This window comes from Tsukamurella soli, assembly GCF_039541155.1.
In the GTDB taxonomy this organism is placed as follows: Bacteria; Actinomycetota; Actinomycetes; order Mycobacteriales; family Mycobacteriaceae; genus Tsukamurella; species Tsukamurella soli.
Genome location: NZ_BAABFR010000019.1, coordinates 1 through 55,881 on the forward strand (window position 1 = coordinate 1; position 55,881 = coordinate 55,881).

Annotated in this window: 56 protein-coding genes and 1 pseudogene (1 of these 57 only partly in view); 21 read left to right on the plus strand and 36 right to left on the minus strand. The window is 69.6% G+C overall.

What is annotated here, in order from left to right; translation table 11 throughout:
- From ABD908_RS08080 to mqo, 3 genes and pseudogenes are all read right to left on the minus strand, one after another.
- Positions 1–196 (minus strand): annotated as a pseudogene (locus tag ABD908_RS08080) (hypothetical protein); the annotation flags it as partial.
- Positions 193–672, minus strand: a complete 480-nt coding sequence (locus tag ABD908_RS08085; protein ID WP_344993479.1) for a GNAT family N-acetyltransferase — start codon at positions 670–672, stop codon at positions 193–195. The pseudogene ABD908_RS08080 and the gene ABD908_RS08085, both read right to left, overlap by 4 nt.
- Complete coding sequence (gene mqo / locus ABD908_RS08090; protein WP_344993482.1) at positions 669–2,198, minus strand: malate dehydrogenase (quinone); 1,530 nt, start codon at positions 2,196–2,198, stop codon at positions 669–671. The genes ABD908_RS08085 and mqo overlap by 4 nt, the downstream gene beginning before the upstream one ends.
- A 152-nt stretch (positions 2,199–2,350) precedes the next feature.
- Between mqo and ABD908_RS08095 the strand changes: the two genes are divergently transcribed.
- Positions 2,351–3,361 (plus strand): alpha/beta hydrolase, encoded by a 1,011-nt coding sequence (locus tag ABD908_RS08095; protein ID WP_344993485.1) that lies wholly within the window; start codon positions 2,351–2,353, stop codon positions 3,359–3,361.
- Positions 3,358–4,836, plus strand: a complete 1,479-nt coding sequence (locus ABD908_RS08100; protein WP_344993488.1) for a mycothione reductase — start codon at positions 3,358–3,360, stop codon at positions 4,834–4,836. Before ABD908_RS08095 ends, ABD908_RS08100 begins: the two co-directional genes overlap by 4 nt.
- A gap of 5 nt (positions 4,837–4,841) precedes the next feature.
- On the opposite strand, the gene ABD908_RS08105 is transcribed toward ABD908_RS08100, so the two are convergent.
- The gene (locus tag ABD908_RS08105) at positions 4,842–6,068 is read right to left on the minus strand and encodes an MFS transporter (RefSeq protein WP_344993491.1); all 1,227 of its coding nucleotides are present in this window, start codon (positions 6,066–6,068) and stop codon (positions 4,842–4,844) included.
- A 106-nt stretch (positions 6,069–6,174) separates the two neighbouring features.
- Between ABD908_RS08105 and ABD908_RS08110 the strand changes: the two genes are divergently transcribed.
- The gene (locus ABD908_RS08110; protein ID WP_344993494.1) at positions 6,175–6,819 is read left to right on the plus strand and encodes a phosphatase PAP2 family protein; all 645 of its coding nucleotides are present in this window, start codon (positions 6,175–6,177) and stop codon (positions 6,817–6,819) included.
- 24 nt (positions 6,820–6,843) lie between these two features.
- Here the strand turns inward: ABD908_RS08110 and ABD908_RS08115 are convergent, their stop codons facing one another.
- Positions 6,844–7,413: a TetR family transcriptional regulator gene (locus ABD908_RS08115; protein WP_344993497.1), complete on the minus strand. Its 570-nt coding sequence runs from the start codon at positions 7,411–7,413 to the stop codon at positions 6,844–6,846.
- A gap of 98 nt (positions 7,414–7,511) precedes the next feature.
- On the opposite strand from ABD908_RS08115, the gene ABD908_RS08120 reads away from it, so the two are divergent.
- The 3 genes from ABD908_RS08120 to ABD908_RS08130 all read left to right on the plus strand — a co-directional run bounded on the left by ABD908_RS08120 (position 7,512) and on the right by ABD908_RS08130 (position 11,377).
- Positions 7,512–8,327, plus strand: a complete 816-nt coding sequence (locus tag ABD908_RS08120; protein WP_344993500.1) for an oxidoreductase — start codon at positions 7,512–7,514, stop codon at positions 8,325–8,327.
- A gap of 103 nt (positions 8,328–8,430) precedes the next feature.
- Positions 8,431–9,570 (plus strand): sulfate ABC transporter substrate-binding protein, encoded by a 1,140-nt coding sequence (locus tag ABD908_RS08125; RefSeq protein WP_344993503.1) that lies wholly within the window; start codon positions 8,431–8,433, stop codon positions 9,568–9,570.
- Between the two features lies 1 nt (position 9,571).
- Complete coding sequence (locus ABD908_RS08130) at positions 9,572–11,377, plus strand: SulP family inorganic anion transporter (protein WP_344993506.1); 1,806 nt, start codon at positions 9,572–9,574, stop codon at positions 11,375–11,377.
- Between the two features lie 22 nt (positions 11,378–11,399).
- Here the strand turns inward: ABD908_RS08130 and ABD908_RS08135 are convergent, their stop codons facing one another.
- From ABD908_RS08135 to ABD908_RS08160, 6 genes are all read right to left on the minus strand, one after another.
- A complete protein-coding gene (locus tag ABD908_RS08135; protein ID WP_344993509.1) occupies positions 11,400–12,431 on the minus strand; it encodes an LLM class flavin-dependent oxidoreductase in 1,032 nt (343 codons plus the stop codon).
- A gap of 125 nt (positions 12,432–12,556) precedes the next feature.
- A complete protein-coding gene (locus ABD908_RS08140; RefSeq protein ID WP_344993656.1) occupies positions 12,557–13,354 on the minus strand; it encodes an alpha/beta fold hydrolase in 798 nt (265 codons plus the stop codon).
- Between the two features lie 26 nt (positions 13,355–13,380).
- Entirely contained in the window at positions 13,381–14,886 is a 1,506-nt protein-coding gene (locus tag ABD908_RS08145) for a cobyric acid synthase (protein ID WP_344993513.1), read from the minus strand.
- Positions 14,886–15,752 carry a type I methionyl aminopeptidase gene (map, locus tag ABD908_RS08150; RefSeq protein WP_344993516.1) on the minus strand — a complete coding sequence of 289 codons (867 nt, stop codon included), beginning with the start codon at positions 15,750–15,752 and terminating at the stop codon, positions 14,886–14,888. The genes ABD908_RS08145 and map overlap by 1 nt, the downstream gene beginning before the upstream one ends.
- Before the next feature lie 48 nt (positions 15,753–15,800).
- On the minus strand, positions 15,801–17,657 hold the full coding sequence (locus ABD908_RS08155; RefSeq protein WP_344993519.1) for a penicillin-binding transpeptidase domain-containing protein: 1,857 nt from the start codon (positions 17,655–17,657) through the stop codon (positions 15,801–15,803).
- An 87-nt stretch (positions 17,658–17,744) separates the two neighbouring features.
- The gene (locus ABD908_RS08160) at positions 17,745–18,485 is read right to left on the minus strand and encodes an SDR family NAD(P)-dependent oxidoreductase (RefSeq protein WP_344993522.1); all 741 of its coding nucleotides are present in this window, start codon (positions 18,483–18,485) and stop codon (positions 17,745–17,747) included.
- An 82-nt stretch (positions 18,486–18,567) separates the two neighbouring features.
- Here ABD908_RS08160 and ABD908_RS08165 point away from each other — a divergent pair, with 82 nt between their 5' ends.
- Entirely contained in the window at positions 18,568–19,389 is an 822-nt protein-coding gene (locus ABD908_RS08165; RefSeq protein ID WP_344993525.1) for a hypothetical protein, read from the plus strand.
- Positions 19,390–19,508: 119 nt separating this feature from the next.
- Here ABD908_RS08165 and ABD908_RS08170 read toward each other — a convergent pair whose 3' ends face one another.
- From ABD908_RS08170 to dxr, 7 genes are all read right to left on the minus strand, one after another.
- Entirely contained in the window at positions 19,509–19,808 is a 300-nt protein-coding gene (locus ABD908_RS08170; RefSeq protein ID WP_344993528.1) for a DUF456 family protein, read from the minus strand.
- Positions 19,733–19,912 (minus strand): type II toxin-antitoxin system PemK/MazF family toxin, encoded by a 180-nt coding sequence (locus tag ABD908_RS08175; protein WP_344993531.1) that lies wholly within the window; start codon positions 19,910–19,912, stop codon positions 19,733–19,735. The genes ABD908_RS08170 and ABD908_RS08175 overlap by 76 nt, the downstream gene beginning before the upstream one ends.
- Complete coding sequence (locus ABD908_RS08180) at positions 19,839–20,051, minus strand: hypothetical protein (protein WP_344993536.1); 213 nt, start codon at positions 20,049–20,051, stop codon at positions 19,839–19,841. The genes ABD908_RS08175 and ABD908_RS08180 overlap by 74 nt, the downstream gene beginning before the upstream one ends.
- Positions 20,052–20,123: 72 nt before the next feature.
- Positions 20,124–20,960, minus strand: coding sequence for a GNAT family N-acetyltransferase (locus ABD908_RS08185; RefSeq protein WP_344993539.1), 837 nt, complete (start codon positions 20,958–20,960; stop codon positions 20,124–20,126).
- Positions 20,961–21,013: 53 nt separating this feature from the next.
- Positions 21,014–22,180, minus strand: coding sequence for a flavodoxin-dependent (E)-4-hydroxy-3-methylbut-2-enyl-diphosphate synthase (gene ispG, locus ABD908_RS08190; RefSeq protein WP_344993543.1), 1,167 nt, complete (start codon positions 22,178–22,180; stop codon positions 21,014–21,016).
- Positions 22,181–22,210: 30 nt separating this feature from the next.
- Positions 22,211–23,446, minus strand: a complete 1,236-nt coding sequence (locus ABD908_RS08195) for a M50 family metallopeptidase (RefSeq protein ID WP_344993546.1) — start codon at positions 23,444–23,446, stop codon at positions 22,211–22,213.
- 30 nt (positions 23,447–23,476) lie between these two features.
- On the minus strand, positions 23,477–24,637 hold the full coding sequence (dxr, locus tag ABD908_RS08200; RefSeq protein WP_344993549.1) for a 1-deoxy-D-xylulose-5-phosphate reductoisomerase: 1,161 nt from the start codon (positions 24,635–24,637) through the stop codon (positions 23,477–23,479).
- A gap of 954 nt (positions 24,638–25,591) precedes the next feature.
- Between dxr and ABD908_RS08205 the strand changes: the two genes are divergently transcribed.
- Genes ABD908_RS08205 through ABD908_RS08215 form a run of 3 tightly spaced genes read left to right on the plus strand, consistent with a single transcriptional unit; the run spans position 25,592 to position 29,174 of the window.
- On the plus strand, positions 25,592–26,479 hold the full coding sequence (locus tag ABD908_RS08205; protein ID WP_344993552.1) for a 2-dehydropantoate 2-reductase N-terminal domain-containing protein: 888 nt from the start codon (positions 25,592–25,594) through the stop codon (positions 26,477–26,479).
- Positions 26,476–27,723, plus strand: coding sequence for a glycosyltransferase family 2 protein (locus ABD908_RS08210; protein ID WP_344993555.1), 1,248 nt, complete (start codon positions 26,476–26,478; stop codon positions 27,721–27,723). The genes ABD908_RS08205 and ABD908_RS08210 overlap by 4 nt, the downstream gene beginning before the upstream one ends.
- A 56-nt stretch (positions 27,724–27,779) precedes the next feature.
- The gene (locus ABD908_RS08215) at positions 27,780–29,174 is read left to right on the plus strand and encodes a glycoside hydrolase family 113 (protein WP_344993558.1); all 1,395 of its coding nucleotides are present in this window, start codon (positions 27,780–27,782) and stop codon (positions 29,172–29,174) included.
- 302 nt (positions 29,175–29,476) lie between these two features.
- Here ABD908_RS08215 and ABD908_RS08220 read toward each other — a convergent pair whose 3' ends face one another.
- Complete coding sequence (locus tag ABD908_RS08220) at positions 29,477–29,809, minus strand: DUF952 domain-containing protein (RefSeq protein WP_344993560.1); 333 nt, start codon at positions 29,807–29,809, stop codon at positions 29,477–29,479.
- Between the two features lie 123 nt (positions 29,810–29,932).
- Here ABD908_RS08220 and ABD908_RS08225 point away from each other — a divergent pair, with 123 nt between their 5' ends.
- Positions 29,933–30,208, plus strand: coding sequence for a DUF2631 domain-containing protein (locus ABD908_RS08225; protein WP_344993563.1), 276 nt, complete (start codon positions 29,933–29,935; stop codon positions 30,206–30,208).
- 31 nt (positions 30,209–30,239) lie between these two features.
- Here ABD908_RS08225 and rlmN read toward each other — a convergent pair whose 3' ends face one another.
- Complete coding sequence (gene rlmN / locus ABD908_RS08230) at positions 30,240–31,352, minus strand: dual-specificity RNA methyltransferase RlmN (RefSeq protein ID WP_344993566.1); 1,113 nt, start codon at positions 31,350–31,352, stop codon at positions 30,240–30,242.
- Between the two features lie 114 nt (positions 31,353–31,466).
- On the opposite strand from rlmN, the gene ABD908_RS08235 reads away from it, so the two are divergent.
- On the plus strand, positions 31,467–31,811 hold the full coding sequence (locus tag ABD908_RS08235; protein ID WP_344993569.1) for a LapA family protein: 345 nt from the start codon (positions 31,467–31,469) through the stop codon (positions 31,809–31,811).
- A gap of 9 nt (positions 31,812–31,820) precedes the next feature.
- Here the strand turns inward: ABD908_RS08235 and ABD908_RS08240 are convergent, their stop codons facing one another.
- The 5 genes from ABD908_RS08240 to ABD908_RS08260 form a co-directional block, all read right to left on the minus strand.
- Positions 31,821–32,747: a phosphatidate cytidylyltransferase gene (locus ABD908_RS08240; RefSeq protein WP_385924387.1), complete on the minus strand. Its 927-nt coding sequence runs from the start codon at positions 32,745–32,747 to the stop codon at positions 31,821–31,823.
- Positions 32,748–32,794: 47 nt separating this feature from the next.
- Positions 32,795–33,352: a ribosome recycling factor gene (gene frr, locus ABD908_RS08245; protein WP_344993574.1), complete on the minus strand. Its 558-nt coding sequence runs from the start codon at positions 33,350–33,352 to the stop codon at positions 32,795–32,797.
- 55 nt (positions 33,353–33,407) lie between these two features.
- Positions 33,408–34,148 (minus strand): UMP kinase, encoded by a 741-nt coding sequence (gene pyrH, locus ABD908_RS08250; protein ID WP_344993576.1) that lies wholly within the window; start codon positions 34,146–34,148, stop codon positions 33,408–33,410.
- 90 nt (positions 34,149–34,238) lie between these two features.
- On the minus strand, positions 34,239–35,156 hold the full coding sequence (locus tag ABD908_RS08255) for an SGNH/GDSL hydrolase family protein (RefSeq protein WP_344993578.1): 918 nt from the start codon (positions 35,154–35,156) through the stop codon (positions 34,239–34,241).
- An 83-nt stretch (positions 35,157–35,239) separates the two neighbouring features.
- On the minus strand, positions 35,240–35,962 hold the full coding sequence (locus tag ABD908_RS08260) for an MBL fold metallo-hydrolase (RefSeq protein WP_344993581.1): 723 nt from the start codon (positions 35,960–35,962) through the stop codon (positions 35,240–35,242).
- A 117-nt stretch (positions 35,963–36,079) separates the two neighbouring features.
- Here ABD908_RS08260 and ABD908_RS08265 point away from each other — a divergent pair, with 117 nt between their 5' ends.
- Positions 36,080–36,232, plus strand: a complete 153-nt coding sequence (locus ABD908_RS08265) for a hypothetical protein (protein ID WP_344993583.1) — start codon at positions 36,080–36,082, stop codon at positions 36,230–36,232.
- Here ABD908_RS08265 and ABD908_RS08270 read toward each other — a convergent pair.
- Positions 36,220–36,612: a VOC family protein gene (locus ABD908_RS08270; protein WP_344993586.1), complete on the minus strand. Its 393-nt coding sequence runs from the start codon at positions 36,610–36,612 to the stop codon at positions 36,220–36,222. The two genes, ABD908_RS08265 and ABD908_RS08270, sit on opposite strands and share 13 nt — an antisense overlap.
- A gap of 111 nt (positions 36,613–36,723) precedes the next feature.
- Here ABD908_RS08270 and ABD908_RS08275 point away from each other — a divergent pair, with 111 nt between their 5' ends.
- Positions 36,724–37,539, plus strand: a complete 816-nt coding sequence (locus ABD908_RS08275) for a mycofactocin-coupled SDR family oxidoreductase (protein ID WP_344993589.1) — start codon at positions 36,724–36,726, stop codon at positions 37,537–37,539.
- A gap of 62 nt (positions 37,540–37,601) precedes the next feature.
- Here the strand turns inward: ABD908_RS08275 and ABD908_RS08280 are convergent, their stop codons facing one another.
- Positions 37,602–39,002 carry an APC family permease gene (locus ABD908_RS08280; RefSeq protein ID WP_344993592.1) on the minus strand — a complete coding sequence of 467 codons (1,401 nt, stop codon included), beginning with the start codon at positions 39,000–39,002 and terminating at the stop codon, positions 37,602–37,604.
- 120 nt (positions 39,003–39,122) lie between these two features.
- Between ABD908_RS08280 and ABD908_RS08285 the strand changes: the two genes are divergently transcribed.
- On the plus strand, positions 39,123–39,800 hold the full coding sequence (locus tag ABD908_RS08285) for a TetR/AcrR family transcriptional regulator (protein WP_344993595.1): 678 nt from the start codon (positions 39,123–39,125) through the stop codon (positions 39,798–39,800).
- On the plus strand, positions 39,797–40,945 hold the full coding sequence (locus ABD908_RS08290; protein ID WP_344993597.1) for a DmpA family aminopeptidase: 1,149 nt from the start codon (positions 39,797–39,799) through the stop codon (positions 40,943–40,945). Before ABD908_RS08285 ends, ABD908_RS08290 begins: the two co-directional genes overlap by 4 nt.
- 349 nt (positions 40,946–41,294) lie before the next feature.
- Here the strand turns inward: ABD908_RS08290 and tsf are convergent, their stop codons facing one another.
- The 3 genes from tsf to ABD908_RS08305 all read right to left on the minus strand — a co-directional run bounded on the left by tsf (position 41,295) and on the right by ABD908_RS08305 (position 43,954).
- A complete protein-coding gene (gene tsf, locus ABD908_RS08295) occupies positions 41,295–42,119 on the minus strand; it encodes a translation elongation factor Ts (RefSeq protein WP_344993600.1) in 825 nt (274 codons plus the stop codon).
- A gap of 80 nt (positions 42,120–42,199) precedes the next feature.
- Complete coding sequence (gene rpsB / locus ABD908_RS08300) at positions 42,200–43,063, minus strand: 30S ribosomal protein S2 (protein WP_344993603.1); 864 nt, start codon at positions 43,061–43,063, stop codon at positions 42,200–42,202.
- Between the two features lie 255 nt (positions 43,064–43,318).
- Complete coding sequence (locus tag ABD908_RS08305; protein WP_344993606.1) at positions 43,319–43,954, minus strand: TetR/AcrR family transcriptional regulator C-terminal domain-containing protein; 636 nt, start codon at positions 43,952–43,954, stop codon at positions 43,319–43,321.
- A gap of 73 nt (positions 43,955–44,027) precedes the next feature.
- On the opposite strand from ABD908_RS08305, the gene ABD908_RS08310 reads away from it, so the two are divergent.
- Both ABD908_RS08310 and ABD908_RS08315 read left to right on the plus strand, forming a co-directional pair.
- Positions 44,028–44,933: a quinone oxidoreductase family protein gene (locus tag ABD908_RS08310; protein WP_344993609.1), complete on the plus strand. Its 906-nt coding sequence runs from the start codon at positions 44,028–44,030 to the stop codon at positions 44,931–44,933.
- Positions 44,930–46,138 carry a multidrug effflux MFS transporter gene (locus ABD908_RS08315; protein ID WP_344993612.1) on the plus strand — a complete coding sequence of 403 codons (1,209 nt, stop codon included), beginning with the start codon at positions 44,930–44,932 and terminating at the stop codon, positions 46,136–46,138. Before ABD908_RS08310 ends, ABD908_RS08315 begins: the two co-directional genes overlap by 4 nt.
- On the opposite strand, the gene ABD908_RS08320 is transcribed toward ABD908_RS08315, so the two are convergent.
- A complete protein-coding gene (locus ABD908_RS08320) occupies positions 46,139–47,626 on the minus strand; it encodes a flavin-containing monooxygenase (protein WP_344993615.1) in 1,488 nt (495 codons plus the stop codon).
- Between the two features lie 81 nt (positions 47,627–47,707).
- Here ABD908_RS08320 and ABD908_RS08325 point away from each other — a divergent pair, with 81 nt between their 5' ends.
- The 3 genes from ABD908_RS08325 to zwf all read left to right on the plus strand — a co-directional run bounded on the left by ABD908_RS08325 (position 47,708) and on the right by zwf (position 50,635).
- Positions 47,708–48,343: a TetR/AcrR family transcriptional regulator gene (locus tag ABD908_RS08325; protein WP_344993618.1), complete on the plus strand. Its 636-nt coding sequence runs from the start codon at positions 47,708–47,710 to the stop codon at positions 48,341–48,343.
- Positions 48,344–48,461: 118 nt separating this feature from the next.
- Positions 48,462–48,998: a M23 family metallopeptidase gene (locus tag ABD908_RS08330; protein WP_344993621.1), complete on the plus strand. Its 537-nt coding sequence runs from the start codon at positions 48,462–48,464 to the stop codon at positions 48,996–48,998.
- Between the two features lie 143 nt (positions 48,999–49,141).
- A complete protein-coding gene (zwf, locus tag ABD908_RS08335; protein WP_344993659.1) occupies positions 49,142–50,635 on the plus strand; it encodes a glucose-6-phosphate dehydrogenase in 1,494 nt (497 codons plus the stop codon).
- A gap of 35 nt (positions 50,636–50,670) precedes the next feature.
- Here the strand turns inward: zwf and ABD908_RS08340 are convergent, their stop codons facing one another.
- The 5 genes from ABD908_RS08340 to ABD908_RS08360 form a co-directional block, all read right to left on the minus strand.
- On the minus strand, positions 50,671–51,648 hold the full coding sequence (locus ABD908_RS08340) for a tyrosine recombinase XerC (RefSeq protein ID WP_344993624.1): 978 nt from the start codon (positions 51,646–51,648) through the stop codon (positions 50,671–50,673).
- Positions 51,649–51,735: 87 nt separating this feature from the next.
- Positions 51,736–52,959 (minus strand): DNA-processing protein DprA, encoded by a 1,224-nt coding sequence (gene dprA / locus ABD908_RS08345; protein ID WP_344993627.1) that lies wholly within the window; start codon positions 52,957–52,959, stop codon positions 51,736–51,738.
- Complete coding sequence (locus tag ABD908_RS08350) at positions 52,956–54,485, minus strand: YifB family Mg chelatase-like AAA ATPase (RefSeq protein WP_344993630.1); 1,530 nt, start codon at positions 54,483–54,485, stop codon at positions 52,956–52,958. The genes dprA and ABD908_RS08350 overlap by 4 nt, the downstream gene beginning before the upstream one ends.
- Positions 54,485–54,853, minus strand: a complete 369-nt coding sequence (locus ABD908_RS08355) for a YraN family protein (protein ID WP_344993633.1) — start codon at positions 54,851–54,853, stop codon at positions 54,485–54,487. The genes ABD908_RS08350 and ABD908_RS08355 overlap by 1 nt, the downstream gene beginning before the upstream one ends.
- A 265-nt stretch (positions 54,854–55,118) precedes the next feature.
- Positions 55,119–55,881, minus strand: partial view of an NADP-dependent oxidoreductase gene (locus ABD908_RS08360; RefSeq protein ID WP_344993635.1) — the 3' portion only. The gene runs 200 nt beyond the window's last position; only the last 763 of its 963 coding nucleotides appear in the window; the start codon falls outside the window, past its right edge; the stop codon is at positions 55,119–55,121.

Sequence of the window (55,881 nt, forward strand, 5' to 3'; positions counted from 1 at the left end):
CGTCGGGCCGGGGCACACCGGCTTCGTCGGGACCCGGCGGCAGCAGCGGCGCGAGCGCCCGCACGGCCGTCGACTTGGCGGTGCCCTTCTCACCCCGCACCAGCACGCCGCCGATGGCGGGCGCCACGGCGCACAGCACCAGCGCCAGCCGCAGCTCGTCGTGGCCGACGAGCGCGGAGAACGGGTACCGCGTCACACGCGTCCCCTTCGCAGCATCGGGACGTGCGGGATGCCGTCCTCCATATACTCGGCGCCCGCGCGCTCGAACCCGAACCGGGCGTACATCGCCACGAGGTAGGTCTGCGCCTCCAGCCGGCAGGGACGGTCGCCCACCTCGGCCAGCGCCGCGACGAGCAGCCGGGCACCGTCGCCCCTGCCCCGCGCCGACCGCGCCACGCACAGCCGCCCGATCTGGAACACGGGCCCGCCGGGCTCATCGTGCTCGAGCAGCCGCGCGGTCGCGACGATGCGCCCCTCCTCGCCGATCCACAGGTGCCGCGTGGCCGGCAGCAGGTCGCGACCGTCCGGGTCGAGGTAGGGCGATGCCTGCTCGACCACGAACACCTCGGAGCGCAGGCGCAGCAGCGCGTACAGGGTCACGGCGTCGAGATCGGCGGCCCAGGAACGATGCAGCACCGCGCGGCGCGACTCGTGTGCCTCCGGCTCGGTCATACCGTGGTCGCGGGCTCGCCCTTCTGGAGCCCGACGGTGGCGGACACGCCCCCGCCGGGACCGAGCTGCAACGAGCGCGACGTCCAGTCCCACACCTGCCCGAACAGCGCCTTGTTGTCGTTGAGCGAGGTGCCGTACGAGGGGATCATCTCCGTCAGCAGCGGCTGCCACGCGGTCATGTGCTTGGGGAAACACTTGGACAGCACGTCGAGCATCGCGGGGACCGCGGTCGACGCGCCCGGCGATGCGCCGAGCAGGCCCGCAATCGTCTGGTCCTCGGCCGCGATCACCGCGGTGCCGAACTCGAGCGTGCCGCCCGCACCCTTCTTCCGGATCACCTGGACGCGCTGCCCGGCGGTGATCAGCTCCCAGTCGTGGCCGTCCGCGCGGGGCACGAACTCCGAGAGCGTGTGCACGCGGTTATGCATCGACTGCATCACCTCGCCGATCAGGTACTTCGTGAGGCCCATCTCGTGCAGGCCCACGGACAGCATGGGGCCGAGGTTGTTGGGCTTGACCGACAGCGGCAGGTCGGTGATCTTGCCCGCCTTGAGGAAGTTGGGCGAGAAACCGGCGTAGGGCCCGAACAGCAGGCCCTTGTTGTGATTGATGACGCGGGTGTCGAGGTGCGGCACCGACATCGGCGGGGCGCCGACAGCGGCCTTGCCGTACACCTTGGCGGCGTGGTGCTCGATGAGCTCGGGGTTGGTGCAGCGGAAGAACTGGCCGGAGACGGGGAAGCCGCCGAAGCCCTTGGCCTCCTTGATGCCGGACTTCTGCAGCAGAGGTAGCGCGCCGCCGCCCGCGCCGACGAACACGAAACGCGCGTTGACCTTGGTCTTCTCGAGCGTGCGCTGGTTCTTGACGGTGAGCGTCCAGCCCGTGGACGTGCGCTTGAGGCCCGTCACCCTCGTGCCGAAGAACACGGAGCCGCTCTGCCCGATGAAGTTGACCAGCTTCTTCGTGAGCGAGCCGAAGTCCACGTCGGTGCCGCCCTCGTACCAGTTGACGGCGACCGGGTCGGCGTAGTTGCGGCCGGCGGCCATGAGCGGTAGGCGCTCGGCGAACGTGGCGGGATCGGTGAAGAACTCCATCCCCTCGAACAGCGTCTGCTTGGACAGCGCCTCGTAGCGCTTGCGCAGGTAGTCGACGTTGTCGGCGCCGTGCACGAAGCTCGCATGCGGGATGGGGTTGATGAAGTCCGACGGGTCGTCCAGGATGTCGTTGTCCACGGCGTACGACCAGAACTGGCGCGAGACCTGGAACTGCTCGTTGATGGCCAGGGCCTTGCTGATGTCCACCGAGCCGTCGGGCTGCTGCGGCGTGTAGTTGAGCTCGCAGAGCGCGGAGTGGCCGGTCCCGGCGTTGTTCCACGGGTCGCTCGACTCGGCCGCAACGGCGTCCAGCGACTCGAACAGGCAGATCGACCAGTTGGGCTCCAGCTTGCGGATCAACGTGCCGAGGGTCGCACTCATGATGCCCGCGCCGACCAGGGCGACATCGGTCTCGATCACGTTCTCAGCCATCGACACTTCCATTCCTCATCGGGTCAGATCGGGCGCCCCCGGGCGCGAAGGCACCGTCGGCCGCGGGCAGAACATTACTCCAGCGTCCGACGCGGGTCGCCCGGGTGCGCGCGACACCCCTGCCTCGGCGGCGGACCGTAGAGTCTGTAGACGTGTCGACCTCCACGCTCACATACGGCCCCGACATCCTCGGCGACGACTTCGCCGCCCACACCTTCGATCTGGGGCCGGACCCGGACGGCGAGCCCGGGCCGCACGGTGGCCCCGGCACCGTCGTCGCCACTCTGGTCAAGTACCTCGCCGGGCCTGCGGCCCCCGAGCGTGCGGTCCTGTGGGTGCACGGCTTCACCGACTACTTCTTCCAGCGGCACATCGCCGAGTTCTTCGCGCGCCGCGGCTACGCCTTCTACGCGTTGGACCTGCGCAAGTCCGGGCGGTCGCTGCGGGAGGGCCAGTCGGCGCACTACGCGACGGACCTGGCGGTCTACGACCAGGAGCTCGATCTCGCGGTCGCCGCGATCGGCGCCGAGCTGCCCGGCGTGCCGCTCGTGATGGCCGCCCACTCGACGGGCGGCCTCATCGTTCCGCTGTGGCTGGACCGGCTCCGACGCCGCGACGCGCTCGGCGACATCACCGGCGTCGTGCTCGACAGCCCGTGGTTCGACCTGCAGGGTTCGGTGGTGCTGCGCGAGGTGGCGACGCCGGTGGTGAAACTCATCGGCAAGACCGCTGGCACCCGGGTGGTCCCGGTGGACGCGATCGGCGTGTACGGACAGACCCTGCACCTCAGCGCGCACGGTGAGTGGGACTACGACACCACGCTCAAGCCGATCGACGGCTTCCCCGCGCGGTTCGGCTGGCTCCGGGCGGTTCGCGTGGGGCACTCGCTGCTGCACCGCGGCCTGGACATCGGCGTGCCGTCGCTGGTGCTGCGGTCGCGACGCAGCTTCGCGCCCAAGGAGTACAGCCCCGAGGCAGGGGCGGCCGACGTGGTACTCGACACCCGCCAGATCGCCAAGTGGTCGGGCTGCCTCGGCGACCGGACCACCGTCATCCCCGTGACGGACGCGACGCACGACGTGTTCCTCTCGCGGCCGACGGTGCGCGAGACCGCGTTCGCCGAGGTCGCGTCCTGGCTCGGCCGGGAGGTCGAGAACCGATGACCACCAGTGCTGAATTGGACCCGCTCGCTCCGCTCCCGGCGTCGGGCGCTGAATTCGACCCGCTCGCTCCGCTCCCGGCGTCGGGCGCTGAATTCGACCTCGTCATCGTCGGTTCCGGCAGCGGCAACTCCATCCCCGACGACCGCTTCGCCGACCGCTCCATCGCGATCATCGACCAGGGCGTGTACGGCGGCGCGTACGGCGGGACCTGCCTCAACATCGGGTGCATCCCCACCAAGATGTTCGTCTACCCTGCCGACGTCGCCGACGAGGCCCGGGACGGCGCCCGGCTCGGCGTCGACAGCTCGGTAGCCGGGACGCGCTGGCCCGACATCCGCGACCGCGTGTTCTCCCGCATCGACCCGATCTCCGCCGGCGGGCTGCGGTACCGGGTCCAGGACTGCCCCAACATCACCGTCTTCCAGCAGCACGCGACGTTCCTCGCCCCCGAGGACGGCGTGCACCGACTGCAGCTCGCCGACGGCACCGTCGTCTCCGGGCGGCAGGTGGTGATCGCGGCGGGCTCGCGCCCGGTGATCCCCCCGGTGATCGCCGACTCGAACGTCACGTTTCACACCAATGACGACATCATGCGGCTCCCGGAGCTGCCGGGGCACGTCGTGATCGTGGGCAGCGGCTACATCGCCGCCGAATTCGCGCACGTCTTCTCGGGCCTGGGTTCGACGGTGACGGTGCTCGCCCGTGGCCCACGACTGCTGCGCGCGCAGGACGACACGATCTCGGAGCGGTTCACCGAGGTCGCGACGAGCCGCTGGGACGTCCGCTTGAACACGGAGGCGGTCGCCGCGCGGGACGTGGGCGCCGGTGTGGAGGTCGAGCTCACCGACGGATCGACGGTGGCGGCCGACGTGCTGCTGGTCGCGACCGGGCGGCGTCCCAACGGGGACCGGCTCGGCGTCGAGGCGGCGGGCATCGAGCTCGACGGCGGCGGCCGCGTGCCGGTGGACGAGCACCAGCGCACCCCGGTGCGCGGGATCTACGCCCTCGGCGACGTCAGCTCGCACCACCTGCTCAAGCACGTCGCCAACCACGAGGCGCGCGTCGTGCAGGCCAACCTGCTGGCCGACTGGGACTCCCCCACCGCGACCAGCGACCACCGGTTCGTGCCGGGTGCGGTCTTCACGCGGCCGCAGGTGGCGTCGGTGGGGCTGACCGAGGTCCAGGCCCGCGAGGCGGGCCTGGACGTGGCGGTCACGGTGCAGAACTACGGCGACGTCGCCTACGGGTGGGCGATGGAGGACACCGAGGGGCTGTGCAAGCTGATCGCCGACCGGTCCACGGGCCTGCTGGTGGGCGCGCACCTGATCGGTTACCAGGCGTCGGCGCTGATCCAGTCGGTGATCACGGCGATGTCCTTCTCCATCCCCGTCAAGGACTTCGCCCGCGGCCAGTACTGGATCCACCCGGCGCTGCCCGAGCTGATCGAGAACGCGCTGCTCGGCCTGGACCTGTAGGCGCGCTACGCCACGGGGACCGGCGCGACTCTCCGCTCGGCCCGCCGGTCCACGCGGATGAACGCGCAGGCGACGGCACCGAGGAACGGCCCCACCGCCAGGACCACGAACGCCGAGTAGAACGACCCCGTCGCGTGGAACACCGCGCCCACGACGGCGGGGACGATCACGCTGCCCAGCTGCCACACCGCGTTCACACCGCCAGCCGCCGAACCGACCAGCTCGCGCCCGGCGAGCACGGGGATCCACGCGGCGGTGAGCGGCGAGTAGGCGTAGGCCACCAGGCCGAGCAGCGGGGCGCACCAGAGGAACTCACGCAGGCTCGAGAGCGATCCGAACGCCAGCAGCACACCGCCGAACGCCACCAGGATCACCAGCGTCGGCACCCGGTAGCCCAGACCGAAACGGTCGGTGGCCCAGCCGATCACCGGTTTGCCGATCACCGCCACGAACGCGAAGATCGCCACCACGGTGCCGGCGTCGACCGGATCGATCCGGTTCGCCTTGATCATCAGAGTGTTGGACCAGGTGACGAACCCGTAGGTGCCCCACAGGCCGCCGAATCCCGCCAGGCCCAACAGCAACAGGTCCCGATTGCGCACCAGCGGCTGCAGCCGGGGCAGCGCGCGGCGGGCGGGCGCGACACCGTCGGGCCCGGCATCGGGTGGCGGGTCACGCAGCAGCACCGCACACACCACGCCGAGGGCGAGGGTGACGGCGCCGAACACACGGTACGAGTCGCGCCAGCTGGCGGCCTCGATGATGCGGGGCACCGTGGCGTTGGCGATGACGGTGCCGAGGGAGGTGGCGGTCATGAACACGCCCATCGCGAAGCCCTCGCGGCGCCCACCGAACCACCCCGAGATCAACCGGAGGCCCGCCGCGTAGTCGACGCCGGCGAACAGGCCCACGACGCCCTGCACGGCGAGGCCCAGCGCTATCGACCGCACGGATCCGAATGCGACCATCAGCGCCCCGGCGACGATCGCGCTGATCGCCAGCACGCCGCGGCCGCCGAGCCAGTCCGTGAGCACGCCCCCGAACGCGTTCGACACCACGTACCCCAGGTAGTAGCAGGTCGCGAAGATCCCTACCGCCGCGAGTGGCACCGCCAGCGACCTGCTGACCGCGGTGGCGGCCGGGCCCCAGGCCGAGCGGTCGACCGATGTCATCGTGTACACGGCCCAGCAGATCAGAAGCACCGGCCACCGGTACGACGGAGATCGAAGCATGCCTGCCATCGTCCTCCGCGCGCGTGCCCCGACCCACACCGGGTCGCGACACACCGGTGATCGCCCCGTCATCCCGACGCTGCGGTGGATAAGGCATCGTGGAAGGGTGACGAACTCCCTCCTCGACCGTCGCGCCCCGCGCGGGCGCGCAGGGGCCGGCGACGCGCTGGCGGCCGCGGCCGCGTCGATCGTGCTGCTCGGCAGCGCGATCGCCGTCTACCTGGTGGGCGTCGACACCTACCCGGGCCAGGTCGCGGACCAGACGGTGATGACGCTGGTGTCGGGAGCGTTCGGGGTGTCCGAGCCGACGCACGGACTGTTGGGCGAGTGGCAGGGCCCCGGGATGGTGGTCGCCGGCGCCGCACTGCTGATCACCTGCCTGGCACGGCCGTCGCGCCGCCGGCTCACCGAGGCCGCCGTGACCGTACTGGCGTCGGTGGCAGGCGCGGTACTGCTGAAGTACGGACTGGGACGCCCCGGCTACGACGTGGGGCCGCTGGTCAACTCGTTCCCGTCGAACACGGTGGCCGTCTTCGCCGGATTGGGCTTCGCGCTCGTCGCGGCGGTCCCCCGCGCAGCGCGGGGTTGGGCCGCGGCCGTGACCGCGGTCGTCGTCGCCGTGGTGTCGATGGGGGTCGTGGCGCTGCAGTGGCACCGACCGTCCGACGTGCTCGGCGCGCTCCTCATCGCGGGTGCCGCGGCGGCCGGGGCCCGGGCGATGTGCTCCGGCCTGCCCGGCCCGCGGGATTGAGCACGGGCCCCGAGCTCGCCCGGATCACACCGCGATCAGCCGCCGCACGGCCTCGATCACGAACCCGCGCCGCTCAGCCGTGGTGAAATCCCGTTCCAGGGATGCGAATTCAGGCGGCAGGTCGACCCACGACGTCGCGATCGTGAGCATCAGACCCAGCAGCACCGACGCGGGCATCGCATCGGTGACCCGGCCGGTGGCCTGGGCGGCGGCGATGGCGGCGATCTTCGCGTCGTTCGCCGCCCAGGCCGCGGGCATCGCCGCGTCGGAGCCCCCCGCTTCGAGGCGGTACCAGGTGGTCAGGCGGGCGAGTTCCGGATTCTCCTCGAACTGGTCGAAGATCGCCGCCGCGGTGCCCGGCAGGTCGTCCGCGTCGAAGTAGTCGGACGCGCTCGCCCGCTCTGCGTATCCGCTGAGCACCGCCGCGAACAACCCCTGCTTGCTGCCGAAGTAGTGGTAGATCTGCGCCTTGTTCGCCCGCGCCGCGGCGGCGATCCGATCGACCCGGGCCCCGGCGATCCCGCACTCGGCGAACTCCGCGGTCGCCGCACCGACCAGGCGCGCGCGGGTGGCGTCGGCATCACGGGGCAGCATCCGCCGATCGTACCAACTAACCGGATAGTTGACAGCAGGCTCTGCGCGTGGTGAGCTTCTAAATAACCGTTTAGTTAGATTGATCGTCAGGAGCAGTCATGAACCGTGTCGTCATCGTCACCGGAGCGTCGTCCGGGATCGGAGCGGCCACCGCTCGCCGCCTCGCCCGCGCCGGCTTCACCGTCTACGGCGCCGCCCGGCGGCAGGACCGCCTCGCCGAGCTGGCCGGCCACGGTGTCCGGCCCCTACCACTCGACCTCACCGACGACGAGTCCGTGAGCGCTGCGGTGCGCACCGTCCTCGACGAAGCCGGCCGGATCGACGTACTGGTGAACAACGCCGGCTACGGCTCGTACGGCGCCATCGAGGACGTCCCCATCGACGAGGCGCGCCGCCAGATCGAGGTCAACCTGATCGGCCTGGCCCGACTGATCCAGCTGGTCCTGCCCACGATGCGCGCGCAGCGGGGCGGCACGATCGTCAACGTCACGTCGATCGGCGGCAAGATCACGACGCCGTTCGGCGGCTGGTACCACGCGACGAAGTTCGCGGTGGAGGGCCTGTCGGACGCGCTGCGCGCCGAGGTCGCGCCGTTCGGCGTGCGGGTGGTGGTGATCGAGCCCGGCGGTATCAGGACCGAGTGGAGCGGGATCGCGATGCAGACGGCCCGCGCAGCGTCCGGCGACGGTGCCTACGCAGAAGGTATCGAGAAGATGGCCGCCGCGATGGACGGCCCGATCGGCGACCGCGCGTCGGAGCCCGACGTGGTCGCCGAGGCGATCGAGCGCGCCATCACGGCGCGACGCCCGAAGACCCGCTACGCCGTCGGCTTCCTGGCCAAGCCGAGCGTCATCGCCCGCCGCATCCTGCCCGACCGCGCGATGGACGCGATCCAGTCCCGCATGCTGGCGTAGGCACCCGAGTTAGAACCCGCCAGATTCTGGATAGTGCATGCATAATCCAGCGGAGATAGCCTGCCCCTCAGCGGATTTCTGATCCGTGGCGAAGGAGGCGGCCATGTCCGACAGGGATTCGACCGACGATCGGGACGGGATCGAGCACAGCGGCAGACCGAGCCGCCGGTGGCGCAGACCCGCGCACGTACGCATACCCGAACTGATCGCTATCGTCGCCGTGGTGCTCGCGGTCGGCGCGCTCGTGGTCCACAACCGCGCCGACACCACACCGAACCAGCTGCTCAACGTCTCCTACGACCCGACCCGCGAAGTCTATGCGGCGCTGGACGAGACCTTCGCCGAGCAGTACCGCGCACAGACCGGCACCGTCGTCGACATCAAACAGAGCCACGGCGGCTCCGGCCGGCAGGCGCGCGACGTCGCCGCCGGCCGGCAGAAGGCGGATGTGGTCTCGCTGGCGCTGCCGAGCGACGTCGACACCGTGGTCGATCGCGGGCTGATCGCCCCCGGCTGGCGGACCCGCCTGCCGGACGACTCCTCGCCCTACACGTCGACGATCGTCTTCCTGGTCCGCAAGGGCAATCCCAAAGGAATCCACGACTGGGCGGACCTGGTGAAGCCCGGAGTAGGGGTCGTCACCCCGGACCCGCGCACGTCCGGCAGCGGGCAACTGACCTTCCTCGCGGGCTGGGGCTCGGTGACCAGCCGAGGCGGCTCCGACACCCAGGCGAGGGACTACGTCGGCGATCTGTATCAGCACATCGTGGCCTTCGACGCGGGCGCGCGCGCCTCGTCGGTCAGTTTCTCCACGCTGGGACTCGGGGACGTTCAGGTGACCTGGGAGAGCGAGGCGCTCCGCGAGGCGAAGGAGGACAAGAGCGCCGGTCTGCAGGTGGTCTACCCGCCGGTGAGCATCCTCGCCGTCCCCTCGGTGGCGCGCGTGGACGCGAACACCAAGAACTCGAAGGAGGCGGCCCTCGCGGACGCATACCTGAAGTACCTGTTCAGCGATCAGGCACAGGAGACCTTCGCCGAGTACGGCTACCGCCCGGCCGACCAGGCGATCCTGGCCAGGCACGCGGACACGTTGCCCCCGCTGAAGTTGTTTCCGATCACCGCCATCGCGAGGGACTGGGACGCCGCGCGGGAGAAGTTCTTCGGCACCGACGGCACCGTCACCACCATCATCTCCTCCGGACCGGTGAAGCCGGCCGGCACCGACGCGCTCGAAGGACAGTGACATGAGCATCTCGTTCCGACCGAAGCTGCGCTACGACTGGCCCACCGGACGCGCCGACCTGATCGCCGGCATCACCGTCGCCGCCGTCGCCCTGCCGGAGGGCATCGCCTACGCGCTGATCGCCGGGGTCGACCCGAAATACGGCGTCTACTCCGCGATCGTGGTCACCGCCATCGCATCGATCTTCGGCTCGTCCTCCCAGCTGATCAACGGCCCCACCTCCGCGATATCGCTGTTGGTGTTCAGCTCCCTGGCGTTCATCGACCAGGACAACCGAAACGTGCTCTTCGAGTCGCTGTTCGCACTAGGCGTGCTGGTGGGGATCATCCAGATCCTGATCGCGGTGCTCCGGCTCGGCGACCTCACGAGGTACATATCCGAATCGGTGATCCTCGGATTCATCGCTGCCGCCGCCCTGCAGTTGCTGCTCGGCCAGATCCCGGACGCGCTGGGCATCAAGAACAAGGGCAACGGCAAGATGAACATCCTGCACCGGCTGTACCTGACGCTCTTCCACGGTGACCGGATCGCCTACCGTGCCGTCATCCTCTCCGTGACCGCGGTCGTCGCGGCGATCCTGTTGCGCCGCCTCGTGAAACGGTTCGGTCTCCCGCACATCGATCTCCTGCTGGTGCTGATCGTCGGCGGCATCATCGCCTACTCCTTCGGCTGGTCCACCCCGAACTCACACGGCAAGACGGCCGTCGAGCTCTCGGCGAACATTCCGGCGAGCCTGCCCGGGTTCCACATTCCGACGATCACGCCCGGCACCGTCGGCCACCTCACCTCCGGGGCCTTCGCCATCGCCTTCATCGGCCTGCTGGAGGCCATCTCCATCGCCAAATCGATCGCGCACCAGACTCAGCAGAAGGTCGACTACAACCGGCAGATCCTCGCCGAGGGGCTGTCCAATCTGGTGGGTGGCTTCTTCCAGAGCGTCCCCGGCTCCGGCTCGCTGACCCGCTCGGCGATCAACTACCAGGCCGGGGCGCGCAGCAGGTTCTCCGGCATCGTCGCGGCGGTGGTGGTGGGCATCGCGCTCCTGCTGTTCGGGCCGCTGTTGCGCTACGTGCCGGAGGCCTCCCTCGCGGGCCTGCTGCTGGTCATCGCCGTGCGGCTGATCGACGTACGCCGACTATGGGCGACGCTGCGCACCTCCCGGGTCGACGCCGCCGTGCTGGTCGTCACCTTCGTCACCGGTGTGTGGATCAACCTCGACAAGGCGGTGCTGTTGGGCGTCGCGCTGTCGATCGTCCTGTTCGTGCCGCGGGCGGCGAAACTGCAGGCCTCGGAGCTGACGGTGTCCGACGAGGGTGTGGTGCGCGGTCGGACCGCGGCCGACCCCGAGGATCGCGACATCGCCATCTACGACCTCGAGGGCGAGCTGTTCTTCGGCGCGCTACCCGAACTCGACAGATACCTGGACGCGCTGCACGAGCGGATCCACACCGACGGCGCGCAGGTCGTCGTGCTGCGTCTCAAGCGGGTCCGCCACCCCGACGCCGTGACCATCGACCGGATCGCCGATTTCCTGCGGGAGGAGACGGACGCGGGCGCGACCATCCTGCTGGCCGGCGTGCGACCGGACACCCTGACGATCCTGCACAACATCGGGCTGACCAAGTGGTTCCCGGCCGAGCAGATCTTCCCGGAACAGCAGAGGGGACACTCCGCCACGCTGGCGGCGGTGCGGTACGCCCGCGAGCTGATCGCGATCGCCAAGGCCGACGGGCCCGGGGGCTCGACGGAAGCGGCCGAGGCCGCCCTGGACAAGGAGGAGAGCACCCCGCTGTACTACCTCGTGTGACGGGCAGCCCGGCGTGTGCCGCCTACGCGTCCAACAGCTTCCGCACTCGCGGAATCACCTCGGTGCCGTACAGCTCGATGCAGCGCATCATCTGCTCGTGCGGCAGCGTCCCGTTGCTGTACTTCAGGTCGAACCGGGACAGGCCCAGCGTCTGCACGGTCCGCGCGATCTTCTCGGCGACGACGTCGGGCGAGCCGACGTACAGCGAGCCGTGGTCGACCTCGGACTCGAACTGCGCCCGCGTCACCGGCGGCCAGCCGCGGTCGCGCCCCACCCGGTCGCGGCCCGCCTTGAAGTGCGGGAAGAGCTGCTCACGGGCGTCGGCGTCCGTCGCGGCGACGAAGCCCGGCGAGTGCACGCCGATCGGCAACGGGTCGCGCCCGTACTCGGCGAGCGCGCGGCGGTACAGGTCGGCGAAGGGTGCGAATCGGGCCGGCTCGCCGCCGATGATCGCGAGCATCAGCGGCAGCCCGAGTTCGGCTGCGCGCACCACGGATTCGGGTGAGCCGCCCACGCCCAGCCAGGCGCCGACGGTGCCGCGCTCCGTCTTGGGGTACACGTGCTGCTCGTGCAGGGGCCCGCGGACGGTGCCCTGCCACGTGACCGGTCCCTCCTCGCGCAGCGTGGCGAACAGCTCGATCTTCTCGGCCGAGAGCACCTCGTAGTCCGCCAGGTCGTAGCCGAACAGCGGGTACGACTCGGTGAACGAGCCGCGGCCCAGCGTGACCTCGGCGCGGCCGTTCGACAGCGCGTCCAGCGTCGCGAAGTGCTCGTACACACGCACCGGATCGTCGGAGCTGATGACGGTGACGGCCGTGCCGAGCAGGATGCGCTCCGTGCGCGAGGCGATCGCCGCGAGCACCACGTCGGGCGCCGACACCGCGAAGTCGTCGCGGTGGTGCTCGCCGATCCCGAAGGCGTCGACCCCGACACCGTCGGCCAGCACCGCCTCCTCGACGACGTCGCGGATCACCTGCGCCGCCGGCTTCAGGGCGCCGTCGGCGCCGACGGTGATGTCCCCGAACGTGTCCAATCCGAACTGCACCTGTGTCATAGGCGTAGCCTACCAGACATACGGACCGCGGTCCGGTTATTCCGGAAGCACCTGAAAGGCGCAGCCGGCGCACCAGAACAGCCCGATCACGCATAGCCGGCAGATCGGAGGGCCAACGGAAGAAGCTAGTTCCGCATGGTCCGCATCGCGATCTCGGACGCGAGTGCGGCGGGCGCGCGCAGGGGAACCCAGTGGTCCACGTCGGGCACCTCGGAGAGCCGGAAGTCGGCCCGCACGTATCGCGCCGACGCGACCGCCTGTCGGCGACCGGCGATCGCGTCGCGGTTGCCCCACACCAGCGTGGTGGGTACCTCGATCGGCGGGCATTCGAGTCCCGCACCCCCGGGTCGCAGGTTGGCGCGATACCAGTTCAGCGCCGCCGTCAGTGCCGGAACGGAGGCGAGCGCCTCGATCCCGCCGCCGGGCGCGGTCGCGAGCAGCGTGCGCGCGTTGTTCGCGAGCAGGTGCTTCTCCGGAGGACCGGCCTGCATGAACGTCTCGAGGTAGCGCGACCGCACCTTCTGGTCCTCGTCGTCGGCCATGGCCTCCGCGAGCGCCGACGGGTGCCCGAACGACACCGCGGTCAGCGACATCGCCCGCAACGGGTACTGCGCCGCGAACTGCCAGGCGACCAGCGCCCCGATGCCGTGCCCCACCACGTGCGCGTAGCGGACGTCGAGCGCGTCCAGCACCCCGGCCGCGTCCTCGGCGAGCAGCTTGAGCGCATACGGCTCCACGCCGATGGGCCGCGCTCGCGGGCTGTACCCACGCTGCCGCGGCGCGATGGTATGCAGGCCCGCCTCGTGCAGACGCTGACGCGTCGCATCGAAGCACACCTCCGTCTGGGGGAAACCGTGGAGCATCAGGACCGGGGCGCCGTCTGTGGGCCCCCCGATCGAGACGTCGAAGGTCAAGGACCCCACATTCAACGACTCGGTCGACACAGTGTTCAAAGGTAGCGTTTGGTGAGTTCCAGAGTCGGCGTCATCAGAGAATCCACAGTGAACAGCCCGAATAGCGCAGACACATCGCAGTGCTCCTCGAGCGCGTCGGCCACCGCATCGACCTGCGCCAGCCGCGCATCCTGGTACGCCACCGCGGGACCGAGTTCCAGCCCGGGGGCGAGGCCCGCGAGATAAGCGCGCCGGAACCCGTCCCCCGCCAGCAGCCCGTGCCAGTGGGTGCCGGTCACGGCGCCCCGCACCGAACCCTCGCCACCATCGGAGCCCCGCAGCAGGAACGCGTCCCCGGAGCGCGCCACGCGCCCGTGGTGGATCTCGTACCCCGACACGGGCACACCCAGCCCGACGCCGGTCACGTTGCGCACCACCTTCTCCCGGCCGAATTCGATGTCGAGGTCCAGCAGGCCCAGGCCCGGGACTCCGCCGTCGTACTCGATGCCGAGCGGATCGGCGATCGTGCGCCCGAGCATCTGGTACCCGCCACACACGGCGAACACGGGGCCCGTGCGGGCGGTGAGGGCGTCCGCGAGGCCGGTCGCGCGCAGCCACGCCAGGTCGGACACCGTCGCCTTGGTGCCCGGCAGGATCACGAGGTCGGCGGCGGCCACATCGGCGGGACGCGTGGTCCAGCGCACGGTGACGGCGGGCTCGCAGGCGAGGGCCTCGACGTCGGTGGTGTTGGACACGCGCGGCAGCGCGATCGCCGCGACCTCGAGCGACGGCGTGCGGCGCGCTCCCGGCCCGACCACCGGCGAGGCGAGCGCGGCGAGGGAGTCCTCGGCGTCGAGCCACCAGCCCGGCATATACGGCAGGACACCGAATGTGGGCCGGCCGGTCAGCTGTTCGAGCTGCGCGAGGCCGGGCTCGAGCAGCGAGACGTCGCCGCGGAACTTGTTGATCAGGAAGCCGCGGACCAGCGCCTGGTCGGCCGGCTCGAGTACGGCGACGGTGCCGGCCAGGTGCGCGAGCACTCCCCCGCGGTCGATGTCGCCGACGACGATAGTGGGGAGGTTCGCGGCGCGCGCGAGGCCCATGTTGGCGATGTCGGTGGCGCGCAGGTTGATCTCGGCGGGGCTGCCGGCGCCCTCGCACACGACCACGTCGAACTCCGCGCGCAGCGCAGCGAGCGAGCGGGTGACCTCGCCTGACAGCCACGCCCGGCGGGTCACGTAGTCGCGTGCCCCGACGTCGCCGACGGCGCGTCCGTGCAGCACCAGCTGCGACGTGCGGTCCGAACCGGGCTTGAGCAGAACGGGATTGAACCGCACCGACGGCGTGAGCCCGCACGCCATCGCCTGCGTCGCCTGTGCCCGCCCGATCTCCCCCGACGTCCCGTCGCGTTCGACGGTGGCGACGGAGTTGTTGGACATGTTCTGCGCCTTGAACGGCGCGACCGCGATACCGCGGCGAGCCAGCAGGCGGCACAGGCCCGCGGTCACCGTCGACTTGCCGGCGTCGGAGGTCGCGCCGGCGACCAGCAACGCGCCCCGCACTACGCCGCGGGCGTCGGGAGCGTGAGGATCTCGGCTCCGTCGTCGGTCACCACGAGGGTGTGCTCGAACTGCGCGGTCCACTTCTTGTCGCCGGTGGCCACGGTCCAGCCGTCGTCCCAGATCTCGTAGCCGAGGGCGCCGAGGTTGATCATCGGCTCGATAGTGAACACCATGCCGGCCTCGAGCACGGTGTCCACGTTGGGCTCGTCGTAGTGCAGCACCACGAGTCCGTTGTGGAACGTCTCGCCGATGCCGTGGCCGGTGAAGTCGCGGACCACGTTGTAGCCGAACCGTTTCGCGTACGACTCGATCACCCGGCCCACCACGTTGAGCTCGCGACCGGGCCGAACCGCCTTGATCGCGCGCATCATCGCCTGCTCGGTGCGCTCGACGAGCAGCCGGTGCTCCTCGCTGACGTCACCGGCTAGGTAGGTGGCGTTGGTGTCGCCGTGCACACCGTCGATATAGGCGGTGACGTCGATGTTCACGATGTCCCCGTCCTGGATCACCGTGCTGTCCGGGATGCCGTGGCAGATGATCTCGTTGAGAGACGTGCAGCACGACTTCGGAAAACCCCTGTAGCCCAACGTCGACGGATACGCGCCGTGGTCGATCATGTACTGGTGTGCCACCCGGTCGAGGTGGTCGGTGGTCACGCCCGGCGCCACCTCGGCACCGGCCGCGGCGAGCGCGTCGGCGGCGATCCGCGACGCGAGACGCATCTTCTCGATGGTCTCGGGCGTCTGCACCCACGGCTCGTCGCCCTCCTGGGCGGCGGCCTTCCACACATACTCCGGCCGCTCGATCCGCTCCGGCACCGCGAGGGTGGGTGAGACGGTTCCGGGGGTCAGCGCGGCACGGGTCATGCGGCCCAGCGTAGTCGGGCCCGACCCGCCACTGTCGGTTCGCCACCGTCAGTTCGATGGCGCTGGGGCGTCGTACTGGTCGAAGAACGCCTTGGTCACCGCGACGGCGTAATCGGAGCTGCCACCCATGGGGATCAGCGTCGCGAACGCCAGATCGCCGCGGTAGCCGACGAACCACGCGTGCGAGCCGCCGTTCACCTCGGCCTCCCCGGTCTTGCCGTAGATGTCGCCGGAGCCCTTGATCAGCTCGCCCGTGCCCTCGACCACCACGTCGCGCATCATCTGCCGCATGCCGTCGATCGCCTGCTGCGGGATCGGCGTGCGATCCCCCTTCACGGTGGTCGGATGCCCGGCCAGCAGCTGGGGCACGACAGGCCCGCCGTGCGCGACGGTGGCGGCCGCCAGCGCCATCGCGAACGGGCTGACCAGCACCTGCCCCTGGCCGAAGCTGTCCTCCACCTTGAGCGTCCGCTCCGCGGTGACCGGGTAGTGGCCGCCGGCCACCGTCAGGCCCTGGATGGTGTAGTCGAGGCCGATCCCCAGGCTCGCCGCGGTCTGCGCGAGGGCGCCGGGCGCGAGCTTGTCCCCGAGGTAAGCGAAAGCGGTGTTGCACGACGCCGCGAACGCCTCCGACATCGGTACATCACCGAGGGAGAACTCGTCGTAGTTGGGGATGACGCGCTGGCCGAGGGTGATGGTGCCGGGGCACGGGACGATGGTCGACGGGGTGGCGACGCCGGCCTCCATCGCGGCGATGCCGGTGATGATCTTCCCGGTCGAGCCGGGCGGGTACAGGCCGGACGTGGCGAGCGAGCCCATCTTGTCCGCGAGCGGGTTCTGCGCGACGGCGAGCACGTCACCGGTGGACGGCTGGATCACCACCATCATCGCCTGGCGGTCGGTGCGAGTGTTCACGGCCGCCTGCGCCGCTGCCTGCGCGATCGGCGAGATGCTCACGAACACCGAAGGCTTCGGCTTCGGCTGGGTCTGCGTGAGCACGCCGAGGTCGGCGCCGGTGTCGGACTGCGCCACCACCTCCCAGCCGTCGACACCGACGAGGGCGCCCTGCACGTTCTGCTTGATCGACGACATCAACGTGGGGGCGAAGGTCTTGTCGGTGGGCACCATGGCGGCCTGCTGCGACTCGGTCACGCCGGGCAGCGTGGTGACGGCGCCGGACAACCGCTGCAGGTCGTCCTGGTCGACGGTGGCGACCACGTAGGGCCGGCCGAGCGAGGTGGCCTGCTCGGTGATGGCGACGGGATCGAGCTTGGGCAGGATCGGCGCAAGGGCCTGCGTGAGCTGGGTCGCAACCTCGAGCACGGTGGTCGGCGCCGTCACCTTGCTCGCATCGAGCGTGATGCGGGTGACGGTGCCGGGCACCAGGATCGACCCACCCGACGACGAGTTGACCGACGCGGTGGTCGCCGGCAGGCTGCGCAGCACCATGTTCTGGTTGGCGCCGAGGTTCGGGTTGAGCGCGGTCGGGTCCCAGTGCAGCTGCCAGATGCCGTTGTTCTGAACCATCTCGAACGTCCCGCGGTAGTCCCACGTGCGGTCGGCGCCCTGACGGGTGCGGGGCAGCTGCCAGTCGTACTGGTAGTCGACGGTGGACGTGGCGCCCGTGGTGCGGACCTGCCCCACCTTGACCGTGACGCCGGTGGCCTGCAGGCCGGCGACGGCCGCCGCGATAGCGGGCCTGGCCGCGGCGGGAGCGTCGGTGAGGTTCGCGGCACTGTCGACGTTCCCGGACTTCACCGCCTGGGCCAGCGCCTGACCGAACCGCACCGCCACCGGTCCCGGTCCGTTGCTGGTGTCGGTCCCGCAGGCGGTCGCCGATACGGCCACGGCCGCGATGGAGGCCGTAGCCACCGCCGCGCGTATCGCCGTCCGAGCCCTGGTCACGGGCCGATACTAGGTTCGCCGCGCCGGTTCTCCGCGGCGGCGCGCGGTGGTGTGACAGTTGAGTCGGCTGTGACCTCGGCTACCCGGCTAGGTGACCGAGAGGCCGCCGTCGACGCAGATGTTCTGCCCCGTGACGAAGCGTGCCCCCTCCCCCGCCAGGAACACCGCGACCGCGGCGAAGTCGGCGGGCGCACCCAGGGTGCCGGTGTGGGCGCGGGCGCGGAAGTAGTCGGCGCGAGCCGGGTCGTCGAGCACCGCGGCGGTCATCGGGGTCGCGACGAGTCCGGGTGTGAGGGAGTTGCAGCACACCCCGTGGCGCGCCCACGCCTCCGACTGGCTGCGGGTGAGCCCCGCGACGGCGGCCTTGGCGATCCCATAGGCGCCGCTGTTGCCGAACGCGCGGTGCGCCTGCGTGGACGCGACGTTGACGATCCTGCCCCACCCCCGCTCCGCCATCCGCGGGCCGTAGTGCTGGCCGAGTGCGAACACGGCGTCGAGGTTCACGGCGAGCACGTCCCGGTACAGCGCCTCGTCGATCGCGGCCAGGGGTGGTCGCGGGTTGGTCCCGGCGCAGTTGACCAGGATGTCGACGGTGTCCGTGCGCGCGTCGACCCGCCGGGCCAGTTCCTCGGCCGCGGCGACACCGGCGGTGAGGTCGACCGAGACGCCGCCCGGGCCGAGGCGTGCATGGTCGCGTCCGGCGCGGACGACGGTGGCGCCCGCCCCTTCCAGCGCGTCCGCGATTCCCGCGCCGATGCCCGAGCTGGCGCCGGTGACCAGCGCGGTGCGGCCCGTGAGGTCGAACAGGGCGGTGACGTCGGAATTCACCCGCCCACCGTACTTCGGGGGAACCGATCCCCTCCGTGGCGCGTCCAATGAATGAGGGGTTCACACGATCGGGGAGGAACGAATGGGGTACGACGCGAGGTTCGAGGGCGAGTTCCGGGTGTTCCCGGCGTTGTCGGAGTACGAACGGACCGAGCTGCACGCATTCTCGAGGGAGCGGCACGAGGACCGCTCGATGCCGGGCTACTGGTGTCACTGGGTGCCGAACGACGAGGGCACCGCGCTCGCCTGGAACGGAACCGAGAAGTTCTACTGCTCCGCCGCGTGGCTGCTATATCTGATCGAGACGTTTCTCAAACCCGCCGGGCACGTGGTGAGCGGCCGGGTCACGGCCACGGGGCAAGACGGTGCGATGTCGCAGATCATCGTGGTCCGCAGCCGTGTGCGCACGATCGAGGTATGCGGGCCCGCGCCCACCGAATACGCGCTGATCATCGAGCCGCGACACCGGCATCCGGACCTCGACCGCGAGTACGACGCCGCCTTCGACCTCAGCCGCGATCAGTTCTCGAAGATCAGCCCCGACGACACCGAACTGCGTTCCATGGCAACCGCTTTCGCGACCGGGTACGCACCGCTGAACCTGTGCGAGTCGGGCGAGAACACCGTGGTCGACGAGGGCCGCGGCATCACGATGGAGTTCTGGCCCGAGGGCACGATGATCCTGCGCCTGCTCGCCTCGGTGGCGATGCGCGATCCCGACAAGACCTTCGCGGAGGTGACCACGTTCGCGATCGCCGTTGCCACTCACCTGAACTGGATCGTCTGGGATCCGGGCCAACGGATCGCAGCGCGCCCGACCGCGAAGTTCCGGGCGGCGGCGATCGACATGATCAGCGGGTTCGTGATGGAGGCGGAGTACTCCCCGCGTCGCTCGGTGGTGTGACGGATTCGCCCGGAGGCGGGCGCGCGTCGGGCCTCAGGCGGCAAGCCCGACCGCACCCACCCCGGCGAGCACGGCACCTACCCCGGCGAGCACGGCGCCGAGCCAGGTGGCGGCGGCGATCAGCGCGTGGCGAGCTCGATGATGATCGCGATGCCCGCTGCCGTCATCGTGCGGCCGGCGACCAGGCACTTGACCACCGTCGCCGCCACGATCGCCGCGGCGACGACCGCGAACACCCACCACGCCGCGCCGCCCGCGACGAACGCCCACACCAGCACCGCGGCCGCGACCAGGATCGAGCCGGGCAGCACGGGTATCACGATCCCCGTCAGCCCCACCAGGATCACCAGCCCGACGGCGACCTCGCCCCATGCGTTCGCGGCCCGAAGACCAGGCGCAGCGCGGCGTCGACCGCGCACATCTCGGGGAGGTCGAGGTGCCCGACCCGGTCACCGAGCCGGGACGGGTCCACCGCCGTCGACTGCTCGACCGGCACCCGCGTAGCACCGTCGGCCACCGTCACCTCGGGCCGGAACGTCGCCGCGCGCGGCCTCGATCAGGGCGCTGCGCACCGCCGTGGACACCGACGTCCCGTCCGACGTCAGCTCATCGAGCGCGAGGCGGGCGTCGTCATCGGGTCGAAAGGTGATAGTCGAGGCCATCCTGCGGGTGTGCCACGGAATGTAAGACGCGGTATGCGTCGCACACGAGCGCTGGTCCAGAGCTGGTTCGGGCTAGTTCAACATCACCGTGGCGAAGGTGCCGACCTGCTCGAAGCCGATGCGCTGGTAAGCCTTTCGCGCCGGCGTGTTGAAGCTATTGACGTACAGGCTCGCGATCCGGCCGGTCCGCAACACCGCGCGCGCCACCGCGGCGGTACCGGTGGCGCCCAGCCCCTGCCCGCGCAGGTCCGGCCGCACCCACACGCCCTGGATCTGCCCCACCCGCGCGGAGAGCGCACCCACCTCGGCCTTGAACGCCACCGTCGGGCCGTCGAACAGGACGTACGCGCGACCGCCGACGATCGTGTTGGCCACCCGGCGGCGGTAGGCGCGGCCGCCGTCGCCGGCGCACGGATCCACGCCCACCTCCACGGTGAACATGTCGACGGCGGCCCGCAGGTACTGATCGAGATCGGTCAGGTGCGCCGGCCGCACCCCGGGGTGTGGAGCCACCGACGGCGCCTCGGCCAGCGCCATCAGCGGCTGTTCGGCACGCACCTCACGGGCACCGCCCCAGACGGGCTCGAGGTCGTCCCACAGGGGCAGCACCAGATCGGCCCGGCCGACGATCGAGGAGCACCCGCGCGGCGCCCGAGCGGCGCGGGCGGCGAAGTAGCGCATGTCTGCGTCGCTACCCAGCAGCGGGACGAGATTGACCCCGGAGAAGCACAGCGACTCGGTCGGGTCGCCGTGTGTCCACAAACGCCCCCCGAGCGCCGCCGGCTCGACACCGAACTCCTCGATCCGCGCGGCGACCATGCATGCGGCGACGGGATCGGTGTCGAGCGCGGCCAGCACGCGAGCGGCGTCCTTCGTCGACACGACCCGCTCGTGCAGCATCTTCAGCAACGCCGTCTCCTCGCGATCACCGGTTCCCCGCGTACGCCCCGCGAAATGCGTTGCTACGACACGGTCACCGTGGGGGTACCGCTCTCACTATCCCCCGACTCCTCGGCGATCCGCAGCGCTTCCTCGATCAAGGTCTCCACGATCTTCGACTCGGGGACGGTCTTGATCACCTCGCCCTTGACGAAGATCTGCCCCTTGCCGTTGCCCGACGCCACGCCGAGGTCGGCCTCGCGCGCCTCGCCCGGGCCGTTGACGACACAGCCCATGACGGCGACGCGCAGCGGCACCGTCAACCCGTCGAGTCCAGCGGTCACCGCATCGGCCAGCTTGTACACGTCCACCTGCGCGCGGCCGCAGGACGGGCACGAGACGATCTCGAGCCGGCGGGGCCGCAGGTTGAGCGACTGCAGGATCTGGGTGCCCACCTTGATCTCCTCGGCGGGGGGCGCCGAGAGCGACACGCGGATGGTGTCGCCGATGCCCTCGGCGAGCAGCGCGCCGAACGCGACCGCCGACTTGATGGTGCCCTGGAACGCGGGCCCGGCCTCGGTGACGCCGAGGTGCAGCGGGTAATCAGACTGGGCGGCGAGCTGCCGATACGCCTCCACCATGATCACCGGGTCGTTGTGCTTGACCGAGATCTTGATGTCGCCGAAGCCGTGCTCCTCGAACAGCGAGGCCTCCCACAGCGCCGACTCGACCAGCGCCTCGGGCGTGGCCTTGCCGTACTTGTCCATCATCCGCTTGTCCAGGGAGCCGGCGTTGACACCGATTCGGATCGGGATGCCCGCGGCCGCGGCGGCCTTGGCGACTTCGCCGACCCGGCCGTCGAACTCCTTGATGTTGCCCGGGTTCACGCGAACGGCGGCGCACCCGGCGTCGATGGCGGCGAAGATGTACTTGGGCTGGAAGTGGATGTCGGCGATCACCGGGATCTGGCTGTGCCGGGCGATCTCGGCGAGCGCGTCGGCGTCTTCCTGCCGCGGGCAGGCGACGCGCACCATGTCGCAGCCCGACGCGGTGAGCTCGGCGATCTGCTGCAGCGTCGTGTTCACGTCGTGGGTCTTGGTGGTGCACATCGACTGCACCGAGATCGGGAAGTCGCTACCGACCCCCACCCCGCCGACGTTGAGCTGGCGGGTCTTGCGGCGGGGCGCGAGGGTCGGCGGTGCCTCTTCGGGCGAGCCGGCCACGCCGGGCATTCCCAAACCTACGGACATGGTGGGCGCTTCCTCATTCCTGGGCTGTGGCTAGTTGAAGAGCTTGATGGGGTTGACGATGTCGGCGGCGAGCACGAGCAGCATGTAGGCGCCGAGCACCGCGAACACCACGTATGTCGCGGGCGCCAGCTTCATGTAGTCGACGGGCGCGCCCTTGCGCCGGGTGATCACGTCGCGCACCTTCTCGTACAGGACCACGGCGATGTGGCCACCGTCGAAGGGCAGCAGCGGCACGAGGTTGACCAGGCCGAGCATCAGATTGAGGCCTGCGAGCACCAGCACGAACGCCGACCATTCGTGGTGCGCCGCGATCTGCCCGCCCGTCTCGGCGGCGCCGTACACCGACTGCGGCGTGTCCAGCGCGCGGGGCTTGCCCTCGACCGCGCGGACCAGCTCCGGGACCTTCTGCGGCAGGTGGCCGATCGCGACCACCGTCTGCTCGCCGATCTGCCCGCTGAACACAGCAGCGCCGCCGACCGCCGTGAACGGGTTGTAATGGCTCACCACGCCGATGGCGCCGACGGTGATGCCGATGGTGGGCCCGGTAACCGACCTGTAGTCCTTACCGTCGGGGGTGGGCTGCCACTTCTGCGCGGTCACGGGGTCGACGGTGACGGTGCGGCTCGCGCCGCCGCGCTCGATCGTGAGACGGATCTCGCCGGTGGTGTGCTGCAACGCTCCGGTGAGGCTGTTCGCGTCGACGCCGACGCCGTCGACCGCGGTGATGACATCCCCGGCCTGCAGGCCGGCCTTGGCGGCGGGGCTCCCCTCGCAGGGCCCCACGGCGTGGCTGGCCAGCTGCCCGGATGCGTCGGGGGCCGGCTTGGTCGTGCTCGCGGTGACGCACTGCGTGCCGGCCACGGTCGCGCGCGGCGCGGCGTCGAGGTTCGGTAGACCCCACACCACCGCGACGGCGTAGATCAGGATGCCACCCAGGATGAAGTTCATGGCCGGGCCCGCGAACAGCACGAACACGCGCCGCCACGGCGCCTGCTTGTACATCGCCTTCTGCTGTTCCTCGGGCGTATTCAGCTCGTCCAGCAGCGTCATGCCCGCGATGTCGCAGAAGCCGCCGAGCGGTAGCGCCTTGACGCCGTACTCGATGCCGTTGCGGCGGGTCGACCACAACGTGGGCCCGAAGCCGACGAAGTAGCGGCGCACCCGCATCCCGGTGGCCTGCGCGGCCCACATGTGACCACACTCGTGCCAGGCGATCGAGCCGAGGATGCAGAGCGCGAAGAGCACGATGCCCAGGGCGTACAACATGCTTCCAGCGTACCGGCCGGTGCGCGTGGTTCACGCAACGCGCAACAGCGCCTCCGCACGGCAACGCGCCCAGGTCTCCGCCGCCAGCACGTCGGCGACGTCGCGCGGCGGCGCCGCCCACTCGTCACCGTCGGACACCACGCGGGCGACGGTGTCGACGATCGCCAGGAACGGGATCCGCTGGTCGAGGAACGCCTGCGCAGCGACCTCGTTCGCCGCGTTGAACACCGCCGTGAGGCTGCCGCCGCGCTCCCCCGCCACGCGGGCGAGGTCGATGGCGGGGAACGCCTCGTCGTCCACGGGGTCGAACGTCCAGGTGCTCGACTGTGAGAAGTCGCACGCCGCCGACGCCCCGGGAACGCGGGCCGGCCAGCCCAGTGCCAGCGCGATCGGCAGCTTCATCGAGGGCGGCGACGCCTTGGCGATGGTCGCGCCGTCCACGAACGTCACCATGGAGTGCACGATCGACTGGCGGTGCACCGTGACGTCGATGCGGTCGTAGGGGACGCCGAACAACATGTGGGCCTCGATGACCTCGAGCGCCTTGTTCATCAACGTCGCGGAGTTGAGCGTGATCATCGGGCCCATCGACCACGTCGGATGCTTCCCGGCCTGCTCCGGCGTCACGCCGGCGAGCTCCGCACGGGTCCGCCCGAAGAACGGACCGCCGGATGCGGTGAGGACGAGCCGGTCCACCTCGTCGGCCGCGCCGCCGCGCAGACACTGCGCGATGGCCGAGTGCTCGGAGTCGACGGGGACGATCTGTCCCGGCGCCGCCGCGTCGAGGACCAACGATCCCCCCGCCACCAGGCTCTCCTTGTTGGCCAGGGCCAGCCGTGCCCCCGTATGCAGCGCGGCGAGGGTCGGCCGGAGCCCGAGACTGCCGACCACGCCGTTGAGCACGACGTCCGCCTCCGCGGTCTCGATCAACCGCACCAGCGCGTCGTCACCCCGCAGCACCCCTGCCACGCCCGCGGTCCGCTCGACCTCGTCCGCCCGAGCCGCGTCGGCGACCGCCACCCGATCGCCCGGCAAGCCCAGCGCCACGATCTGCCGGGCGAGCAGGTCGACGTTGCCGCCGCCGGCCGCGACGCCGACCACGGTGAACCGGTCGGGGGCGGCGGCGATCACCTCCAGCGCCTGGGTGCCGATCGAGCCGGTACTACCGAGGATCAGCACGCGCGTGGTCACCCGGACGAGGGTAGACGAGTACCTGTCGGAAACGTCGCACCCAGCGACGAGCAAGCGCGAAACCGAGGCGCCACAGCCCCCGTCTCGACCGAGCGGCGCATCTCGGGTTCCGCCGGCACCGAGAGGTAGAGCCCCCACGGCCGGCGTCGGCGAGCGACTGATCTCTTGGGCCTCGCGTCCGTACTCTCCCCGACAACCGGCTGCACTCTCCCCGACAACCGGCTGCGCCCTCGACATCCGCCGCAAATCCGCAGGCCTGCACCCGCACCATGCTGGGGGTCGGCCGTGTTGCGACGCCGATGCGCTCATCAGCGCGTACGGCTTCGACCACATCGAGCAGTCCTACGACCGTGCCGTCACGGATCTGACCAGCTTGCCACCCAGATCGCGACCCGTGTCGGGTTCCTCGGAGCGCGGATCATCATCGTCCGCCACGGACAACCCATACAACGTGATCAGCCCCGTCGGAGCGGCTCCTGCGGCGGCCTGTACGGCCTGACAGGCAGTGGCTACGCTCTCCTCGCCGTCGAAGCCCACCCTCAGCCGCGCGGATCCACGCGGAGGCAAGACGACGGACGTCTGCGCACTGCCGGCACGATCCGACCAAACTCATACTCGCGCCGATATCGACGCACCGTCCACAAGATTCTCAGACCTTTATTTGGAACAGGTAAATAGCCCGGTCGGGTTCTACACCAATTCGCATTACCTCGGGCTATTTCCGAGATCCCCCACGCCGGCATTACGCGCGAACCGAACCGGCACCGACCTCTTGACAGTTGATCACGCGTACGCGTACGATATCGGACGCGCTGTTCGATAGCCTTAATAGTCGGCCCTCTCGGCACCTCAGGGGAGGCCCTAGCGAAGTCCGCTTGAGGGGATCCGTGTCGATCCAGCGAGACATAGAAGCACGGAAACCATCATTCGAGATTTCATTATGGGAGGAAGTCGATGACGCGCAAGGTTCTAGTCGTCGGCGCGGGGGTCGTGGGTACAGCGACTGCGTTCGGATTGATCGATCGCGGTCATGACGTCACACTTGTCGATATCGCTGAGGACAGGGTCAGCGCCCTGCAACGAAACGGCTATCAAGCGGTGACTCCCGACGATATGAATTTCGATGACGTCGACGTGGCATTCGTCTGCGTCCCCACCCCGACAGATCACGGGACCGGCACCGACCTAGCACCGGTACTCGCGGCGACACAGAGCATCGGAGAAAGGATTCGGACTGCGACGAGGAATTTCCCGGTGATCGCGTTCAGGAGCACTGTCCCGCCCGGTACTGTCCGCCAGTCCCTCATTCCTTTACTCGAGGAGACCTCAGGAAAATCAGCTGGCCACCAATTCGGCGTCGTCTACAATCCCGAATACCTCCGGGCAGCACACGCGCGCGAGGACTTCCTACATCCGAGAGCCGTAACGATCGCCAGCCTTTCCGAGAACGATAGATCGCATCAGATAGTCGCCGATATAGTAAGCAGTTTCTGCGCGGACATCCATTGGCTGCCGTTCGAAGCGGCAGAATTACAAAAATACATCAACAACGTCGGTAACGCGATCAAGATCAGCACCTACAATTGGTTCCGCCTACTGGCCGATAAATGCGGACTAGAGACGGAATTCATCCAGCGAGCATTCGAAATCAGCGTATTGAGCGCCGAAGGACTTTGGAACCCTGCGTATGGCACTCGAGACTTCGGTCCGTACAGTGGAGGATGTCTGCCGAAGGACACGCTCGCACTTTTGAATTTCGCGAGTGACCTGGGTGTTGATACCGCACTGATTGAAGCCACGCAGGCGGTCAACGGCATGTGGCAGGGGACCGAATCTGCATGAATTCCTCAACCGTGCTGCTGGTTTTCCAGTGGCTGCTGTTCGGTTCCTTCCTGATTCCGATCGTTGAGGTGATAGCAGCCTTCACCGGCGCCACGTGGTCTCACGTGGCGTACACGCAGACTCCTGGCAAGTTCACTCAGATGATCATACAGATCACCACCGTCGGAAAAGAACCGGAACTGGTTCAGATGACGATAGACAAGTTGCGGGAATACCGGCTCCATATCTCTTTCGAGATATGGGTAGTCGTCGAACCGGGACACTTTATCGACTACACCGACGCAGAGGTGTTCGTCGTACCCGAAGGATTCTCGTGCAGGCCCATTGATAAAGCCAGAGCATTGGAGTACTCCCGCCTCGTCCGCAAGAGTCGCCACCTGAACACCAGCGCGGTGAAGATCTTGTTCGTCGACGACGATACGCTTCCGTCGGCCAGCTATATCGGCAAGGCGTTCAATGGCGACTACGACCTGTGCCAGGGGATCACGGTGCCCAGTAGATGGTACGGAACAGGGAATTGGAAGCATCTCTTCATCAGCCACCTCGATGACATTCGAACACGAAACTGCCTCATCTACTGCTCGTGCACACAAGGCATGTCTCAGAAGCCATTGTTCGTACATGGCGAAGGGCTGTGCATCACAGGGCGCGCCGAGGATATAGTTACGTGGGACCGACCTATTGTCGCATCTGACGACTTGGTGTTCGGCACGAATGCAGCTCATATCGGTCTGACCTGGGGCTACTTCTATGCAGCAATCCAACTCGTCTCGCCTTGGAGTTGGAAGGAGTTCTTGGACCAGCGTTGGCGATGGACGTGGGGAAATTTCGACGCAATAGCACGGCGCGATATACTGCCGCGCGCATACGCCTACTTCATCGCGTTGCGGTACGCCGCAGGGCTTGCGTCGGTTATCGCTTCTTCTATAGGGTCAGCACTTCTACTCACCGGCGTGGCTCGAGTGCCACCGCAAGCACACAAGGTATTCCTGATATCGTCCGCCTGCCAGTTCCTCAGCTATGGTGTGGCCGGGTGGATAAACTCAGGAGGGCAGCCCAACCGAGAGCTGCGCGCCACCGCAGCGAAATATTGGCTATTCAGGCTTGTACAGACGATTTTCGCGATCGCCTTCACACCGGTTAATGCGATTATTCCTATGTGCGTCGTGGTGTACTGCGCTCTCCGCGGTCGGCCGAAGCGATTCATGGTGATAAAGAAGTCGAACCAGATAATGGTGCGATAGCCCTTGCGCATGTCTCCTACATCCGGCCGCACAACACACGTGAGGGGTCACGGTAAATGTCACCGCGCCGCAGCTCGAAGAAGTCCCGAGACAACGATCTTCGCCGGTACATCGGCACACTCATACTGCTCACGATTCTCACCTCAGCCACGGCACTTCTAGCGTCCCTCGCGTGTGGAGTCGGCAGCACTGGGTGGAAACTGCATAACCTGCGCGTCGTCTGGGAGACGGCCGCTGTCGCTTTAGTGGTGCTCGCCGGTGTCCTGTGGCTTCACATCGGTCACGAAGCAAGGCGCTACGAAGAGCTCGCCAGAATACGCGCCGAAAATAAGATACAGAACGCCCCCTTTAAGCAAGTCCAGCGCGGCGCGCGTTTCGCACCGTATCTCGTCGTTGCCGCCCTTGTACTTCTGGTCGCGAGTTCCGGGTCTGGCGCACAGATGGTGCGCGGCACGACTTCGACGGCATTGCGCCAGGAGGCGCAGTCCGGATCGGGATACGTATTCCAGAAGGGTGTACAAGTGCGATTGGACACTCGAGGAGATTCGACAGTTATGAACAACGTCGCCAAAAGATCTGTATCGTATGTCTCTGGCCTTGGTGCCAATTCGATCGGTATCACGATCCCGATTTATGTCGATGGAGATCGCCCGACTAAAGTCTATGCGGGACCTCGAACCGCGACCCCGGATGGACTCAGGATATTGCTCGAATACGCGAGGGCGAAGCAGCTGCGGACTATGGTCCGGTATATCGTGGATGACAACAGCGTCAGAGCGGACGGCGCCGATGACGCTTGGAGAAAGTCGATAGCCCCGGTCAACGTGACGAAGTGGTTCACCGACTATCAGACACTCATCGACTCGTATCTGCCGACTATAATTGGACAGCACGTGGACGAGTTCGTCGTGGGGACGGAGCTAGGATCACTGAATATATACCCCAGTCAGTGGCGGCGACTATGCGAACACATTCGACAGGCTGGCTATCGCGGCTTGTTGACCTACGCCCTGAACTGGGACGATCATGACACCGCGAGGATGCCGTTCACATCCTGGGGAATAGACGCATATCCAAGAACATCACTAGGGGACAGCGCTACCGTTGGTGAGCTGCGGACCGCGATTGCGGAATGGCTACAAACAGTCCCCCGCGCCGTTCGCTCTGAGTTGACCTTTCAGGAAGTTGGTATAAGTGCCCTGCCGAACAGCTATAAGACACCCTGGTTCGTCTCTGCGGGGCCGGTGACACAGCGACTACGCCCGGTAATGCAGGCACGCTGGTTTCAGGCCATGTGCGACGTCGCCAAAACTAGCTCTATACATGGGATCTATTACTGGGTCGTGGACACAAACCGGGACCCCACAACGGCGAACCCCAAGACTGACCCGCCGGACAACTGGATCGGCCGGCCTGCTGAAAATGTGATCCGGAGATGTTTCCACGAGTGACGCGACTGAGGTCTTTCCTACATCCTGAGACCGGCTCCTGGCAACTCCGCGCCCCTCATGACCTCGCGGTCTACGCCCAGGCCAAACGGTGCGGACAGCAGGGGATCGAACACTACGATTCCGACCCTTGGCGATTCGCGACTGAAGCCCGGCCTCCCCGGACGTGAAGCAGGCATGATTCCTCCGAAGGGCGCGGCTGCCAAACCCGCTCACCACACACATCGACAATCGCGCGCACCCGACCGGGATGCAGGAGGAACAGCGACTCGATAGTTGCCGCCTGACCGCTGTCGCAGCCGGCTCTACTGCGGGTCGGCCAACCTCACCGACTCCACCGCGACCACCGCCACCGTCGGGACAGGGCCGTAGACGTGCGGGAACAGCTCCGTCACCCCGGGCGCGGGCGGCTCCCAACGGACCTCGGCGGTCAGCCGCGCCTCGTCGATCGACAGCAGTACCAGCGCGTCGTCGGGCAGGTCGGAGTAGAAGCGCTCACGCACCCCACGCCACTGCTCGGCGGTGGAGCAGTGCACGAATCCGACCTGGGTCAGGGTCGCGCCGCGGGTGGACACGGCGTACTCGCCGACGGCCTGCGCGGCCCGCCAGTCGTCGGCCAGGGCGAGGTGCAAGAGCATGTCGCGGACACTAGCGCAGCCGTGTACCGCGTTCCGCGCAACACGTGGCGCCCGCGGTACGACAGCCGGTCGTAGCGGGATAGACTTCGAACGAAACCGGCCCGCCCCGATAAGGAGACCGCAGTGGCAACCACCGACCTCGAGCGTCAGAGCACTTCCAAGGTCGACCTCGCCGACGCTCCGTCGCGAGACTGGGGCTGGCACGGCACCAATCGCAACGCAGCCAGGATCGCCGGCATCGTCGTCGCGATCTGCCTGGTGTGCATGCTCCACGGCAACCAGATCGGCCACGTCGAGGACATCTGGCTCGTCGCCTTCGCCGTGGTGATCGTGTTCGTCATCGCCTGCGACTGGGTCTCAGGCCGCGGCAAGTGGAAGAGCGGCCGCCGGAACGTCTAGCGCGGGCCCTGTAGCGCACCGGCCGCCCGGGCTACCGCTCCTCGGCCGCCAGCTGACCGCAGGCGGCGGCGATCTCCTGGCCACGGGTGTCGCGCACCGTGCACGACACCCCCTGCGCGATGACGCGGCGCACGAACTCGTCCTGCGCGGGCTTCGGCGAAGCGTCCCACTCCGATCCCGGAGTCGGGTTCAGCGGGATCAGGTTCACGTGGACCAACGGGCCCAGCGCCCGGTGTAGCTTCTTCCCCAGCAGGTCGGCGCGCCACGGCTGATCGTTCACATCGCGGATCAGCGCATACTCGATCGAGACCCGGCGCCCCGTCTTGTCCGCGTAGTACCGCGCCGCGTCGAGCACCTCCTGCACACTCCAGCGGTTGTTCACGGGCACCAGTGTGTCGCGCAGCTCGTCATCCGGGGTGTGCAGCGACACCGCGAGCGTGACCGACAGCCCCTCGTCAGCAAGCTTCCGGATGGCGGGCGCGAGCCCCACGGTGCTGACGGTGACCGAGCGCTGTGAGATGCCCAATCCACCCGGCGCGGGCGACGTGATCCGACGGACGGCGGCGACGACCCGCTTGTAGTTCGCGAGCGGCTCGCCCATGCCCATGAACACGACGTTGGACAGTCGCCCCGGGCCGCCGGCCACGTCACCGTCGCGCATGGCCGCCGCGGCGGCGCGTACCTGATCCACGATCTCCGCCGTCGAGAGGTTGCGATCCAGGCCGCCCTGCCCCGTCGCACAGAACGGGCACGCCATGCCGCACCCGGCCTGGCTGGAGATGCACAGCGTGGCACGGTCGGGATAGCGCATCAGCACGCTCTCGAGCAGCGTGCCGTCGTGCAGCCGCCACAGCGTCTTGCGTGTCGTGCCACCGTCGCAGTCCAGGTGCCGAACGGGTGTCATGAGCCGCGGAAAGAGCTCCTCCGCGACCTGGGGGCGCACCGCGGCCGGCAGGTCCGTCATCCGGGCGGCGTCGGCGTCCAGGCGGCCGTAGTAGTGCCGCGCCAGCTGGTTCGCCCGGAAGCCGGGCAGGCCGAGCGCGATGACGGCGGACTTGAGCTCGTCGTCGGTGAGGTCGGCCAGATGACGGGGCGGGCGGCCACGCTTCGGCGCGTCGAAGACCAGCGGCAGTGAGGTGCTCATATCGGCCCTAGTGTCCCACGTTCGCCGGACCTGCGAAAATCGCGCGACGCCCGGCACGCCCGGCCGGGGACGCGTCCTCCGCACGATCGGGCCGCGCGGTGGCAGGATGGAACCATGACCGACAACGACGACACCCACAGTGAGCAGCGCTCGGTCCCCGTGGTGCCGGACACGGTGCACGCCGGTCCCCGCTTCCCCGACGCCTATGACCAGGTAAAGCACACGAAGTCCGCGGCCCTGTGGTCCGGTCTCGTCGTCGGCGCGATCCTGCTGCTGGTCCTGCTGGTGTTCATCATCCAGAACACCACCTCGTCGCAGATCAAGTTGCTGTTCTGGCAGGTGAACCTGCCGTTGGGGGTGGCACTGCTGATCGCGGCGATCCTCGGGGCGCTGCTGGTGGGCCTCGCGTCGGGTATCAGGATCGTGCAGCTGCGCCGGGCGGCGAAGAAGCTGCAGTGAGTCGGCTGGTCAGCTGTGCAGCAGCGCGCTGAGGACGGTCCACACCACCACGGCGCTGGGCAGTAGCGAGTCCAGGCGGTCCATGATTCCGCCGTGGCCGGGAAGCAGCGTCCCCATGTCCTTGATCCCCAGGTCGCGCTTGACCTGAGACTCGAGCAGGTCACCGAGGGTCGCGGTGAACACGACGACGGGGCCGAGCAGCAGGCCCCACAGCGGCTGCACATCGAACAGGAACTGCAGCACCAGTACGGCACCGACGGTGCCCACCACCAGCGACCCGGCGAATCCCTCCCACGACTTCTTCGGGCTGATGGCGGGGACCATGGGGTGCCGGCCGAACAGCACGCCCGACGCGTAGCCACCCACGTCGGAGCAGACGACCAGGATGATCAGCGCCGCGACCCGCTGCGGGCCGTGGTTGGTGGGCAGCACGAGCATGGCGCCGAAGCTCGCGAGCAACGGGATCCACGCGAGAATGAAGACGGTGACCGAGCTGTCCCGGGTGAACTGCGTGGGCCCGGGAGCCGAGGGTCCGTGGTGCAGTAGCCGCCACACCAGGCACACGACCACTGTCGCCACGAATGCGAGCAGCACCCCCTTGGTGCCCCAGGGCCAGCTCAGCCACATGATCGCCTGGCCGCCGATCAGCATCGGCCACAGCTCGAGGTCGACGCCGGACTGCCGGAAGCGCTTGACCACCTCCCACTGGGCGATGCCGATCGCGGCCGAGGCCAGCAGGATCCACACGTGCGGCGCGAACACGAGGATCAGGACGATCACCGCGCCGAGGCTCACGCCGACGGCGATGGCGACGGGCAGGTTGCGCCCGGCGCTGATCTTGCGCTTCTCGGGTGCACTCGCCTCGCCCGGCGTGGCCGGATCGGCGCCGGGCGTCGGGCGCCCCTCGGGCTGTACGGTCACGTGGGTCTCCGTCATCGTCGGCGGCAGTGGTGGGGGCTGGGGGCCTGGCGTCATCGGCCAGGCTAGACCTCCATCAGGTCCGCCTCTTTGCGCTTGACCAGATCATCGACCTGCGCGGTGTACTTCGCGGTGGTCTTGTCCAGGTCCTTCTCGGCGCGGGCCACGTCGTCCTCGCCGGCGTCGCCGTCCTTGACGATCTTGTTCAGCTGCTCGTTGGCCTTGCGGCGCACGTTGCGTATCGCGACCTTCGCGTCCTCACCCTTGGACTTGACCTGCTTGACGAGGTCCCGGCGGCGCTCCTCGGTGAGCTGCGGGATGGCGATGCGGATCAGCTGCCCGTCGTTGGTGGGATTGACCCCCAGGTCGGAGTTGCGGATCGCGGTCTCGATGGGGCCGAGTTGGTTGGACTCGTACGGCTTGATCACGATCAAGCGCGCCTCGGGCGCAGTGATCGACGAGAGCTGGGTGATCGCCGTCGGCGAGCCGTAGTACTCCACGACCACCTTCGAGAACATGGCCGGGTTCGCACGGCCGGTGCGGATGGACTGGAAGTCCTCGCGCGCGACGGAGACGGCCTTCTCCATCTTCTCCTCGGCGTCGAACAGCGCTTCGTCGATCACGGGTTCTTCCTGTCCTGTCGGTTGGTTTCGTGCGGTGACCCGGGTGGCGTCCGGATCACGGCCGCACCAGTGTTCCGATCTTCTCACCCGCGACGGCCCGAGCGATATTGCCCTCGATCAGCAGGTTGAACACCAGCATCGGCATCTTGTTGTCCATACACAGACTGAACGCAGTCGCGTCCGCCACCTTGAGCCCACGCTCGAGCGCCTCGCGGTGCGTGATCTCCGTGAACAGCTTCGCGTCCGGATTGGTCCGCGGGTCGCTGTCGTACACGCCGTCGACCGCCTTGGCCATGAGCACGACCTCGGCGCCGATCTCCAGTGCGCGCTGCGCCGCCGTGGTGTCGGTCGAGAAGTACGGCATGCCCATCCCGGCACCGAAGATCACCACGCGCCCCTTCTCGAGGTGCCGCTTGGCACGCAGCGGCAGGTACGGTTCGGCGACCTGCCCCATCGTGATCGCCGTCTGCACCCGGGTGTCTACGCCGCGCTTCTCGAGGAAGTCCTGCAGCGCAAGACAGTTCATGACGGTGCCGAGCATCCCCATGTAGTCCGAGCGGTTGCGTTCGAGACCGCGCTGCTGCAGTTCGGCGCCGCGGAAGAAGTTGCCGCCGCCGATCACCACCGCGACCTCGGCGCCGCTGCGCGCGACGTCCGCGATCTGGTCCGCCACCGTCGAGACCACGTCCGGGTCCAGCCCGACGGCGCCACCGCCGAACATCTCACCGCCGAGCTTGAGTAGCACCCGCTTGTAGCCCTTGCGCCCGCTGTCGTTCGCCTGGTCGTCCGACGTCACCTTGTGTCCACGCTCCTGATCGCTGAAGTCACTACCGAGCCGCCAGCCATCCTATGCGGGACCCGCCGGGTGTCTGCGCGACTCCCCCGGTCAGCGGCGCCCGCGCAGCGTGTCCTCGATGAGGTCGCCCATCGCACGCTGGCCCGTCACCGTCGGATGCAGGCCGTATGCGTCGGGGCCGTTGCCCCGCAGATCGACGCCCTGCAGCGCGACGTAGGGGTGCGGAGTGCACGCCGCGTGGTCGGTCGGCGGGGCGATGTAGACCAGATGCAGGTGGGCCGCGACGTCGTGGACCAGCCCCTCGAGCCCCAGGTACCAGACGCGCCAGGCGTCGACATTCGCGGGCGGGATCTTGGCGCCGGCCAGGCAGCCGGGGTCGATGGTGCCGGTCAGCGGGAACAGCGGGAGGTAGCCGACGACCACGATCGCCGCCAGAGGCGCGTACCGGTGCAGCATCTGCAGCGTGGCGATGTACTGCGCCCGTACGAACGCCCAGCCCTGCGAGCCGGGCAGGTTGGTGCGCGCGTACTCGTCGCAGCGCGCGTCGGGGGTGACGAAGCAGTGCGTGATCACTCCGCCGAAGCCCAGCGAGTTGGCGCCCGCGAGCACCGTGATGAGACGGGTGAACGGGCCGATGCCGTAGATCTGCGGCGCGTTCTCGATCTTCTGGCTGGGCACGGTGAGATCGTCGAGGGTGGCGCCGGAACACGCCCGGTCGGTGAACGACACCGGCTGCAGCCGCTCCGCGAGCACGTGCCCCAGGTCGTCGGCGTTGCGGGCGCAGAAGTCCAGCGGCAGCCGCTTCCGGAACGAGCCGGCGGCCGCGTAGCTGTCGCCGAGCGACACGTACTGCGCGCCGCCCGGCAGGTCGGGGATGTAGTTGATCCCGTCGGTCTGGTAGCGGATCCAGTGCGAACCCGTGCCGATCAGCGGGGACCGCGTGGAGACCGCCGCCACGAGCAGGAGCACGAGCGCGGCTGCGAGGGCCCGACGGGGCGCACCGGACATGCGGGGCAGGGGCGGTCGCCGGCGCCGAGTCGGCGCCCCACCCGTCTCCGAGGCAGTGGGGGAACGCAGATCGGGGCCCGCGCTCACCACACCGTTCCGTGCACCGGCAGTCCGTGGCCCGGCAGGAGGTGGGCGACCGGCAGTGCGCGGAGCCGCTCGGCGGTGGCCGGCGCGTCGGCGGCGTCGAAGGTGATCGGGGCGAGCAGCGCCCGACCCCGCGCGGTGGCGACCGCGTCACCCGAGATCAAGGCGCCGGTGGACACGTTGAACAGCACCACGCTGTCGGGAGTGTGTCCGGCTGCGGCATGGACGGTCCAGGCGCTGGCGCCGGGCACCGCGATACCGTCGGCCAGCGAGCCGATGGGGGCGGGCCCGGTCCAGCGCCACCCCAGCGGAGTGCCGTATCCGGCGCGCAGCACGTCACGCGCCGACGAGCGCAGCACGTCGAGGTCGATCGGTTGCCCCACGAGCACCGGCGCGAACCCGAGGACCGCGCTGGGGACCGACGGCGTCTTCTCCCCACCTACGTAGTCGAGGGTCTTGGGCGCGACGTTGACGGCGGCGCCGGTCATCGCGGACAACGTCGGAGCGCCGCCCACGTGGTCCGTGTGGCCGTGGGTCGCGACGATCGCCGCCACGTCCACCGCGTGGGAGCCGAGGTACGCGGTGACGTCGAGCGCCATCCGGCGGGTGCCCGGATCGACGACGACGGGGCCGTCGTCGCCGTCGAGTACGTAGCAGTTGAATATCCACCGGGACAGCCGGGTGATCCCGAGCTCGGGCATGCGGTCGACGATCAAGGACACACGCGCACCCTACGCGAGGCGGCTGGAGACCACCGGGGAGGCGACCGGGCGGTGTGCAAGGAACGCGCCGGGCGGTACGGACAGGAAGCTGCGGAACTCCCGGCTCAGGTGTGCTCCGTGAGCGCCCGCACGGTGGCCCAGCTGGTGCGCACGATCGTGGCCCACGCGGCCGCCGCGTCGGGCTGCGGGCGCGGCCTCGGCCATCCGTCGCCGCCCGGCACACCTGGAACGACACCGCGGACGCGATACCCGCTCGGTCAGCCGTCGTAGGTCCCGAAGCTCCACACATTGCCCTCGGGATCGGCGATGGTGAACCCGCGCGACCCGTAGTCCTCCTCGGTCATGGGGCGGACAAGCCGCGCGCCCAACGCCTCAGCGCGCGCGAAGACAGCGTCCGGGTCGCGGGCGACCACGTATACGCTGCCGACTCCGGGCGCCCACGGGAACGACGGATCGTCGGAGCGCGCAGAGTAGAGCATCACCCGGCCGCCGTCGGGCCACAGCATCTCGGAGTGCACCACCTCCCCGGGTCCGTCCCCCTCCACGAGGATGCCGGCCTCGAACCCGAGTTCCGCCAACCATTTCCGTGCGGCGAGCGGATCTTCGTAGGTGAGGCCGGGCCAGATGTTCGGGTCTGTACGTGTAGTCATGCCTCCAGGGTGCCCGAGCGTCGGCCACGATTCCTTAACGAATCGGCATACGGGAGGTGCATGATGGAGCCATCCGGACAACCATGTCCGGATCTGTGAAGGAGACATGGCATGGCACGGCTGGACGGCAAGGTCGCATTCATCACCGGCGTCGCGCGTGGCCAGGGCCGCGCCCACGCGGTCCGGATGGCCCACGAGGGTGCGCAGATCGTCGGCGTCGACCTGACGGGCCCGCTGCCCGCGGCGGTGCCCTACGACTCTGCGACGCCCGCGGACCTCTCCGAGACCGCGCGGCTGATCGCGGCAGAGGGGTCGGAGTCGTTGCTGACCCGGGCCGACGTGCGCGATCTCGAGGCGCTGACCGCGGCGGCGTCGGACGGTGTCGCGCGGTTCGGCGGGCTCGACGTGGTGGTGGCCAACGCCGGCATCTGCCCGCCGCAGGCGTGGAACGCGATCGAGCCGGCCGACTTCGCCGCGGTGATGGACACCAACGTGACCGGCGCATGGAACACGGTGATGGCCACGGCGCCGCACCTGGTGACCCGCGGCGGCGGGTCGATCATCCTCACCAGCTCGGCGGCCGGGATCAAGATGCAGGCGTTCATGGTGCATTACACGACGTCCAAGCATGCACTGGTGGGCATGGCGCGCGGCTTCGCGGCCGAGCTGGGTCAGTACGACATCCGCGTCAACACGCTGCACCCGGGCCCGGTGAACACGCCGATGGGCTCGGGTGACATGGCGGGCGCCATCACGCGGGCCACCGAGACCAATCCGCGGCTGGGCGCAATGATGGGCGGCTTCCTCAACCAGTGGATCGCCGAGCCCGAGGAGATCGCCGCGGTCGCGGCGTTCCTGGCCTCCGACGAGTCGAAGTTCATGACCGCCCAGCGCATCGTGATCGACGGCGGCAACACGGTCTTCTAGACCGTCCCTCTCGTTCCTCGAGACCGGCCTCGTGCAGTACGGGCGCTCCGCAAGCTCCGCGCCTAGACCTCCTCCGGTGCCTCGAGCAGCGACCACCGCTCCCCCAGCCGCGGCCGCAGGTACGCCGCGAAGTAGCCGGCGGCGACCGCCAGGATCCCGAGTGCGACGGCGATCGGCGTCCAGTCGGTGCGCACGGACTCGAAGACGACGAGCACCATCGCCGCGATCACCACGAGTGGCGGCACCGGCCACCACGGCATGCGGTAGGTGCCACCGCGCTGCCGCGAGCGCACGCGCAGCGCCGCCCCGGCGACGGCCACGTATACCGGGATCAGCGTGGCACCGGTCGCGGCGATGAGCCACGACATCGGCATCACCGCGGCGATCACCGCGCTCAGGGCTCCGACCACGAGCGTCGCGACGACCGGCACCTGCGTGCGCTTCGAGACCGTCGCGAGCAGGCGGTCGACTCCCGCCGGCCAGCTACCATCGCGGGCCGATGCGAACAACAGCCGCGAGATCTGCAGGATGATCGCGATGACGGCGTTGATGATCGCGATCGCGATACCCACGCTGACCGCGGCATTCACCGCGTGGCCGGCGCGCGTCTCGAGCAGGTAGTTCATCGGCGCAGCACTGTGCAGCAGATCGGTCAGCGACGGTGCGCCGACCACCACCGCAATCAGGGGGACGACCTCGATGACCACGGCACCGATGAGGCAGGCGATCACGACGCGCGCGATGACCTGGGTGGCGTCACGGGTCTCCTCCGCGTAGTAGACGGCGGCGCCGTAGCCGTTGTAGGCGAACAGCGCGACGGGGATCGCTGCCACCACGACGGCGAATCCCGCCGGGCCGAGGCCCGCGCCGGCCGCGGTCGTCGCGTGCACCAGCGCACCGGCCCCACGCTCGGGGTGGCGGAAGCCGACCACCGTGAGCACGACGATCGCCACCACCTCTACGACGAGGAAGATGCCGGTGACCCACGCGTTGGTGCGGATGTTCGCGAGCGCGATCACCGTCGTCACCACGATGACACCCACGCCGATCCACTTCCCGTTCAGCGCCGGGATCGCGACCCCCAGGTACTCGCCGGTCCCGAGGGCGACGACGGCGGTGATGAGCAGGCCGGCCACCAGCGTCAGGCCGAACACCGCGAAGCCCGTGGTGCGCCCGAGCAGCCGGGCGGCCCACGTGTACTCGCCGCCCGTGATCGGGTACCGCGACGACAGCTCCGCGTAGCAGAGCCCCACGGCCACGCACAGAGCCGCCGCCGCGAGCATGACCAGCACCGATGCGCCACCCACGCCCAGCAGGATCGTCGGCACGATGATGAACACGCTCGACGCCGGCGTGATCGACGACAGGGTGATCAGCACCGTGTCGCGCGCCGACAGGCTCCGTGACAGTTCCTGCGTGTATGCGAGCGGCACATCCAGCTGCTCGGGCTTCCGACCGGTCACGACGCCTCCCGCTTGCCGATTATTCTTTCATTCATAGTCAAAGAATGACGGAACAATCGCTGTGTAGCCATGTTTTCTCGAAAACTCTGTGTTAACGTCGAGTCAGATCAAGGAGGTGCGGTGGCACGACGGAAGAACCAGACGGCCGCGCGGGAGGCACTGATAGCGGCCGCGATGACCGCGCTCGACGAGGGTGGCCCCGGCGACCTGCAGATCCGCGACGTGGCCCGCGTCGCCGGGGTGACCCCGGGGACCGTGCACTACTACTTCGACGACCGCGACACCCTGCTGCGGGCCGTGCACGCCGCGGCGTCGGACCGCTTCTACTCCGCCCGGCTCGAGCGCGTCACCACCATCCCGGACGGCCGCGCGAAGATCGAGGCACTCATCGAGTCGGGGCTGCCTGCTGCCGACGGTGACCCGCTGGTCCGTTCGCTCTACCGGCTGGCCGGCTACCGCGCGGCGACCGACGATCACGGCGACCTCCTCGGCGCGTTGTACGACAAGCAGGTCGCGGTGTACGTCGGCGCTCTGGAAGTGGGCGTGGCGCAGGGCTTCTTCCACCTGATCGCCCCCGTGATCACGATCGCCCGCCACCTGGTCGCACTGGAGGACGCGTACGGGCTGCACATCATCGGGGGCAACCGCACGCTGACTCGCGTGGATGCGATCGAGCTGATCGCCGCCTACGCGCGCATGGTGACCGGCTGCCCGGACATCCACGCCGCACCCGAGGACGGCGCGGGCGATCCGGAGGACGACCCAGACCCCGAACCCACCGAGGAGCCCGCACCGTGACGACCACCGACGCCCCGTCTCCCGCCACCCATTCGCCGTCGGGCCGGCCGCGGCCGCGTGCCCTCGGGTGGGCGGCCGACGGAACCCCCGGCGAGTGGAACGCGATCACCGACGTACCGGGCGTGGAGGTCGGGTACCGAACGCTGATCGGCCCGGCCGGCACCGTCCGCACCGGCGTCACCGCGATCCTGCCGCGCGGCCGCGCCGGAGTGGGCCGCCCGGTCGCGGCGGGTACCGGCGTCCTCAACGGCAACGGTGAGATGACGGGCACCGCCTGGATCGCCGAGACCGGCCAGCTCGGTCTGCCGATCACCATCTCGAACACCCACGCCGTCGGCGCCTGCCACACCGGGACCGTGCGGTGGTGCAGCCGCCATCACCCCGACCTGGCGCGACAATGGCTGCTGCCCGTGTGCGCCGAGACGTGGGACGGGTATCTCAACGACATCAACGGCGAGCACGTGACCCCGGACGACGTGTGCGCAGCGCTCGACGCCGCCGCGCACGGCCCCCTCGCCGAGGGCTCGGTGGGCGGCGGCACCGGCATGAACTGCTATGGCTTCAAGGGCGGCAGCGGCACGGCATCGCGGCTCATGCCGTTCGGCGACGCGACCTACACGGTCGGCGCGTTCGTGCAGGCGAACTTCGGCTCACGCGCGGAGCTGACGATCCGTGGCCGGCGCGTCGGGCCGGAACTGGATGTACCCGCGCCGATCGAGGAGGACGACTGGCTGTACGGCGACCGGACGCCGGGCGGCGCCGGGTCCGTCATCGTCGTGGTCGCCACCGACGCCCCGCTCACCGGGCACCAGTGTGCGGCCCTCGCGCGGCGGGTGCCCCTGGGACTGGCGCGCACGGGCACCACGGGCAGCGTCTTCTCCGGCGACCTCTTCCTCGCGTTCTCCACCGCCAACGACCGCCCGTCCGACACCGCCTTCCCGCAGGGCGAGCCGAGCACCGCGGAGCTGGTCACCTCGGTGGCGCTGCCGTGGAACCGGATCGACGCACTGCACACCGCCACGGTGCAGGCCGTCGAGGAGGCGGTGCTGGGTGCGCTGGTCGGCGCCGACACGATGACCGGCCGCGCCGGACACACCTCCTACGCACTCCCGGTGGACGCCGTGCAGGCCCTGCTCGACGCCTGACCGCGAGGACCTGTCGCGATGCACCGCACCGACCGTGTCCGGGGGTGTCCGCCCACCGCTCTAGCCGGCCGATCATCCAACGGTCTGGCACGCGACTCCCGACGTAAGTGTACAAAGCGACAAGAACCGGCGCCCGCGCAAGCGATTCGGCCACCGCAACCGCGACACGATCCGCTCGAATACGAGGAACCCGCTCCTGCTCGTGAGACCCGCCGCTGCGGGGGCGGCCCTCACGGGGACGAGCGGAGGATCCCGGATCGAGCGGAGGATCGCACAGTGCCGAGATACAGAACGGCCGCCCTCCCCCGACCGGGGTGGGCGGCCGCCCTAGCTCAGCGGCGGGGCAGGATCACTCCTGGCCCACCTCGAAGCGGGTGAAGGCGAGCACCTTCACACCGGCCTCGTCCAGCACCTTCTGGACGGTCTTCTTGCTGTCCTGCACGGAGGCCTGATCGGGGAGGACGTTCTCCTTGTAGTAGGCGATCGTCTTGCCCTCGATGATCTTCGGCAGCGCCTGCTCGGGCTTGCCCTCGGCCTTGGCGGTCTCCTCGGCGATGCGACGCTCGTTCTCGATCACATCGGCGGGCACCTCGTCGCGGCTGGCGTACTTCGCCTTGAGCGCGGCGACCTGCATGCCGGCGCCGCGGGCGGCCTCGGCGGCGGCGTCACCCTCGCCGCTGTAGCTGACCAGCACACCCACGGCGGGCGGCAGGTCGGACGAGCGCTTGTGCAGGTACACGGCGACAGGGCCGTCGTAGCTCACGACGCGACGCAGCTCGAGCTTCTCGCCCAGCTTCGCCGAGGCGGCCTCGATGCGGGACTCGATCGTCTGACCGTCCGCCTCGAGTGCCTTGACTGCGTCGACCGTCGACGCCTTGGCGGCGGCAGCGGCGCCGACGATCGCCTGGGCCAGCTCCTGGAACTCGGCGTTCTTCGCGACGAAGTCGGTCTCCGAGTTGAGCTCGATCATCACGCCACCCTCGGCGGCGACCAGACCCTCGGCGGTGGCGCGACCGGCGCGCTTGCCGACGTCCTTCGCACCCTTGATGCGGAGCACCTCGACCGCCTTGTCGAAGTCACCGTCGGTCTCGGTGAGCGCGTTCTTGCAGGCCATCATCCCGGAGCCGGTGAGCTCGCGGAGACGCTTGACGTCCGCAGCGGTGTAGTTCGCCATTCGGCGTTACTCCTTCGGTTCTTCAGGTTCGGGGGTGAAGCACACCGGTGGCACCGGACCCGGTGCCACCGGCGCGACGACTACTCGGCGGCGGGGGCCGCAGGCTCGGGCTCCGCGACGACCTCAGGGGCCTCCGGAGTCTCAGCCGGTGCGTCCGCCGCACCGGTCGCGGCCTGCGCGAGCAGCTCCTGCTCCCACTCCGCCAGGGGCTCGCCCGCCGCGGCACCCTCGGGCTTCGCATCGCCCGCGGCGCGGCCGGCACGCGACTGGACGCCCTCGGCCACGGCGGAGGCCACGACCTTGGTGAGCAGCGCAGCGGAGCGGATGGCGTCGTCGTTGCCCGGGATCGGGTAGTCGACGAGGTCGGGATCGCAGTTGGTGTCGAGGATGGCGATGACGGGGATGTTCAGCTTGCGGGCCTCGCCGACGGCGATGTGCTCCTTGTTGGTGTCGACGACCCAGATCGCCGACGGCACCTTGGCCATGTCGCGGATACCGCCGAGGGTGCGCTCCAGCTTGTTCTTCTCACGCGTGAGCATGAGGATCTCCTTCTTGGTGCGACCCTCGAAGCCACCGGTCTGCTCCATGGTCTCCAGCTCCTTCATGCGCTGAAGACGCTTGTGGACGGTGGAGAAGTTGGTGAGCATGCCGCCCAGCCAGCGCTGGTTCACGTAGGGCATCCCGACGCGGGTCGCCTCCTCGGCGATGGACTCCTGCGCCTGCTTCTTGGTGCCGACGAAGAGGACGGTGCCTCCGTGCGCCACGGTCTCCTTGACGAACTCGTACGCCTTGTCGATGTACGTCAGGGTCTGCTGCAGGTCGATGATGTAGATGCCGTTGCGGTCGGTGAAGATGAACCGCTTCATCTTCGGGTTCCACCGACGGGTCTGGTGTCCGAAGTGAGCGCCGCTGTCGAGCAGCTGCTTCATGGTAACAACAGCCATTGTCTGCCATGTCCTTTGTGTCGCAGTTGTTTTCACGCCACCGCACCCGAGCCGAGCCCGGGTTTGAGCGATGCCATGCCTGGTGTCCAGCCCCGCCGCACCCCGTGAGGGGACCGCGCGACGCGGGCGCGCCGTGAGACGCTGATGAACACGCGAAGTCACTCCGCCATCTGGACGGAGCGCGTCAGTCAGTCTACGCGGCACGCCCGGATCGACGAAATCGCACGTCAGCACCACACCGGACGCCGACCGGGCCTACCGCAGGCGGGCCGCCATACCGTCGACGAGGTAGCGGACCGCATCGACGAACCGCTCGTCGGCACCACCCCAGGCGGTGGGGCCGGATCGGTACGCGAGCGGGTACCGATCGGCGTCGACGACGGTGGCCCGCAGCTCGGGCCGGTAGGCCTCGCGGATCTCGCCTCCGGGCCCGTAGACCTCCTGCTCCTCGATGACGAAGCCGACCACCAGATCGCGCATCGTCGACCACGCCAGGGCGGCGTCCCGCTCGGCGAAGCCGGCGTCGACCAGGATCCGCAGCGGTCGCTCCTGGGCGGCGACCACGGTCGGATCGGTGAGCAGCGACCCGCTGAACACCCGGGCCCCATCGCGATGCGCACGCAGGACGTCCCGCAGGTGCCCGGCCGCGTCGGCCACCACAGCGCGCCACTCCCCCGCGGCACCCGGCTCCGGATACGCGGCGACGGCCCGCCGCATCAGTTCGGTGGCCATGTCGTCGACGAGCGCCTTCTTGTCGGCGAAGTGCCAGTACAGCGCAGGCGCCTTGACACCGAGCCGGTCGGCGATACGTCGCAGCGTCAACCCGTCCAGCCCCTCGTCGTCGAGGACGTCGAGGGCGGTCGCCACGATGAGCGGTCTACTGAGCGCCATACTTGCCACCTTAACATCGTTAAGCTAACGTTGCCCTTAACAGCGTTAAAGGACACGTCGAGAGAGGCCGGCCGTGAAGGCAGCAGTCACCACCTACCAGCAGACCCCGCAGTGGCAGGAGGTCGCCGCGCCCCCCGGCGGGGCTGGCCTCGTGCCCGTCACCATGACGGCCGTCGCGATCCACAACCTGGCCCGCGGCGTCGCGAACGGCACGCACTACTCGAGCCCGGCCGAGCCCGGGGCCTGGGTGGGGGTCGACGGTGTCGGCCGCCTCGACGACGGCACCCGCGTGTATGTGAACGCGCCGGGCACCGTCGCCGAGCGCCTGTACGCCCCCGCCGCGGCGCTCGTGCCCGTCCCGGACGCGTTGCCCGATGTGCAGGCGGCGGCGGCCGTCAACGCGGCGATGTCGTCCTGGATGGCGATGACGGTGCGCGCCCACGTCGAGCCCGGACAGACGGTGCTGATCCTGGGCGCGACGGGCGCATCGGGCCGCATGGCCGTGCCCCTGGCCCGGCACTTCGGCGCCCGCGTGATCGCGGCGGGGCGGAACGCCGAGATCCTCGCGGCCGTGGGCGCCGACGCCACCGTCGACCTCACCGATTCCGAGGACGCCGTGCGGAATGCGTTGCGAGCGGAGAAGATCGACGTCGTGATCGACTACGTATGGGGCCGGGTCGCCGAGCTCACCTTCGACAGCCTGGCCGGCCGGGGGCGGGCGACCTACGTGGAGGTCGGCGCTATGGCCGGCTCGTCCGCAGCGGTGCCGGCCGCCCTGCTGCGCTCCACCGACGTCCGGATCCTGGGCAGCGGCATCGGTTCGTTCACCCGCGACGAGGTGATGACGGCTCGTCCCGCGATGCTGGACGCCGTCGTCGAGCTGGGCATCGAGGTGGACGTCGTGACCCGTCCCGCCGCCGACATCGCCGCCGCCTGGACCGAAGACCTCGGCAGCTCCCGCCTGGTGCTGACGCTGTGACGGCACCGGCCGCGCTCGCTCATCGCACCCGGCTCGCCGTCGTACTGGGCGCGCTGTCTGCGTTCGGACCGATCACCACCGACCTCTACCTGCCCTCCCTGCCCGAGGCCGCCACCGACCTGCACGCGTCGCAGCCGCAGATCCAGGCGACGCTGACCACCTGCCTGATCGGGCTCGCACTCGGCCAGGTGTTCGTCGGCCCGCTGTCCGACGCGGTCGGCCGTCGACGCCCGATGATCGGCGGTGTCGCGCTCTTCGTGGTGTCGTCCCTGTTGTGCGCGATGGCGCCGACGGTGTACCTGCTCGACTTCTTTCGGCTGGTGCAGGGGCTCGCCGGATCGGCGGGCGTGGTCCTTTCGCTGGCGATCGTCCGCGACCTGCTGTCCGGAGTCGGTGCGGCGCAGCTGATCACAGCGTTGTCCGCGGTGGGCGGCGTGGCGCCGATCCTCGCGCCGGTGATCGGCGCGCAGTTGCTGCGCGTGATGGACTGGCGGGGACTGTTCTACGTGCTCGCCGGGCTGGGCGCCGTGCTGCTGGCCGTCGCCGTCCTCGGCGTGCCCGAGTCATTGCCGTACGAGCGGCGCAACCCGCTGCGCCTGCGCCCACTGTGGGACGGCTTCGCGACGCTGTCGACGGACCTGCGGTTCGTGGGCTTCACCGCCGCCGCCGCGTTCGCGTTCGCGACGATGTTCTCGTACATCTCCACGTCACCGTTCGTCTTCCAAGAACACTTCGGGTTCACGCAGGCCCAGTTCAGCGCGCTGTTCGCGGTGAATGCGAGCGGCATGCTCACGGTGAACGTCGTGGGCGGCAGGCTGATGTCGCGGGTCTCCGGTGAGACGCTGGTGCGGTTCGGCCTGGCCGGAATCCTGACGGGCGCCGTCGGGATGCTGGTGTGCTCGCTGACGGTGGGCCTGTGGGGCATCGTGACATTCTTGTTCCTCACGGTGATCTGGGTGGTGCTGGTGCTCGCGACACTGTCGGCGTTCGCACTCGAGGACCACGCGGCGATCGCCGGGACCGCATCCGCGCTGGTAGGCGCCTCCCGGTTCGCGCTCGGCGGGATCATGGCCGCCATCGCGGGGACGGGCGGGGCGGACCCGACGACGCTGGCGGTGGTGATGACGGTGTGCGCGACGATCGCGGTCGCCTCCTTCTTCGTCGCCTCCTTCTCCGGAGCGCGACACACGCGGCACCAGGCCTGATCAGCCGATGGACGCGTACTCGTAGGCGTCGAGCGGGAACCTTCGACTCTTCCAGGCCGCCTCGATCGTCGTGGCGGCGCGGAAGGGGACGTCGCCGTTCTTGGCGAAGTAATAGCTGTTGGAGTTCGCGCAGGTGGGGTGCACGAAGACCTGGTTGTCGCGGCGGCCCAGCATGTCGTTCATGTAGGTGTCCTGCACGTCGGCCCTGACCTCGACGCGAGAGGCACCGCGTCGGCGCGCCTCGCGCAGCGCACGCACGATGTGCGCCGCACTGTTCTCGATCAGCGTGAAGTACGAGGCGCCGTTGTAGCCGTACGGACCGAAGATGGTGAAGTAGTTGGGGAACCCCGCGGCGGATACCCCCTGATAGGCCTGCAGGCGGGTCTGATCCCACAGCTCCGAGAGGTCGACGCCGTCCCGCCCGAGCAGCCGGTAGGTCGGCAGCGCGTCCTTGTCGGTCACCTTGAAGCCGGTGGCGAGGATGAGGACGTCGAGTGGATGTTCGGTGCCGTCCGACGTGCGGATCCCCGCAGGGGTGACCGCCTCGATCGACGCCGTCTCGAGCGTGACGTCGTCGCGGTTGAACGTCCGCAGGTACGAGTTGTGGAAGCTGGGCCGTTTGCAGCCGAGGGCGTAGCGCGGGGTCAGCGCCGCGCGGGTCGCCGGCTCGTCGACCTGGGTGGCGAGGTAGGCGCGGGCGGCCTTCTCGATGACGTCGGTCGCCGGGATGTAGCCGTGGAAGTGCGCAAGGATCGGGAACGTGAGCTCGACGAACGCCTGGCTGGCCAGGCGGGACAGAGCGCGTGCACCCGGGATCGCCTGGAGTCCGAGCCGCCCGATCCCAGGGATCGCGACATCGGGCTTGGGCAGGCACCAGATCGGCGTGCGCTGGAAGACCGTGAGGTGCTCGACGACTGCGGCGATCTCGGGGATCACCTGGACCGCGGTGGCACCGGTGCCGATGATCCCGACTCTCTTGCCCGTCAGGTCCACGGAGTGGTCCCACCGGCTGGTGTGCATCGCGACCCCGGCGAAGGTGTCGATGCCGTCGATGTCCGGGAGTTTGGGCTGGCTCAGCGGGCCACCGGCATGGATCATCCAGCGCGCGGTGAGCTCGCCGGTGCTGGTGCTGATCCGCCACAGGTCGGCGGCCTCGTCGAAGGTCGCGGCCGTGACCCGGGTGTCGAAGCGGAAGTGGTCCCCGAGGTCGAACTCGGCGACGCAGTGTTCGGCATACGCCTTGAGCTCGCTCCCCTTCGCGTAGGTACGGGACCAGTCGGAGCGCTGGTCGAACGAGAACTGGTAGCTGAACGACGGGATGTCCACCGCGACGCCGGGATACGTGTTCCAGTGCCAGACACCCCCGGGCCCGCTGGCGTCGTCGAGCACGAGCACGTCGTCGAACCCGGCCTTCCGCAGCGCGATGGTCGTGCCGAGGCCGGCGAACCCGGCTCCGACGATCACGATCTCGTGGTGTTCGGCATCCATCGCTGCGCGACTCCTTCAGATATTCTGAACATCGGAATACTCAGAGTATCCCACTGGATCCGCGGTGACTACTCTGTGCTGATGGCCATGACACGCGCTCAGAGCCAGGCGCGGACCAGAGCGCTGCTCGTGAGCGAGGCGACCCGCCTGTTCCTCGAGCGCGGCTTCGCGGCGACGTCGCTCGATGCGATCGGCGAGGCGGCCGGGTTCACCCGCGGTGCGGTCTACTCGAACTTCGCGAGCAAGACGGAGATCGGCCTCGCCGTTCTGGACGGCCTCTACGCGTCGGTGGCGCAATCGGCCGGCGAGGCGGCAGCGCGCGTGGCCGACCAGGGACCAGCGCGCTGGATCGAGGTCGTCGCGCAGTCGATGGAGTCCTCGATCGGCGCCCCACGCTGGGCGCGGCTCGAGGTCGAGGTCGCCGCGTCCTGCACGGACGAGCAGGTCCGGGAGTCGTTCGGGCGGCGGTACGCGGAGATGCGTGCCTCCTGGCAACGCGGCTTCCTCGCGGTGCACGACCCCCAGGGGTCCCTCACGGCCGATCCGGAGCAGATCGCGCTCCTGCTGGTGAGTGCACTCCTGGGCGCAGGCCTGCAGCGCGCGGCGGATCCCTCCATTCCGTTCGACCGCGTGGTCGGTGCCATCCGCCTGGTGGCCGATGCCCTGGCGCCTGCCGGCAGGGCGGACCGACGGTCGGCGAGCGGGCCGCAACCCTGACCACTGTGCGGCGCACTGCGTCAAGGGGTTCTCCCGAATTGGGGATAGGAGCTTCTGCTGTCCACAGGTGGTATTCCGGGCGCCGGTATCCGGGGGTGCCCGGGGGCACGATCGGGACATGGCCACCACGCGCATCCTGCCCCTCGTCGTCTCGGTCGCGGTCGTCTCAGCCTCCGTCCTGGCCGGGGTACCCGGGGCACAGGCGACGGCCGGCGCCTACGACTGGCCGCTGGATCCTCGCCCCGAGGTGGTGACCGGCTTCACTCCGCCCACGCAGCGCTGGGAGTCCGGGCACCGCGGAGTCGACCTGGCGGCGACGCCCGGACAGGCCGTGTATGCGGCCGGCCCGGGGACGGTGCACTTCGCCGGGGTCGTGGACGGCCGCACGGTGGTGTCGGTGCTGCACCCGAACGGGCTACTGACCACCTACGAACCGCTCGCCGAGACGGCCGTGCGGGCCGGTGACGCCGTCACCGTCGGCGCACCGATCGGCACCGTGGCTCCCGGGCATCCCGGCTGCCCTCGGGAGGTGTGCCTGCATTGGGGGCTGCGGAAGGGCTCCGGGCACTCCGCGCGGTACTACGACCCGCGCCTTCTGGTGGGCGCCGGCGCGGTGCGGCTGCTGCCACTCGGATCGCCCCAGCGCAGCGGGTGAGCGCGGGTGACCGGCTCTCCCCGCGCTGACGGCGGATTGATGACACGATGTCCCTCGTGGACGAACTGAATCCCGCAGAGACCACCGAAGACGACACCACCGACGACGCAGCGGACTCCGCGGCCGACGACGCCGCCGAGCGGCTGCGAAACGCGCAGACCATCGCCTATCCCAGCCCCACTGCCCGTACGCGCCGCCACCGGACCGAGGCGCCGCCGACGGTGGTGGTCCTGTTCGGCGCCACCGGGGACCTCGCACGGCGCAAGCTGCTGTGTGGGCTGGGATACCTGTCCGTATCCGAGCTGACCGCCGACATGCGCGTGATCGGGACGTCGCTCGACGACATGACCGACGACGAGTTCCGCGAGTTCGCGCGCCGCTCGATCGAGGAGCTCGGCGCCCGCAAGCTCACCGACGAGCAGTGGGCGAAGTTCGCGCCGCTGCTGTCGTACGTGCCGGAACCGGCGGGCGCCCAGGCGCTCGCTGCGAAGGTCGCCGAGGCGGAGGCCGCGATGGGCGGCAAGCCACAGCGGCTGCACTACCTCTCGGTGCCGCCCAAGGCGGCGGGCTCGGTGATCGAGATGCTCAAGGAGGCGCATCTCGTCGAGCGGTCGCGGGTCATCATGGAGAAGCCGTTCGGCGAGGATCTGGAGAGCGCGATCGCCCTCAACGCCGAGGTGCACAGGACGTTCAAGGAGCGGCAGATCTTCCGGATCGACCACTTCCTGGGCAAGGAGGCGGCGCAGAACATCCTGGCGTTCCGGTTCGCCAACGGCCTGTTCGAGCCGATCTGGAACCGCAACTTCATCGACCACGTGCAGATCGACATCCCGGAGTCACTGGGGCTCGACGCCCGCGCCGCGTTCTACGAGCCCACCGGTGCCTACAAGGACATGGTGGTCACCCACCTCTTCCAGGTGATGGCGTTCGTCGCGATGGAGCCGCCCACGGCGCTGGAGCCGCGGGCGATCTCGGAGGAGAAGAACAAGGTCTTCCGGTCGCTGGAGCCCATCCTCCCCGACGACGTGGTGCGCGGGCAGTACGCGGGGTATCGCAACGAGAAGGGCGTGAACCCGGAGTCGGACACCGAGACCTTCATCGCCCTGCGCGCGCGCATCGACAACTGGCGCTGGGCGGGCGTGCCGTTCTACCTGCGCACGGGTAAGAAGCTGGCCGAGGGCATGCGGATCATCTCGATCGCGTTCAAGGAGGCGCCCAAGTCGATGTTCCCCAGCGGCTCCGGCATCGGCGCGCAGGGGCCGGACCATCTGACGTTCGATCTCGCGGACGAGTCGAAGGTGTCGCTGTCCTTCTACGGCAAGCGCCCGGGGCCCGGGATGCGCCTGAACAAGCTGTCCATGCAGTTCTCGACCCACGAGACGGAGCAGGCGAACGAGGTACTCGAGGCCTATGAGCGGCTGATCCTCGACGCGATGCTCGGCGATCACACGTTGTTCACCACCGCCGAGGGCATCGAATCGCTGTGGGAGCGGTCGATTCCGCTCCTGGACAACCCACCGCCGGTCAAGCAGTACCCACCGGGCTCGTGGGGGCCCAACTCGATCCACCAGCTCATCGCTCCGCATGCGTGGCGGCTGCCGTTCGAACGGGTGTGGCGGGGCGCGGCGCACGAGTGACGACGGTGCCGGCCCGCGGTGCGCCGCGGGCCGGCTCACGCGCGGGGGTGGGCCTGCTCGTGGACGGCGCGCAGACGCGCGACCGAGACGTGGGTGTAGAGCTGCGTGGTCGCGAGCGAGCTGTGTCCAAGCAACTCCTGCACCACGCGGAGGTCTGCGCCGCCTTCGAGCAGGTGGGTCGCGGCGCTGTGCCGGAGGCCGTGCGGCGCGAGTTCCCGTGCGCCGGGCACGCTCCCGGTCACCTGGTGGACGACGGTGCGTGCCGCACGAGGGTCGAGCCGCCCGCCTCGCGCACCGAGAAACAGTGCAGCGCCGGACTTCTCGTTCACGAGCTCCGGTCTCCCCACCGCCAGCCAGCGTTGCAGCGCCGCGTCGGCGGGTCCGCCGAACGGCACCACCCGCTCCTTGTCCCCCTTGCCTAGCACGCGCACCACGCGGCGCCCGAAGTCCACACCGCCGACGTCGAGGCCGCACAGCTCGCTCACCCGAATTCCGGTGGCATACAGCAGCTCTGCGATCGCATGGTCCCGAACCGCCTGCGGGTCTCCCTCCGCCGCCCCCGACGCGGCACTCGCGAGCGCCGCCGCGGCGTCGCCGGCGCTCACGACGCCCGGCAACGTCCGGTGCGCCCGCGGCGCGCGCAACCGCACCCCGGAGTCGGATGCCAGTACGCCACGGCGGGCCGCCCACGCCGTGAACGTGCGGGCCGCGGACGCCTGCCGGGCCAGCGTCGTGCGGGCCGCACCCGCGGCGGCTCGGTCTCCCAGCCAGGCCCGTAGCGTCGCGAGGTCGAGGGCTGCGAGTTCGACGCCTCGGTGGTCTGCGAAGTCGAACAGTGCACTCAGGTCGGCGAGATACGCGCGGACGGTATGCGGGGAGCGCCCCCGCTCCAGGCGCAGGTAGGTCTCGTATTCGGCCACGACCTGCCGCCGACGCGCAGAACCCGACGACTTGCCCACTTCATCGACATTCGTCACACCACGCGACTCGTGTGCACCACCTGTCACACTCATGGCGTCAGCTTAGCGGCGCCCGCGAGACATCGATGGTCTCCCATCCGCCGTCGCGGCGACCGGACCCGCCAGCACGATCCCCCAGGCCTATTCCGGCGTCACCGCACCTCCCTCCCGCTCGCCGCGCACCAGCTTCCACGCCGCGCCCACGGGTGCCACGAGCCCGCGCAGCTCGAGGATCGGCAGCGCGCTACGCACGGCCCCGTCCGAAAGCGCCGCGCGGCGGGCCAGGTCGGCCACCATCATCTCCCCGCGCACCGGGAACGCCTCGTGCACGTGAAGCTGCGCCGGCGTGAGACCGTCGGTGGGCCGGGCCGGCGCCTCCGGGATCAGCGCCAGCTCCCCCGCCGCCCCCACCCGCTCGAGCACGTCCCCCGCCGAGGTCACGAGCTCGGCCATGCCCTCGCGGATCAGCGCGTGACAGGTCACCGACGTGGCCGTCGTGACCGGCCCGGGAACGGCGCACACCGGCACCGAGCGACGGCTCGCCCACGTCGCGGTGTTCCGCGTGCCCGACCGCAGCCCCGCCTCCACCACCACGACACCACGGGTCGCGCACGCCACCAGGCGGTTCCGGTTGAGGAACCGGTGCTTGCCGGGCACCGTGCCGGGCGGGTACTCGCTCACGACCGCACCGGCGCTGGTGATGGCCTTGAACAGCTGCGCGTGCGCGGTCGGATACGGCCGGTCGACGCCGCACGCGAGCACCGCGACGGTCACCCCACCGGCGGCCAGAGCGCCCCGGTGCGCGGCCGCGTCCACCCCGAAGGCACCGCCCGACACCACCACGTAGTCCTCCGCCACGAGGTCGCCCGCGAACTGCCGGGCCACGTGTTCCCCGTAAGCCGACGGTGCCCGGGTACCGACCATCGACACCGCCCGGTCGAACAGTTCGTCCAGCCGACCGGCGCCCACCACCCACAGGGCGAACGGCCGCAGCTCGCGCCACTCGTCGCTGTGCCCGCCGGCCTGCTCGCTACGCCGCGCGAGCGGGTGCAGCGCCCATGCCGGCCACTCGTCGTCCCCAGGTATCGCCAGCCGCCCGCCGAGCCGGCTGACGTGCCGGAGGTCGGCGGCCGCGCGCTCGAACGGGTCCCCGCGCCCACAGACCTCCTCCAGGCGCGGTCCGGTCGCCGCCTCGAGCTCCTCGAATCCCGGCGGGAACGTCCTGCGGCACAGCATGTCTGCGACGTCCGCGGCCCCGAACCGCTCGATCATCGCTACCATCGCCCCGCTGGGCACCTCCACCAGCCGCGACAGCAGCGCGAACGCCTCGCGCTCCCGGACCACCGCGGGCCCGCCCCCGGTCACATCCACCCCCGGTCTCGGAAGGAGAGCGCCTCGCATACCTCGGTCTCGGTGGGCATCGCCAGACCCCGCAGGTCGGCGAGACTCCACGAGACCCGCAACGAGCGATCCGCGCCACGCGAGGTCAGCCGGCCGTCGCGCAGGAACAACTCCAGCGGCCGCAACGCGCCCCGCGCCAGCCGATAGCGCCGCCGCAGCGCCGGCCCCGGCACCTCGGAGTTCGTCAGCCATCCGTCCGCCGCCCACCGCTCGCGCGCGGCCGCTCGCGCCGCCTCGACGCGCGCCCGCACCACCTCGGTGCCCTCGGACTCCGCCGCGATTCGATCCTCGCCGTGCAGGGTTGCGCTTCCCGGTGGCTCCATCCGCACCCGGATGTCCACCCGGTCCAGCAGTGGCCCCGACAACCGCCCCAGGTACCGGCGCCGCGCCGTCGGCGTGCAGGTGCAATCGCTGTCGCGCGCAGGCGCACACGGACACGGGTTCGCAGCGAGCACCAGCTGGAAGCGCGACGGGTACGTCACGACCCCGTCGCGCCGCGCGAGCCGGATCTGGCCCTCTTCGAGCGGTGTTCGCAGCGCCTCCAACGACTTCGGCGCCATTTCGGGACACTCGTCCAAGAATAGGACGCCGCGGTGTGCCATCGACACCGCGCCGGGCCGGGCGAAGCCGGTGCCGCCGCCGACCAGCGAGCTCACCGTGGACGTGGGATGCGGGGCCACGAACGGCGCCAGCCGGATCAGCGGCCGATCCGCCGGGAGACACCCCGCGATCGAGTGGATCGCCGTGACCTCCAATGACTCCCGCAGCTCCAGCGAGGGCAGCAGGCCCGGCAGTCGCGACGCGAGCATCGTCTTCCCGATGCCGGGCGGGCCGGTGAGCATCAGATGGTGTGCGCCCGCCGCCGCGACCTCCAGGGCGTACTTGGCCTCCGACTGCCCCACCACGTCGGCCAGGTCCGGTGCCGTCGGCTCGTCGTAGGCGGCGACCCCCGACGGCGGCTCGCTGAGCACCCCCTCACCCCTGAGCCAGTCCACCACCTCCGCGAGGTGCACGGCGCCGAGCACCTCGACCCCGTCCACCAACCCGGCCTCACCGAGGTTGCCGTGCGGCACCACCACCCGCCGGAAGCCGGCGCGCCGCGCGGCCAGGGTCGCCGGCAGCACGCCGCGCACCGCCCGCACCCGGCCGTCGAGCGCCAGCTCCCCCAGCATCACCGTCCCCGGCAGGACCCCGTTCGGGACCCGATCGGCCGCCCGCAGGATCGCCACCGCCAGCGGCAGGTCGTACACGGAGCCGACCTTCGGCAGCGTCGCCGGCGACAACGCCAGCGTCACCCGCGTGTCCGGGAACTTCTGGCCGATGTTCGTGATCGCCGCCCGCACCCGATCGCGGGACTCCTGCAGGACGGTGTCCGGCAGACCCACCAGGTGCACGGACGGCAGGCCGGCACCGATGCACCCCTCGATCTCGACCACAGCACCGTCGACGCCCACGATCGCCACCGAGTACACCTTGCTCAGCTCGCTCATCAGGCCACCGCCGCGCGATGCTCGAGCGTCACCGGGCCACCGGGCGGAGCCGACACCGCTACCACGTCGATACGGACGTGCGCGAACCTCTCCCGGTGAGCCAGCAGCCACTGCGCCGTCAGCCCACGCAGCTGCGCCACCTTCTTCGGCGTCACCGCCTCGAAGCCCGTGCCGTAGCCGTCGCCCGACCGGGTCTTGACCTCGACCACCGCGAGCGTCCCGTCCGGCGCCCGCGCCACGACGTCCAGCTCGCCGCGCAACCCACCCCCGGAGTACCGCCAGTTGCGGTCGAGCACCTCCCATCCCAGCCCGATCAGATACTCGCAGGCGACGTCCTCGCCCGCTCTCCCCAGCCCCTGCTTGTCCATGCCCGAATCATGCGTGCGAACCACGACCCGACCGCCGCCCACGGGCCGGCCTCGGGACGGAATGCGTATGACATACGCATTCCTGTGGATGAGGTCCGCCCGAGTACGCCTACGTGTCGTACCGGCGCGCTAGAACGTTGCTCATCCGCGGCCGAGCCAGGCGGGATGTTCGATGAGCAGGAGGGACGACGTGGCGGATTCGACTACGGCGGGCACACCGCGACGGGGAGGCGTTGCCCAGCGAGCGGGGTGCACAACCGAACGATCAGAGGTCGATGACGACCTTGCCGTGCACATGCCGTCCGGCCTGCAGTTCGACCGCGGCGCGGATCTCCTCGACCGGGAAGTGCGCCGCGATGGGTACGCGAAGCTGCCCCGCTCCGACCAGGCGAGCGATCTCCTCGATGGCACCGGGCGCGGCGTCGGCGCCGTTCGCCGACGTGATCCCCTCCACCTGTGCGGTGATGATGGTGATGCGTTCATCCGGAACACCGAGTTCTCGCGCAGCCTCCATCGTCTCGGTTCCGTGCAGGTCGATGGCCGCGGTGATGCCGTCGGGCGCCAGGCCGCGGACGCGGTCGACCAGACCCGGGCCGTAGGTGACGGGCTCGGCTCCGAGGGCGCGCAGGTTGTCGCCCGATGCAGCCGATCCGGTCCCGATCACCCGTGCGCCCGCGAGCCGGGCGAGTTGGACGGCGAACACGCCGACGCCGCCCCCGGCACCGCCGATCAGCAGCGTGTCGTCCGGGCCGGGGTGGACGACGGCGAGAGCTGCGGCGGCCGTGCTGCCCGCGATGGTCAGGGCGGCGGCAGTGCGGTCGTCCACGCCGTCTGGGGTGCGGTGCGCGGCGCCGCCCACCGCGATGGTCCCGGCCGGATCGATGACGACGTAGTCGGCGACCGCCCGAGAGAGGGCGCCGCCGAACACCCGGTCACCGACCGAGAACTCGGTCACCCCGTCGCCCACCTGGTCCACCACTCCGGCGTAGTCGGTTCCGAACCCGGCCGGCAGGCTCAGCCCGAACCGA

What these genes read in the sequence shown, in the direction of transcription:
- ABD908_RS08235 (WP_344993569.1), top strand. Translation starts at nt 31,467, where the DNA reads ATGACCGACAACGACGACACCCACAGTGAGCAGCGCTCGGTCCCCGTG.
- ABD908_RS08180 (WP_344993536.1), bottom strand. Translation starts at nt 20,051, where the DNA reads ATGGCCTCGACTATCACCTTTCGACCCGATGACGACGCCCGCCTCGCG.
- rlmN (WP_344993566.1), bottom strand. Translation starts at nt 31,352, where the DNA reads ATGAGCACCTCACTGCCGCTGGTCTTCGACGCGCCGAAGCGTGGCCGC.
- ABD908_RS08215 (WP_344993558.1), top strand. Translation starts at nt 27,780, where the DNA reads ATGTCACCGCGCCGCAGCTCGAAGAAGTCCCGAGACAACGATCTTCGC.
- ABD908_RS08120 (WP_344993500.1), top strand. Translation starts at nt 7,512, where the DNA reads ATGAACCGTGTCGTCATCGTCACCGGAGCGTCGTCCGGGATCGGAGCG.
- ABD908_RS08330 (WP_344993621.1), top strand. Translation starts at nt 48,462, where the DNA reads ATGGCCACCACGCGCATCCTGCCCCTCGTCGTCTCGGTCGCGGTCGTC.
- mqo (WP_344993482.1), bottom strand. Translation starts at nt 2,198, where the DNA reads ATGGCTGAGAACGTGATCGAGACCGATGTCGCCCTGGTCGGCGCGGGC.
- ABD908_RS08130 (WP_344993506.1), top strand. Translation starts at nt 9,572, where the DNA reads ATGAGCATCTCGTTCCGACCGAAGCTGCGCTACGACTGGCCCACCGGA.
- ABD908_RS08085 (WP_344993479.1), bottom strand. Translation starts at nt 672, where the DNA reads ATGACCGAGCCGGAGGCACACGAGTCGCGCCGCGCGGTGCTGCATCGT.
- ABD908_RS08100 (WP_344993488.1), top strand. Translation starts at nt 3,358, where the DNA reads ATGACCACCAGTGCTGAATTGGACCCGCTCGCTCCGCTCCCGGCGTCG.
- ABD908_RS08255 (WP_344993578.1), bottom strand. Translation starts at nt 35,156, where the DNA reads ATGTCCGGTGCGCCCCGTCGGGCCCTCGCAGCCGCGCTCGTGCTCCTG.
- ABD908_RS08275 (WP_344993589.1), top strand. Translation starts at nt 36,724, where the DNA reads ATGGCACGGCTGGACGGCAAGGTCGCATTCATCACCGGCGTCGCGCGT.
- ABD908_RS08165 (WP_344993525.1), top strand. Translation starts at nt 18,568, where the DNA reads ATGGGGTACGACGCGAGGTTCGAGGGCGAGTTCCGGGTGTTCCCGGCG.
- ABD908_RS08105 (WP_344993491.1), bottom strand. Translation starts at nt 6,068, where the DNA reads ATGCTTCGATCTCCGTCGTACCGGTGGCCGGTGCTTCTGATCTGCTGG.
- ABD908_RS08350 (WP_344993630.1), bottom strand. Translation starts at nt 54,485, where the DNA reads ATGAGCGAGCTGAGCAAGGTGTACTCGGTGGCGATCGTGGGCGTCGAC.
- ABD908_RS08210 (WP_344993555.1), top strand. Translation starts at nt 26,476, where the DNA reads ATGAATTCCTCAACCGTGCTGCTGGTTTTCCAGTGGCTGCTGTTCGGT.
- ABD908_RS08220 (WP_344993560.1), bottom strand. Translation starts at nt 29,809, where the DNA reads ATGCTCTTGCACCTCGCCCTGGCCGACGACTGGCGGGCCGCGCAGGCC.
- ABD908_RS08240 (WP_385924387.1), bottom strand. Translation starts at nt 32,747, where the DNA reads ATGACGGAGACCCACGTGACCGTACAGCCCGAGGGGCGCCCGACGCCC.
- map (WP_344993516.1), bottom strand. Translation starts at nt 15,752, where the DNA reads ATGACCCGTGCCGCGCTGACCCCCGGAACCGTCTCACCCACCCTCGCG.
- tsf (WP_344993600.1), bottom strand. Translation starts at nt 42,119, where the DNA reads ATGGCGAACTACACCGCTGCGGACGTCAAGCGTCTCCGCGAGCTCACC.
- ABD908_RS08320 (WP_344993615.1), bottom strand. Translation starts at nt 47,626, where the DNA reads ATGGATGCCGAACACCACGAGATCGTGATCGTCGGAGCCGGGTTCGCC.
- ABD908_RS08205 (WP_344993552.1), top strand. Translation starts at nt 25,592, where the DNA reads ATGACGCGCAAGGTTCTAGTCGTCGGCGCGGGGGTCGTGGGTACAGCG.
- ABD908_RS08325 (WP_344993618.1), top strand. Translation starts at nt 47,708, where the DNA reads ATGGCCATGACACGCGCTCAGAGCCAGGCGCGGACCAGAGCGCTGCTC.
- ABD908_RS08125 (WP_344993503.1), top strand. Translation starts at nt 8,431, where the DNA reads ATGTCCGACAGGGATTCGACCGACGATCGGGACGGGATCGAGCACAGC.
- ispG (WP_344993543.1), bottom strand. Translation starts at nt 22,180, where the DNA reads ATGTCCGTAGGTTTGGGAATGCCCGGCGTGGCCGGCTCGCCCGAAGAG.
- ABD908_RS08135 (WP_344993509.1), bottom strand. Translation starts at nt 12,431, where the DNA reads ATGACACAGGTGCAGTTCGGATTGGACACGTTCGGGGACATCACCGTC.
- ABD908_RS08115 (WP_344993497.1), bottom strand. Translation starts at nt 7,413, where the DNA reads ATGCTGCCCCGTGATGCCGACGCCACCCGCGCGCGCCTGGTCGGTGCG.
- ABD908_RS08340 (WP_344993624.1), bottom strand. Translation starts at nt 51,648, where the DNA reads ATGAGTGTGACAGGTGGTGCACACGAGTCGCGTGGTGTGACGAATGTC.
- ABD908_RS08305 (WP_344993606.1), bottom strand. Translation starts at nt 43,954, where the DNA reads ATGGCGCTCAGTAGACCGCTCATCGTGGCGACCGCCCTCGACGTCCTC.
- ABD908_RS08355 (WP_344993633.1), bottom strand. Translation starts at nt 54,853, where the DNA reads ATGGACAAGCAGGGGCTGGGGAGAGCGGGCGAGGACGTCGCCTGCGAG.
- ABD908_RS08195 (WP_344993546.1), bottom strand. Translation starts at nt 23,446, where the DNA reads ATGTTGTACGCCCTGGGCATCGTGCTCTTCGCGCTCTGCATCCTCGGC.
- ABD908_RS08270 (WP_344993586.1), bottom strand. Translation starts at nt 36,612, where the DNA reads ATGACTACACGTACAGACCCGAACATCTGGCCCGGCCTCACCTACGAA.
- rpsB (WP_344993603.1), bottom strand. Translation starts at nt 43,063, where the DNA reads ATGGCTGTTGTTACCATGAAGCAGCTGCTCGACAGCGGCGCTCACTTC.